Source organism: Streptococcus sp. LPB0220, from assembly GCF_008727815.1.
Lineage (GTDB): Bacteria > Bacillota > Bacilli > Lactobacillales > Streptococcaceae > Streptococcus.
The window spans coordinates 860,336-918,006 of record NZ_CP044230.1 but is presented as its reverse complement, the minus strand read 5'-3'; the positions used below and the strand labels follow the sequence as shown (position 1 = coordinate 918,006).

Genomic DNA, 57,671 nt, shown 5'->3' with positions numbered 1-57,671 from the left:
ATAGCCCACGTCTTCGAGTACGTCCAAGACTTCCGCAATATTTTTCTTGATAATTTCTTGCCCAGAGGTCGGATTATAAATTAAACGGGCTTTTTTGATTCGTTCTACCATAAAGATCCTCTATAAACTTTCAAGCCAGGCCTCATCTTCTACCTGGATTCCTAATTCTTGTGCTTTGGTTAACTTGCTACCAGCGTCACTACCAGCAACGACCAAATCTGTTTTTTTGGAAACCGATCCAGTCACCTTAGCGCCTAAACTTTCTAATTTTGCCTTAGCTTCTGAACGCGTGAGTCGCTCTAGCTTCCCAGTCAAAACGACTGTCATTCCTGATAGGGCCGCATCAGCAGCGACTTTCTCACCAAGATAAGCCATATTGACGCCAGCTTCTTTGAGCTCTTGCAATAGGCGCTTGGATCCTTCTTGTGCGAAATAACGCTTGAGGCTTTCAGCCACGACCATACCGAGACTGTCAATGCTGGCAATTCGTTCTGGATCAGCTGTAGCCAATTGATCGAGATCATGGAATTCTTGGAGCAAGATTTGACTAACCTTGCTACCGACATGGCGGATCCCCAAACCAAAGAGTAATTTCTCAGCTGAATTCTCTTTTGAAGCTTGAATGGCTTCATAGAGTTTTTCAGCAGATTTTTCTTTAAAGCCTTCTAAGGTCAATAGATCCTCGACTGTCAGACGATAGATCCCAGCTACATCCTCTACCAACTGAGCGGCGAAGAGTTTCTCTACAACAGCTGGACCCAAGCCTGTGATATTCATAGCATCCCGACTTGCAAAGTGGTTCAATCCTTCCTTGATCTGCGCTGGACAGAGTGGATTGATACAGCGAAGGGCCACCTCATCCTCGAAATGAAGCAACTCACTCTGACAGCTCGGACAATGAGTTGGAATAGCTAATGCTTGATCAGATACCCGTTTATCTTTGACGACACGCAAGACCGCAGGAATGATATCACCCGCCTTGTAGACGATGACGGTATCATCCTGATGAATATCTTTTTCAGCAATATAGTCCACATTGTGCAAGGTTGCCCGACTAACGGTAGTTCCTGCTAGCTGGACTGGAGTTAGATTGGCAGTTGGGGTCACAACTCCGGTCCGTCCAACCGTCCAATCCACCGATAGGATTTTCGCTTCTTTTTCTTCAGCTGGAAACTTATAGGCGACAGCCCATTTAGGGGCTTTAACAGTAAAGCCTAGTTCTTCTTGAACAGCTAGGTCATTGACCTTGATGACAATCCCATCGATATCGTAGGGAAGATCCTCTCGAAGCTGAGCTACCTTCTGGATGAAGTCCCAAATTTGTTCCATATCCTCAGCCAGCACTCGCTCTTGGTTCACGACAAATCCTAAGCGGGCTAATTTCTCAAGCACGCCTTCCTGACTGCTTTGGTCCGTCGGGCTCACTTCTTGATACAAGAAGGTTGCAAGATTTCGCTTGGCTACGATTTTCGTATCCAATTGGCGAAGCGTTCCTGCAGCAGCATTCCGCGGATTAGCAAACTCCGGCTCGCCGTTTTCTTGACGGATCTGATTGACCCGATCAAAGGAAGCCCGTGGCATATAGCACTCGCCTCGCACTGTAATGTTCACTGGCTCTGGTAACACCAAAGGAATATCCTTGACCCGCTTGAGGTTCTCTGTAATATCCTCACCAACAGAACCATCCCCACGTGTCGCCCCCGTTACGAGGACTCCATTTTCATAGGTGAGAGAAATGGACAAGCCATCGATTTTCAGCTCACATACATAGCTGATAGAAGGAAATTCCTTACGGACACGCTGATCAAAGGCTTCTAATTCTTCACGCGAAAAAGCATCCTGCAAACTATAATGGGGATACTGGTGCTGGTATTTGGTAAAACCTTTTAAAACCACCCCACCTACACGGTGAGTTGGACTCTCTGGTAAGATCTCATCTGGATGTGCGGTTTCTAGTTCCACCAACTCCCGATATAATTGATCATATTCACTATCTGAAACAGATGGAGCGTCTTTTGTGTAATACTCGTAAGCATATCGATTGAGTAATTCCACTAATTCTTTCATTCTGGTTTTCATGTTCTTATTTTATCATAAAATCTTAATTTAGCCTTGAATTTACTGCATTCTTAGCATTAAAAAAAGGAGCCAAAGCTCCTTTTTCTTATTTTGTAAAATCGATCCGTTTAGAAAGTTGATTGATCACAATTGCTCCAAAAATCAAGGATGCGAATTCACCCAATCCCATGGTCAACCAGTTATAGAAGAATGGTTGTCCTTGAAGGTAATAAAGTTCCAAGGCAATCGTAAACATGGAGATGGAAAAGAAAATCGCAAACAAGAAATGGTCCAAGCGAATAAGACCGTCAAACAAGAACTTGTTTTTGAATCGACCAAATAGAATGAGTCCAAGTCCTAAGAAGACAAAGGTTGAACCTCCACCGACAAAGACATCAATCCATCCAAAACTAAATAAGTTAGCAATCATACAACCAAGCGTCACCCCAATCAAGTACTTCTTATTGTAGAAGGCTAAGAAATTCATCATTTCCGAAACACGGAATTGATAGCCATAATAGGCCATAGCATTGAGAGGTGGGGTAATGGTCAATACGATATAAATCGCAGCAACAATGGCAATTTGTGCCATATCACGAGCAGTTAACTGTTTCATCTATTCTCCTTTAGCGGTTTTCCCGCGTGTAATATGCTTGGCGAAAGGATCTTAAGCACCAAGGGTTGAAGGTTTGATTTCTTCAACCTTTCAAGTATAGCATATTTTGAGGTTTTATGGTAGACTGAATTTATGAAAACACTAATTAAAAAATTTTTTGATAATGAGATTTTATCCTATCTCTTTTTTGGAGTAGCCACAACCATTGTTTCCGTCGGAACCCGCCTTTTCATCTATCATGTGTCTCGTGATGAACGATTAGCGACAGCTATTGGAAACATTGCTGGGATCCTCTTTGCCTTTGCGACCAACGATACCATTGTCTTTAAACAAGAGAGAAAGGGCTGGTTTCAGCGCTTGATCCGATTTGCAATTGCGCGATCTGGGACATTTATACTGGACATGGCCTTGACTGAGATTTTTGTCAAGCAGTTCCCAGGAATTATCGGGCAATTTGTCCACAATAACAAAAGCCAGATCAATCTGATTGAAACTCTCTTTGCACAAGTAGCCATTGTGGTCCTCAATTACGTCTTTAGTAAACTCTTTGTCTTTAAAAACAAAAATAAGGCTTGAAACGATTGTTTCAGCCTTATTATTTTAAACTTCTATACTTGTATGCTCTACACTTAATTGATAGATCGTTCCTTCGACCCCAAAATAATCCTTGGCTAGATCTTTCAATTCCTGCATGGCTGTTTGTGCTCGTTTGGCCTGCTCTTCATTGATAGCTTCAATCACCAAAATAGCATCCTTCGTATCTTCAGTTAGCATGGTTCTTTGAGCCTCACGCCAATTCAAGCAACGACAAACGGCTCCTTCTTGGTCATAGTAGATGATCTCCCCTTCCAAAGCTGGCGCATCTTCTTCAGCCCCTAATGGAAAGAACGGTTCGCCTCCTTTCGCGTGTCCTAGAGAGAGTCCACCCACTAATTTATCCATGTCTTCTCCTCCACAAGGAAGAGCATAAGCCATAGACACACTATTGTATAAATCAACCAAGGGATTAATCGGATAAAATTCACGTCCCTGATGAACCCGTTTTAAGAGTGCTTCGATGGAAGATCGTGCTCCTTTTTTTGTTTTGAACTTGCTAAAAGCTTGGCGCCACTCTTGAACGAACTCACTCTGGGTATAGTTTTCTTCATCGATAAATTCCCATGCTCTCTTGGCACCCTTGTCCAACAATTCTTTGAAATAAGGATCCTTGGCTTCATCTACTGTATTATCAATGCCATACAAGGACATCACTGTAATTCTAGCTGTTGGGAACAAATCCCAAAATGCTTGATCGACTGTCACTTTCATTGCTTTACCTCACTATAATTTCTTTTTTGACCTTTTTTGACTAGTTCCCAATCCAGGGTAATATTCTCTCGAACTCGGATCAGATACTCCTCTAACTGTGCGACTTCTTCTTTGGAAAATCCTTTTAAGGCAGTTGTCTCAGAGTAAATATGCTCCCCTAAAATGAAGGGGTAAATCTTCTTACCTTTTTCAGTTAATTCCCATTCCTTGGTTTTAAGGTTTTCACCCCTTGGGCGCTGCTGAATCAATCCTCGTTCTTCTAGTTTTTTTACGGATCGGGCAACAGTTGAGCGATCGACTTTTAAGAGCTCAGAGAGTTCTTCCTGAATCATTCCAGGTTGCTCGGCAATTCGCACCAGATAGAGGTATTGACCACGCGCCAGATCTAAATCTCGAAATTCAATATTTGCTATAGAATCCAGTGCTCGCGCAATGATGCCAATCTCACGCAAAATACTCATCTCACTCCTCCTTTCCTATTGACAATAGCATAACACATTTTTGTTGCAAATGCAATAAAAATAGATAATAAAAAAAGAGGCTGGGACAAAAGTCCTAGCCTCTCAATTGTTTTTGGATTGTCGAGCAAGACGCAGTGGTTGAGTGGGCTCTACTACGCTGATTTCATCAGCTTTTACAGCCCTACTCAATTGTGCGGAGGTGGGACGACGAAATCGAATTCTAACGAATTACCGATTTCTGTCCCACTCTCCCTTATTCCTTTTTATCTTTTTTTATCAAGCGTAATCGACGCTTTAATGTTTGTGAAACTTCTCTATGCCGAAAGTCCACTTCTTCTGATTTTAACTTAGAGACAATTTCTCCACTGCGCGTTTGGAACTTGGCTTCTCTGGCAAATTGGATACTGGCGTTTAAAATACAACCAATAATCATGATTTTTGCCACCAAGATGAACCAGAACATGATGACCGCTAGGACGACCGAACCGAAGAAACGAGCATCTAAGAAATGACTCACATAACGATCCACATATTTCCAAAAGATATTCAAGATCGCATACAGGACAGCAACAACGAAGGTCGCTCCTGGAAGAACATATCTAAATTTTGGAATTTTGACATTTGGAAGGGTGTAATAGAGTAAGACCAGACTGACAAAAAGTAAGAGGTAGATGGTCGGCTCTGTCAAATTCAGTAAGCGCACATAAATCGTCCGATCAAATGAAAAGGTCTGATAGAGATAACGAACGATCATTTTCCCAAACATGGAAAGGATCAGCGAGAGTCCAAACAAGCCCTGCAAGGCAAAACTGATCAGAAAGCTAAAGAGTCGCCCCCAGATAATACCACGCTCCTTTTCCACCCCATAACTCTTGTTATAGGCTTTTTGGAGGTAGGCAATGCTCTGAGAGAAGATCCACAAAGCAGAAATAATCGAGAAACTCAGTAAGCCTGTCGAAGGTTTGGTCAAGACACTCGAAATCATCTGTGCCACTATTCGATATAAGGAGGCTGGCAAAACTTTCTGTAAGCTTAAAAGAATCTGAGTGGGACGAATATGAAAGTAGGGTAAAATATTGGCTGCAATCAGCATCAAAGGGAAAATGGAGATCAGCAAATAATAGGCAACTGCAATACTGGTGATATCAGACTCTGCACTCTGATAAAACCGCACGAAGCCCTTTATAAATGGCTGAGCCAGTACTTTTTGTAGGACCTTTTTCATTCGTCACCTCCCCATTTTTACTAAAAAAGAGCAAAGAGCGAAACCAGACACGTGCCTTCAGCTCCATTCTTTCCTCTCAATCTTTTAGTAAGTTCCTTCTTCACCTTGACTAGTTAGGATCACTGGACCATCTTTTGTAATCACAAATTGATGCTCGTATTGACAAGAAAGGCCACCGTCGAGGGTCTTGTGGGCCCAACCAGTTTCCATATCAGTATCAATCTCCCAAGTACCGGTATTGATCATTGGCTCAATCGTCAAGACCATCCCTTCACGCAAACGAAGACCGCGTCCAGCACGACCGTAATGCGGTACCATTGGTTCTTCATGCATGGTAGGGCCGACACCGTGGCCGACCAAGTCACGCACCACGCCATAGCCTTTGCTTTCTGCATACTCTTGAATCGCTGCGCCAATATCTCCCAAGCGATTGCCTACGACTGCTTTCTCAATTCCTTTGTAAAGACATTCTTTAGTCACGTCCATCAAATCTTTGACTTCTTGCGAAACATTTCCAACCGCATAAGCCCAGCAAGAGTCCGCCAAGCCACCAGTATAGGACTCCGTGTATTTCTTCACTTGGGCTACATTATCAAAATCTAATTTTGAAACATCCAGAACAGACTTGTCGAGTGGCTCAGATAAGACCATATCTACCTTGAGGAGATCACCATCTTTCAGGATAACATGACGGGGAAAGGCATGGGCAACTTCATCATTTAAACCGCAACAAGTCGCGTAAGGATAGTCCATGAGACTGCCTTCTACTCCGATTTGAAGTGGTAAGACATTGACTTCTTTACAGCGACGGCGGACATATTCTTCTACTTCCCAAAGGTCGAGCCCTGGCTTGATCAAGTCACGCAATCCAATATGGATGCTGGCAAGGAAATCTCCTGCACGATCCATGGCTTCAATTTCACGTTGTGATTTTAATGTAATCATTGTCTCCTCATTTCTTTTGTTTAATTAATCTTAATGGTAATGGTTGCTTTCGCGACCAGCTGCAGATCTAAATACAAGCTAAAATCAACCAAGGCCGAACGTCTGGTTCGTCGAACTAGTTGTGGTTCAATGCGGATCACATCATCCACCTGCACAGCCTGTAAAAAATTGATGATCAACTGTTCGACAATCAAGCTACGCCCACTGTGTTGCATCATCTTGCGAATAACCTTCATCAGCACTTCGATCATGACTCCATTGGCCAAAACACCGCTTTTCTCCAGCATACTTGGCTCCACTGTGAATTGGTAATGGTCGTTCTCTGTTTGAATCTTTTGACCAATTTGCTCACTAAAGGTTGGTAAGCTCGAAAACTGCACCTTGCTAATCCGATCCATGACATCCCGACGCGTAATAACACCCAGCAAGGTCTGGTTATTACGAACAACAGGAATCATTTCATAATCTTCAGCGATCATCCGTTGGCTAATCGTCGCAATGCTGGTGGACAAATTAGTGGTAAAAATGGTCCGTGACATCACCTTATCAAGGGTCGTCTGAGGCGCCTTATCTCCAGCATCTCTCATGGTTACGACGCCCACTACCATCTGGTGCTGATTGACAACCGGAAAACGACTAAAGCGATTCTTTCGAACCAAATCTAAATAATCCCGGACCGTATCTGTCTCAGAAAGATAACCGTACTCATGGAAGGGCCGATAGACCTGTTCCACCGTCAAGATATCCGTCTTGATCTGCATGTTAGACAAGGCCTTATTGATCATAGTCGCGACGGTATAGGTATCATGTGAAGTTCGGATGACTGGGATTTGCACCTGATTAGCCAGATCAATCACATCCTCACTGACCTCAAAGCCACCTGTCACTAAGACCGCATTATCATGCTTAAGAGCCAATCGTTGGATGCTAGTACGGTCACCCACGATCAAAAGCCCCCCTTCAGACACATAGTCTAGGACGTGCTTTTCCGTCATGGCACCGATGTAAAATTTATTAAATTCTTTTTCGAGACCTTCCTCACCTGCTAATATTTCAGAGCCAGTGATTTCTAAAATTTCCCGATAAGTCAAGTGCTCTAGTACAGCTTTTTTCGATTTGACACGGATGGTCCCGCTTCTAGGACGCGTTTCGACAATTCCTTGATTTTCAGCTTCTTTAATGGCACGGTAAGCTGTCCCATCACTGACATTCAAAAAATTGGAAATACTGCGGACACTGACCCGTTTTCCAATCGGTAATTTTTCGAGATAGTCTAAAATCTCTTGGTGTTTACTCATAGAAGTCCCCTCTACCTAGGCGGAAATCATAATAATCGCGCATTTTACGCGTATAGCGGTCACTCCCTTTGAATTGACGAAAGAGACGAAAACCAGCCTTTAAAGCGACCTTTTGACTCCCTGCATTTTCAACATGGGTGACAATCTTAAGCTCCTTCAGTTGAAATTTCTCAAATGATAGATAGACCAACTCTTTGACCGCTTCTGTCATCAAGCCCTTTCCCCAAAAATCTTTGCGTAAAAAGTAGCCTAACTCAGCCTCACCCTTAATTTCATCCAATTTTTCAAACTTGATGGAACCGATCATCTGATTAGTTTCCTTATCACAGATCGCCCAGACCCCCAAAGGATTTTTCATGAAATAGTTGGCTAGTACATATTGAGTTTCAGCAAGATCAGCTTGTGCAGGAAAGATAAATTGTAGGTTATCAGGATTTGAAGCAATCTTATAAAAATCTTCCGCATCTTCAAAGAGAAAAGGTCGTAAATACAACCTTTGTGTTTCAATTAGTGAATAGGCAGCTAAGTGCGTCCAAATATTCATTTCAAACTCCATTGTTCGTGTATCCAGCCACCACTATCAGATCCCTAGTTCTGTCCCTATTCCTCTACCAACTGGATATCTGCTCCAAGTTGGGTCAATTTATGAATAATATCTGAATACCCGCGAAGGATATATTCCACATTTGTAATTTCTGTTGTTCCAGAAGCCATGAGACCTGCGATCACTAAAGCCGCACCAGCTCGAAGATCCGTTGCTTTCACACTGGATCCTGTCAATTGATTTGGCCCTTCATAGATAATGTGGTCGTTCAAGGTCGAAATGGTGGCCCCCATTTTAGCCAATTCTGGTACATGGTTGACCCGTTTTTCATAAATCGTATCAACGATTCGTCCACGTCCTGTAGCCGTTAAGAGCAAAGGTGTGATCGGTTGTTGCAAATCAGTCGCAAAACCAGGATAAGGAGACGTTTTGATCTGGATCGCCTTCAAGCCTGTCTGCTTTTCTACAAAGATACTATCTTCAGAAATGGTCATACGCACACCCATTTCCTCTAACTTGGCAATATAACTCTCTAAATGCTCATACAGGACATTGTTGATCTGGATACCTTCTCCAATAGCAGCTGCAAGGGCAATATAGGTTCCAGCTTCGATGCGATCTGGAATCACCTGATGTCTCGTTCCATGCAATTGTGGAACACCATCAATGATAATAATGTCTGTTCCTGCTCCACGAATATGAGCTCCCATGTTGTTGAGCAAGGTCACCACATCGATAATTTCAGGTTCCCGAGCCGCATTTTCGATCACTGTCCGACCTTCAGCCTTGACTGCTGCTAAAATCGTATTGATCGTTGCACCGACACTAACAGTATCCATGTAGATGTTAGCTCCTTGAAGAGGCTTGCCATCAGTCGCAAGTTTCATACTAGAGCCATCCATGGTCATAGCGGCTCCCATCGCTTCAAAGGCCTTCAAATGCAAATCAATCGGACGTGGTCCAAGGTCACACCCACCAGGAAGCCCAACCGTTGCTTGACCATAGCGTCCTAATAAGCTGCCATAGAAATAATAGGAAGCTCGCAGACTGTTGATTTTTCCAAATGGCATGGGCATATTCTTCACCCCACGTGGATCAATGATCAAACTGTCTTCTTTGCGTTCAATCTTAGCCCCCATGATGGTCATGATTTCAATCAGACTCGCCACGTCGGAGATATCCGGTACCCCATCAAGGGTCACGATATCATCCGCCAGAATGGTCGCCGGAATCAAGGCTACTACACTATTTTTTGCACCACTAATGGTCACCTCTCCTTTTAGAGGGCGACCACCATTTATTACAATTTTTTTCATCTTAATAATTTATTAGCTCTTTCAAGTCTTTTTCCTTTTACTATCGTTTTTTGTAACGGAAATAAAAGGGACAACGTATTCAAAATACTGCATCTATTATACCACAGATCGACCTATTTTTCCATCTGTAGGAATTTTCAAAACGAAAAAAAGCTAGGATCAACTTGACCCTAACTTTTCCATTTCAACGAATTATTTTACAGATTCTTTCAAGGCTTCAACCTTGTCCAAACGTTCCCATGGAAGGTCGATATCTGTCCGTCCCATATGGCCGTATGCTGCTGTTTGACGGTAGATTGGACGTTTCAAATCCAGCATTTGGATAATCCCTGCTGGACGAAGATCAAAGATCTCACGCGCTGCTTTTTCAAGCTTACTTTCAGCAACTGTTCCCGTACCAAAGGTATCAATACGAACAGAGACAGGTTGAGCTACCCCAATGGCATAAGCCAATTGCACTTCTGCTTTCTTAGCAAGACCTGCCGCTACGATGTTTTTGGCAATGTAGCGAGCTGCATAAGAAGCGGAACGGTCTACCTTAGTGGCATCTTTACCAGAGAAGGCACCACCACCGTGACGGGAGTAACCACCATAAGTATCCACGATGATCTTACGACCAGTCAAACCTGAGTCTCCTTGAGGTCCACCAATAACAAAGCGACCAGTTGGGTTGATGAAGAATTTAGTCTCCTCATCTAGATAAGAAGCTGGAATCACTTCCTTGATGACCTTGTTAATCACATCTTCGTGGATTTGTTCATTGCTGACGTCTGGATCGTGTTGAGTTGAAATAACCACTGTATCCACGCGCACTGGGCGGTCGTTTTCATCGTACTCAACAGTAACTTGTGACTTGGCATCTGGACGAAGATAGCTAATTTCCCCAGACTTACGAAGCTCTGCCAAACGACGAACCAACTTGTGGCTGAGTGAAATTGGCAATGGCATAAGTTCTTCTGTTTCATCCACCGCAAAACCAAACATGAGACCCTGGTCTCCTGCTCCGATCAAATCAAGTGGATCTTGATCTTCATTTCCACGAACTTCTAAGGCTTCATTAACCCCTTGAGCAATATCAGGAGATTGTTCCACCAAAGATGGGTGTACTCCTACCGTCTCAGCAGAAAAACCATACTCTGTATTGGTATAACCAATCTCTGCAATGGTATCACGAACCACACGGTTAATATCCACATAAGCAGTCGTTGAAATCTCACCGAAGACATGCACGGAACCAGTATAAACAGCTGTTTCGGCAGCCACGTGAGCTTCTGGATCTTGCTCTAAAATAGCATCTAAAATAGCATCTGAAATTTGGTCTGCAATCTTATCTGGATGCCCCTCAGATACAGATTCAGACGTGAAAAGTTTACGTTCTGACATAAAAATGTCCCCCCTTAAAAAATATTGTTATAGAGTTACAAAGTACTGATAGAAGATTTCTACCACCTTATCGGGACCATATAACACTTCATTATAACACATTACATATGATATGGAAAATGATTTTTCAAAAAGCCCATTAAATCAGCTTTTTCGGTCTATGCACTACCCAGTTAAACTGACTTAAACAGTCCTCAAAGTTCCTAAAAAGTTCACAAAAAATACCCACTAGGGTATCTATCAATTGACGAGTTCAGCAGGCAAGATCTAGTACCCTCACACGGTGCTTTTTTTATCTTCAAAAATGGTAGGCGTCCGCGTACCAATGGGTACTCAAAAACCTACCACCTACTTAAATAATAATAGTTCTTTAAAAATTTTCAACCCTATCTACTTTAATCAGTCTCCATTTTTTAACAATACAGTTCCAATCAATACCAAGACTCCCAGAATAAAGGATAAAATATTTGGACCTATCCAATAAGTATCTGGTGTACCTATAATGGAAATAACAAATAAGATAGTTGCCGCATTCAGGAGTCCTTTACTTCCTTTTCTCATACCTACGAAAAGTAATATAGTCGCAATCATAAAACAAATATAATGGATGGCACCAATATATAAGATCAGTAGATACATGTGGTTTCCTAAAAATAAGGGAAAAATCATAATACCAAGGTGACAGACTGCTATTATAAGGGCGCTCCATAACCAAGACGACTGAAGAATAATTCTTTTTGGCGAATTTTCTTTATCATTGTTTGATCGTATCTCAGCATTCAACTGATCGTTTACATCTATGTCTCCTTCTACTTGAGAGTCCGCCATCTCTGGTTTAGTGTCAATAGATGATAGATCTTGTACTTTCACCTTGGACTCCCAGCTATCTGCAACTTTCTCAAACAAACCAAAAACACGACAAGCAATATAAATCGATAAGAGAAGATAAAAGAGACCGTAAAAACTTATACGAGTGATGAAAGAGTATACTGCACCTATCTCAACAAGAGAAGATAAAATGAGCAAGAGAGAAAATACTTTCTGAAGTTTCTCACTTGTATTTGTGATCATAACATTAATCAGAAGTAGAAACATTAACTCCATTACAATGTATCGAAGTGTAAAAGCGTAAATGTCACTCGTTCTATCCATACCAATCAATATAAATAGTGGAGAAATATTTGTAGAGGCAACAAATAGTACTAAATAAGCTATCGATGATTTCCAACTATCTTTACTTTTCCAATTGTTTAAAAGCTCCCTCATTTCTACATTCTTTATAAGCAAGCAAATCCATATTAAACAAATGATATTTAGCAGAAAGGAAATGTTCATCAGATTTGTTGGGGAAAAAGAGGGTAAAACAAACATAAGTAGTTGGATAATCGAGAGGAGAAGAACAGCTATCAATCCTTCAACATTTAAACGTTGCTTCATGATTCTCCAAATTACCCAGCAAATAATCATTCCATTCCATATAGAAAAAATACTAGAGGTAGTGATCAGTGGTATATCTCCATTTAAATTTTGGGCATTATAGCTCTCTACTAGACTACTACCATAAGAAACAAGATAAAGAATTGCTTCAAGAATTAGCAGTATACCATACCATTTTTTTCTAGACATAGATTCTCCTCTACTTTCTAAATAAAGTATTAAACTATTCATTTATTTAAATTATAACACAATTTGTAACCGTTTTCTTAGTGCGTTATAAGTACTAAATAAATAAAAAAGATAGGATTTATCACCCTACCTCCTATCATCAGTCTCCATTTTTTAACAATACAGTTCCAATCAATACCAGCACTCCTACCACAAACGGTGGTATATGATTAATCACCCAATCCGGATCACCCGCAGCAATAAATGAAAAAACATAAATAGCTACTGCCATATAAAGAGTTGCTTTATTGGCATTCACTATTCCATTCCAAAGCAGGATGGTTGCTATCACAAAGCTAATCATATGGATTCCCAAAAAGTACAAAAAGCCACCAGCCCACGCTCCCATTGAAAAGAGACCTAATAAAAGTAAAACTATATAAACAATGGCCAAGAACAAAGCAATAGAAAGGATTACAGAATTTCCAATTCTCTTCTCTGGCTTCATTTCATTGTTTGGAAAAAGACTTTCATCTGAAGCATATGCTTCATTTTCTTTATCTACTTCAGGATTTTTTTGTTGATCTGTCATAACTTTCTCCAAACATTTTTAGTTATTCTTTCAAATAATAGCGCTTAAAAATAGAGCGGAAGAACTGATTTAACTAGGGCTTTAATCGACCCGAATATTTTTTATTGAGTAGAGTTGACCATATCCATTTTTTAATTAAGAGCTTTTCACTTCTTTAACCAGGAGTGTTCCGATTAAATCCAAAATACCTAAACATAAGGGAGCAATTCGAAATATTTCCCAGTCCGGATCAAAAGCCAAGATGATAGACAGCAGATAGAGTCCAATACTCGCATAGAGAAGGCTTTTATTCCCCTTCTTCATCCCTAGTCGAATTAGAGAGGCTCCAATCGCAAGACTTAATAAGTTTGGACCAAGGAAAATCAAAACGACAAATCCCCAACCATCACCCCAAGGTGCAAAGTAAAAGACAAACATTACAAGATAGATAATGGATAAGTAAAATGTCGCTGAAAGAAGAATAGAATGTAAGCTATTTTCTTTTGGAGAATTCTGAACAGATACAAAATTGGGATAATCTTCACTGATCTTACTATGTTCTTTATTTTCCTCAAGATGTTTCTCTTGGTTTGTCATCACTTTCTCCTAACTTTCTTATATTTTTATGTTTTTCCGTTAACACCATTTTACTTGATTCCATTATTCTTTTCATGATAGCCATCTATTCAATGCTATCTCTTAAACATTAATTTGGACAGGTTTCCAATTAGATTGCTAACATATCATGAAATAGGCTGGAAATCTTCCCTAAATAAAATCAGCCTCTGCAATAGCTCTTTTCACTTCTTCAATTGGTAAATTGACCAGTTCTACTTCTTTTTCACGGTAGAGGTATTCGGCATATTCATCGATGCGGTATTGATGAATGTATACTACCCGCTTGCAACCGACTTGAAGCAACTGCTTGGTACAATTGAGACAAGGAAAATGCGTCACATAAGCTGTAAAGCCTTTGGGAATTCCACGTTCAGCTCCTTGCAAAATCGCATTGACTTCCGCATGAATCGTCCGGACACAATGTCCCTCGACCATGAGGCAGCCATCCTCCAAGCAATGATCTGTACCAGAAACGGATCCATTATAACCTGTTGCAATGACCTTATTATCCTTAACCAATACAGCACCTACTTTTGCCCGATTACATGTCGCCCGATTCGAAATCAGTAAGGCCTGTGCTGCAAAATATTCATCCCATGCTAGTCGATTGTGTGTCACCTTTATATCCTCCATCTCTCCTCATATCGGTTACGATTATTTTCATTATAGCATGAAATCAGCAAGAAAAAAAGGCTGAGGAAAACTCCTCAGCCTTGTAAACATTATTTACCAAGTTTTGCTTTAGCTGCATCTGCAAGAGCTGTGAAAGCTGCTGCATCGTTAACAGCCAAGTCAGCAAGCATTTTACGGTTTACTTCGATCTCAGCCAATTTCAAACCATGCATCAATTGTGAGTATGAAAGTCCGTTCATACGAGCTGCCGCATTGATACGTGTGATCCACAATTTACGGAAGTCACGTTTCTTTTGACGACGGTCACGGTATGCATAGTAGTAAGAGTTCATTACTTGTTCTTTTGCAGTACGGAACAAGATATGTTTAGCTCCATAGTAACCTTTAGCTAATTTAAGAATACGTTTACGACGTTTGCGTGATACAACGCCACCTTTAACACGTGCCATTTATATTTCCTCCAATATTTCCTAGAATTCTTTACTTACGAATACGCGATTATTTCAAGCGAGTAAGCATTGCTTTGATACGTTTGAAATCTCCTGAATGCACCATAGATGCTTTACGAAGATGACGACGTTGTTTCTTAGTTTTTCCGTGGAAACGGTGAGAAGTGTAAGCACGGAAACGTTTAAGTCCACCAGAACCTGTACGTTTGAAACGTTTAGCTGATGCGCGGTGTGTTTTTTGTTTTGGCATGATATTTTCTCCTTTTTTTAACTTTCTGACAGATTATTTCTTGTCAGTTGCTGGCGCCAATTGCATGAACATTTGACGTCCATCCATCTTAGCTCGTTGTTCGATGATTGCCACATCTTGTGTCGCTTCAGCGAAGTCGGCTAAAACTTTAGCACCAATCTCTTTGTGGGTAATCATACGACCCTTAAAGCGAATGGATACCTTCACTTTATTTCCTTTTTCAAGGAATTTGCGAGCATTGCGAAGTTTTGTATCGAAATCACCCTTGTCAATCACTGGGCTCAAACGAACTTCTTTCACGGTCACAACGCTTTGTTTTTTGCGTTGTTCTTTTTGCTTCTTCTGGTACTCAAATTTGAACTTACCGTAGTCCATAATTTTCGCAACAGGAGGTTTAGCTTGAGGTTGAATGAGAACCAAGTCAACATTAGCGTCGTCCGCAAGTGCTTGCGCTTCGCTAAGTGGTTTGATACCCAATTGCTCACCTTCAAGACCGATTAAGCGAACTTCACGTACACGAATTTCATCATTGATGAATAAGTCTTGCTTTGCTATGGTTTTCACCTCTTTTTTATTATTCGAGAAAAACAAAGAACGGACCTGCAAAACAGGCCCGAACTACACGATGTATTTCATTACTGAAACTTGATCCGTAGGGGCCAGGCAACTTGCGTCACAAGGCGAGAAGTTCTCACTTCTGCTTTTCTCAACTTTTATATGATATCAAGTTTTTTATTCTTTGTCAAGAAGTTTTTTTGCTTTTTCTTCAATAAATGCAACAACGTCTGCAATTCCAACACCCGTTGTGTCAAAATGAATGGCATCAGCTGCAGGTTTCAAAGGAGAAACGGCACGGTGGCTGTCCTTATAGTCCCGCTCAGCGATTTCTTTTTTCAACAATTCAAGATCCGCTGTAATGCCCTTTTCAACATTTTCCTTATAACGACGTTCTGCCCGCTCCTCAACAGAAGCGACCAAAAAGATCTTCAACTCTGCATGTGGAAGAACGACTGTCCCAATATCGCGTCCATCCATAACGATGCCCCCCTCTGCTGCAATTTCTTGCTGTAGAGCGACAAGTTTTTCACGGACTGGCGCAAGCGCTGCAACCCATGAAACATTGTTGGTCACTTGGTTATCGCGAATTGGGTGGGTAATATCCACGTCTGCTACAAAGACAAGCTGCTCTCCTTCTTCTGAACGACCGAAACTAATTGGATACTGATCTAAAAGGGCTAAGAGGTCATCAACCTGTTCAGCTGTCAGATTATTTTGCAAAGCTAGGTAAGTCGCTGCACGATACATAGCTCCCGTGTCTAGATACGTATAGTCTAGATCCTTGGCAATGATCTTTGCGACTGTGGATTTTCCACTAGAAGCCGGTCCATCAATGGCAATTTGAATTTGTTTCATGCTGTCCTCAACTCCTACTGAATCTTAACGACATCACCAGGATTGGCATACCATGATCCTGTAGACATGTGAGATGGATTTAACTGTTCCAATTGGGAAATGGAAATACCAGCACGCGCAGCGATCGCTGCTTCCCCTTCACCTGCTTGAACAGTGATCGTACCTTCTTCAGAGTTCTCATCTTTTGAACTATCGTCTTTAGCCGCTTGGTCAGTTTGTGCTGCAGGGGCTGATGATTTCTGTTCAACCTTAGTCTCTCCATTGTAGAAACCAGACATTTGTTTTGATTTATTGCTGCCACCTGTTGAAAGGAAAATCAACAAGCAGACCATCGCCACTACTACTACAAAGAAAATAATGGCTAAAATCGTCAATAGACGATCTGCCTTGATTCCGTTTAACTTACTCGTTCTTTTCAATGTTTCTTCTCCATCATCGTAAATATCTTCTTCCCATGGTTCTTTTGCCATGACTTCCTCCTTGTTTTTTCTCGTAAAAATCATTACAATAGAAGTATGAAAGTTACGTTAATTCCAGATCGTTGCATCGCTTGCGGTCTCTGTCAGACCTATTCTGAATTATTTGATTACCATGACAATGGCATCGTTAAATTTGCTGCTGAAGAGGACGACCTCCTTGAAAAGGAAGTCCCTGTCACAAACGATGTTCTCGAGGCTATTAAAGAATGCCCCACTCATGCTCTCTTAAAAGATTAAGAGGGCTTTTTATTTGTTTGCATAATACATCTCGTAGTAATCCACATGGATGAAATTGTCCGTCAGGATTACTTCTCCCTTAAAATAAGGATTTAAGGCAAGTGCATTGATAAAGTATTTTTTCGGCCATTTACGCATACAGAATGTTCGACTGCGCGATCCATCATTAAATATGAGCTTGATCGATTTCTTATTTACTTCGACCTTTTCAATCGAGTCAATCTTCACCTTGATTGGAGTAAAAGGATTGGCAGTAATAATCCGCAAGATCCCATCCTCATAGATCGTGAAGTAACGATGGACCCCAATCGCGAGCAAGACCATAAATAAAAAGAACGAAAACAAAACTAGCGTTGGCACACTAGAGCTCTCATACATCAAGGCCAGTCCAATAAAGACCGGAATCACTGCAATGGACCAATAAGTCACAAGAATAGATAAGTCCGGTTGCCAATGATAATGGACCTTTCCAAATATCTTAATCATGAGCGTACCCCCATCTAATAGTTTAGCATAAAAAACAAAAAAAAGGGAGCCAGACAGCCAAAATCACAAAGATTTTTAACTGCTTGCTCTCCTTTTAATTGGATTTATTAGTTGGAACTTTAAAGAAGTCTTTAGAAAGGTAATCTTTCCCACTAATCAAGTCGTATTCAACCATTTTCAAATCCTCTGCAATTTCTTGCGCTTCTCCTTCTAAGGCCTTTTTATCGACACTTGCTTTTTTCAATACTTCTGTCAACAAAGCATAGTAAGGCGAAACTTTTGAATTGGTCTGTTCAAAAACCATAGCAGAGAAATCACTTGAATTGACCAAAGGATAATTCAATTTTGGAGCATCAAAATTACTCCAAATGAAGTAATCTGTCTGATACTGACTCTCCGGATTATTCTTAAAGGCGGACTCAGGATAGAGACCTGGCAAGTGATCCCCATAAAATACCACTGTAATCTTCTTATCTATTTTAGAAAGACTTTCCAAGAAGGATTGGGTGGCGGTGTCGGTAAAGGTTAAAAGACGTGAATAATTCGTTAACTTGGTATTTTCATCATCTGAAAAACCGTTGCCTGTTGCTGTTAAGTCTGAAGGTTCTCCTGCTATAAATGGGGAGTGATTTTGAATCGTAATGACAGAAAAGAATTGATTCTTTTTAGCATCCATCTCTTTTAATACTGCCTTATACGTAGATTCATCGCTTATATGTACTTCTTGATAACCTAAATCATAATTCTTTTTATCATCAATGCTTATAAATTTATTGAATTTCAATCTATTGTAAATCACATTTCTAGAATAATTAATTGGAGATTCGAAATGAATAACTTCTTTATTATTAAATGAATCACTAACTGAAATTAGTCTTCTCATTTTAGGAGCAACCTCTGAGTATAATACAGAAACTGTCGGATTAATATTATAAAAAGGTAACCCTGTCAATGTTTGAAACTCCATATTTGCGGTTCCACCACCATAACCATCTGATTGCATTAATCCACTTGTAACTTTTGTCTTAATTTCTTGAATTTTTGGTATAGGATTTCTAGATAAATTTACCCCTTCAATTCTTGATGGGTCAGCAAAACTTTCACTTAAAACATAAACAATCGTTTGATTATCAATTAACTCATTTCTATTTTTATTGATTTCTAAAGCTACTTGATCATATTTCTTCTCAATTTCTTTGATTTTTTCTTTACTATATCCCTTCGGTTCTATAATTGGATCTGTTGTGATTTGATTCAACCATACATATGACAACGATCGATATCTAGCGTTTATGGAATTTCCTAACCATTTTGTATCTTGGAAATTATTTAACAAGGTAATAATCGGAACGTCATCAATAATTTTTCCATTATCTTTTCTTTTAAAAATAGAATAAAGATTAATGGACAATAAGAGCATAAGTCCTAATAAAACAAATCTTAAAATCGTTGCACGAATAATTCTACCTGGATAAATATATCTCCGTCCTATTATATAGATAAACGTAAAAATGACTAAGGAAATACTCACAATCATTAAAACCGAGGCATCTACAAAACTAAATAAAACAGAAGGTTGAAATACCCAGACCAAATCACTTGGCAAAATTGGTTCCGCACGCATACTAAATTTTATAGCATTAGCAACAATAAACAGAACCCCACCAAATAAAATCAATATTGTCGTAAATAAATATCTATTAACGACTATATATAGAAAAATAAACAGATAAGATAAACATAATATCTGAAATATTACACCTCCAGGAAATATTGAGTATCCAACCAAAGGTTCCCCATGGCCTAAACCCAATTGAATTCCTGTATTAAATAATATTGCAAGACTAATACTTGTAAATATAGCTAGCGAAAAACTAGACCTATTTTTTACTACATCAACTTGTCCTTTTACAAAAAGCAAGCCAACTAAAGTCAGAAAAATACTTAAGAGCAGCAAATAAAATTCTAAAATCCAAAATTGGCTCAAGGAATACTTTCCCGCTCCTAATTTCTCAAAATTTCCAGATACATACCATGATGTACGATATAATAAAGAAGGGATTTTAGAATCAGTAAAAATGAACGAACAAACTACGCTAGAATGCAAGACATATTCGAACAGTTTCCCAATAGGTTCTAATTTTTTTCTGTTTGCTTTATTATCATATGATTTTCTAATCTGTCCTAAAACATAAGAAATTACTAACAATGATAAAACAAAAGTTAGAGAATTAAATTGCCAAAAATTGTTTTTTTCAAAATGATCAATCTTATAACTAGGATTATTAATATTAAGCGAAATATCAATCGAGTAAGATAGTATTAAATAGATTACATATGAAACTAAAATCTTAAGGAAAAAAATCCATTTTAAAGTGTATTGTGAAATTAGTAAAACTAAAATTAAAAATGAAATTCCAAACCAAATACCACACTGATTAACCAGAAATAATACAGATCCTGTCGATTTAATTTCTTTAGAAATTAAATTTTGTATTAAGAAAGTGTTACTTATAAAAAATAAAAGAAAGAGAGCTATACAGTACTTTTGTGTTCTTGTTATTTTATTATAAATTTTAAAAAGAAAATCTCTAAAATCTAATTTCCTCTTTCTCTTCATTTTTTATCCTTCCTAAAAATTTTTTATCCCTGCAATTGAGTGTATATTCCGATACTAATTGTTAAAATATTTAAATACACTAACATATATTGCAAACTACATTCAAAATTCGAATCTTCATTTTGAATGGTCATATCTAAAAAACCAAATAATTTTCTAAACCATGATCCACAAAAAAGTGGCAAAAACATCAGAATAAAATAATAATAACGACCTTGTACACCACCTACAGTAATATCACCTTTGTGGTATACCCTAGGATCTCCTGAAATAGCAATTACTATTAATGAGGCAATACCTGCAAGTAAAAGAAGACAGTAATATTTAAAAAATGTTGGCATTTCAATTTTATTTTTTAATGCAATGACAAACATAGCAAAAAAGAAAGTAACTATCGAAATTGCAATTAAAAACGGAGACGATTCTGAAACATATTTCAATGGTTCAGAAACAAAGTCATGAATAATACCGTATGGCGCTAAAAGTAAAGTTCTAATTAATGGTAATGGATGTGTTACAAAATATAATAGTCCTGGTCCTTTGCCTGACAAAGCATTGTCTGAAGCAAACAATTTAATGATTCCAACGTATGTAAAGGAAATTAACAAATTTAAACCAAACAGGATTGAACTGAATTTTCTTACTGATTTATCCTGATAATACTTATTTGGCAATATTGAAAATAGACTTCCAATTAATACAAACGGAAATTTTGCAAATGAAAATAGTAATGTAGAGAATTGAAATGCAAAAGCATATTTTCTATCAATTTTACGTTCACCTGATAGAATATTTGTCAATAAAGCAAGACTAATTAATGTTGCTCCAAAATATAAATAATCATAATGATAACCTGCTATGATGTACAATACTGCAGGAAATGTAGAAAATAAATATATCGCTTCTCTATAAACTTTGCTGATTTTTAATGCAATAAATACTAGAATGGCATATGCTATTACTTCGAAGATTCTTCCCAAATAATAGGAAACAAACACTTTTTTAGAGATTAATCTACCTATATTCCATCCAATTGCACTAGGAATGAAGGCTGGATTATCAAATCCAACTCTTACTCCTTTAATTTTACTTTTCTTATGCTCAACATTGAACCAATAATTTTTATCTTTTTTACTAGGATTTCTTAGTGCATCATATTTAAAAACAGAATTATAATCTTCCAATTTCTCATTAGAATATTTAAAAATAGGACTATCAGAAATACTAATTACGTTTGGTAAATGAGACTCTTCATCTAATCCGTATTGAACTGGTTTCACTAGTGAAATTACACTACCGAAAATAATTATCAGAAAAAAAGCATTAATTGGCAATTTCTTTTTGTCTTTTGGATCAAAAAGAATAAAATAAATTACAACACTAATAATTAATAGTATAATTTTTAAATTGATGGTGAATTGAAATAAACTGGCCAAAAATACTCTTGAAAATAATACTAAAAATATAGCAATTAAAATATTTCTAATTTTAGTCTTATCAATAACTCCCATATAACTTACTCTACTTTCTTTTTATCATTCTTTTTAGTATATATTTCACAGCTCTTGCAGGCCCTATCACGATATACTTCAAGGCCCCTTTGATCCCCCCAATTTGATTAAAGTCTACAAAGGTATGGGGTTGAAGATCTTCGCGATTGTTCAATTGCTTATTATCAATAAATGGTGTCAGAACATGTGGGTTTTGAGAGATTCTAAAGTCATATTTTTGATCCCAAGCAATATAGATCAACAAACGTTCGATCGCATGCAATATCGAATTTTGAGGTAAAGGTTCAGCTGGAACATCTGCTGATGTCAAATTCAAATCAAAGAGTGGTTTCAAAGCATCATATTTAAACCAAACAAAGGTCCCATAACTCATGACAAAGGTATTGAGATTTTTGAAGTCAATCGTCTTGGTCGCTCCCATCCGTTCCCAGAGCTTGTTCATCTCTGGTGAAATAAGAGCCTCATTCCAAGCAACCACTATTCGATTGTAACGGAAGAAAGTTGGAATATCTGCGATAGTGATTCCGACTTTTGGATTGGCTTCCATATTGGCTAGGATTTGATCAGCCGGTTTGACCAACATCTCGATCAATTCTTTCCGCCAAGATTCACCTGCCCAGAAATCTGCTTCTTTAGATTTCTTAGTATGGAAATGGCCAACATAATCGTATTTTGAGAGTTGCTCTTTTAAGAGCAGCATTGGCAATACATCCCGTCCAATATTTCCAGTCACCACAACCGTCGCATCTTGTGCCCGATTAGAAAGAATTTTCTCAATATCCTGTTTCTTCTCTTCTACATCTGTCGTGAGCCATAAGTCATAAGCGAAATGAAAGGTTTGAAAAGCATCTAGAAATTCTTCCAGGAGGTCCACATAAAAGACATGAAGATGAACTGCAACTTTTTTACCGAACTCTCCAGCTAATTCCTGGTTTTTCAAGTACTTACGAGACAAGAGATAAGGATAGTCCGGACGATCAATCATAGACATGTGGTTGAGAATCAAGTCTAATGGGTAGTTCGATACACGCTCCAACTCGTCGAAAATATAAGGCATAATTCCTTCATTGTTTGCAATGGTTTTGACTTTGATGAAAGGAACCTTATGATTGAGAATCGCTGTAGGATTATAGTAAGAAAAGTCCGGATAGAGCATTCCTGTAGTGTCTTCATGAATGGTATCAAAGACAGTCTTATAGCGAAAACCAGCATCCAGGAAATTCGTTGTGACCTTGGTTTCATAGTTGTCAATCACATCTTGAACATTGGTGAAATCCTGAACACCTTGCCAAAATTCATGGAAGGCACTTGATGTCAGCACCTGTTTTTTAAAACTAAGATAATAACTCTGAATATGCTCGTTAAAATCCTTGTCTTTCCGGTAATTGGTCATTCCCCAGAAATCCACTTCAGTATCATTTTCAAACCGCTCATAGATTGGTTCTAGATCCCAAAGAGGTCCAAAGCAGGTATCATTCATGAGGGTAACCGAATCAAAGTGAGCTAGTTGGTCAAAGCCGACTGTCTTCATTCCATCCCGCCAAGCCGCAAAGTCAAAGCCAATATTTTGACGCTCAAGAATATCATCTACCAAATGTTGTGTTGCTATATTAGACTTCACGTCTTCTGGTAGCTGACTATTGGAGATAAAAACTACCCGTGAATACAAGGGGCGAATGTTTTCTAATTGGTGGAGTACATGTCCACTGATAAAGTTAAATTTATTAAAGTGGACATATAAAAGTAAACGTTGCATATTATTTCCTTATTCTTAAGAATTTCAAGATCTTTGTTGGAATGGTCCAACGTCGAGAGTGAATGACGGAATTGTATTTGTGAGTTAATTTTTTAAAACTCTCAGATAAATTATATTGATGTTTACAAAATTCTTCGTCACTTTCTTTTTCATAGGAGAACTGAAATTGATTACCTGAACTACTTGAAAGATCAAACAGAATATGTGGATGAGTATTAAAGAATACGAGAACTCCATCTAATTCAATTCCGTTAGAAGTTACAGGGGGAATTTCTCTTTGATCCTCCAATGCAATCAATGACAATTTTTTATAGGATCCCGGAAATTCTGAAAGTAATATTTTTAGACTCTTTTCCTTTTCAAGCTTGAAGATAATAGAGCCCTTATTTTCCATTCTCTCTTTTGTTATTTCATGGTAGGCTGAGTGAAGTCCATCGTTAGAAGCTGAAATCACCACCTGAGATTTACCAATTACTTCGAGATCACGATTATTGAATTTCATCCCCAAAAATCGAGCATACTTGGAAGATAGCTTTCGGTTACCAATTGGCGTTTCTACTTCGATGCAATCTTTAAAGACATCATAAATGGTCTCGAGATTATATTTCTTTCGAGCGAGTTCTTGATCCAGTAATTGCTTTTCTTTATAGGCATCAAAATTCTCAATCACTGTAGCCATTTGTTGACTTAGCAGATCGCTATCTCCTAGTGGATATAAATTCCCAGATTCAAAAAATTTACTCGAAGACAAATGACCTAAATTATCGGAAATGATTGCCGGAACTCCATTGAGGACTGATTCCACAAATACTAAAGAGAATGTTTCTAATTTAGCAGGTAAGACGAGGATATCTTTATCTGTCACCAAGGACCATGGATCCGAGTGAAACCCAACAAAAGTTACATGATCTAGATGATGCGCTTGAATATAGTCATCCATCAACTTTTTGTACTGTTCATCCCATCCTCCGATAAAGACCAGTTCAATATCTTTCCGATTCAAGTGATTATAGGCTGCAAGTAACTCAAGCTGATTTTTTCGTTCGTTAATCCCACCGATGGATACGAAACGAGAAATAGTAGAATTCTTAAGAGGACGCTCTTGAACTTCTGTATAGGGAATAAACGGAATCAATTTGTCAGTCGTAAAATAATTCGTTAGAGTCTGGTACAATTCCCCTTCGACTACAAAAATTTTATCAGATAAATCATCGATTAAAGGAATTAATTCCTTATAATAACCGAACTCGCCAAAAGGAAATTCATGAATAATATAAAAATGTCTGACCTTTTCACATGCAGCTGCAAAGGCCCCCTGAAACACATTGACTGTATTCGAAATAACCAGTTCGATCTGTTCGTTCTGAATGATTTCTCTTACTTCCTCAATATTCTTTTGTTGAGAAGCTTGGATTTCTAACTCTGAAATGTTCAGCGTCTTAGATTCAGGCCACCACCACTGATTGGTTTTTAACTGAAATAGTTTAATTCCAGTTGTATCCATATGACGGAGATAGTCTTTATCAATGTGTGGAGCATTATCCGGTATCACATTATAAACTTCGTGACCTTCTTGAACTAATAACTTCATTAGGTTCACAATCGATACTTCCGCTCCACTAAACATGGCTCCAACAGGAGATACAAATAAAATTTTCATAGCCTACACCAAAGAAATTATTCCCACTTACCTTGACGGATCAACAAACCAGTCGAAGAATCCAACTCCGAACGATTTGTTCGATCCACAACCCGATCAATTGAAAAGACTGGAGGGTTCGTTGTCGACAATATTGCTAAGTTTTCTTGATTTTCATCTCTTAAAAATGCTACTAGTCTTAACTTCACATGATTAAAGTACGGCAACTTACATTTATAAGTGATTTTTTTAGCACCGATACCGGATAATGGAATATCCATGGAATTATCGTTGTACAGTCCATTTCCAGTAGAAATATCAACAAATGAAAAGGCTATATGAGGATTAACAGACTCATCTAATAGATTAAATGAAAACTCAATCACCACCTCATCATCAGGAGTTACTTTCTTAGGAGAAAGCAATCTAGCCGTGAAACCTTCAACTTCCGATGTGACCAAGCCCTCATCTTCATTTCCATGATGATGGGAGTTCGATTCCAAATTGTCAAAACTATATTGATCAGAAACGTCAAAAGGATCACCAATGGCCTTCACCAAACCATTTTCAATCAAAACAGCCTTGTTACAATATTTCTTGACGGCTCCCATATCATGGGTAACCAGTATCGTGGTTTTCCCTGATTTCTTGCGCTCTTGAAAGTAATCGTTACACTTGCGTTGGAAGGCCTCATCTCCTACTGCTAGGACCTCGTCCAAAATCAAGATATCGCCTTGGGCCTTAATGGCAACCGAAAAGGCCAGACGAACCTGCATCCCTGATGAGTAGTTCTTGAGCTTTTGGTTCATGAATTCATGCAACTCAGCAAAGTCTACGATATCATCATACATGGCATCAATTTCAGCTGTTGAGAAGCCTAGCATAGCCCCGTTCATATAGACATTTTCTCGACCTGTCAGTTCTGGGTTAAAGCCCACTCCAAGCTCAATAAAGGACACCAGTTTCCCATCAATAGTGACGGTGCCTTTTTCTGGCACATAGATTTCAGAAATAATTTTCAAGAGAGTCGATTTTCCAGAACCATTTCGACCTAGGATCCCGAAAAAATCACCTTTTTCTACTTCAAAAGAAATATCCTTAAGCACATGTTGTTCTTTGTATCCTTTGATTCCTTTGAAGCGATTGACCAAGGCAGTACGAAGACTATTGGTTGCCTCTGTTGGCAACTTAAAGGACTTGCTGACATGGTCTACTTTTACTGCAATTTGTTTATCTGTCATTAGAGAATCTCCGCAAATTTCTTAGCATGTTTGTTAAAGTAAGCAAAGCCAGCGACAAAAATAAGAATTGGTAAAACATAAGGAACCAAAACCAAGAACTTATTTTCCACCAAAAGCCAGACAGGGGTGTTGGCCTTATCAATCAAGAAGTAGCGCATGTCTTGAATAATTTGAGCCAAAGGATTCATCATGACCAACTTAGCCGCCCATGGATTGCGGTCTGCAATAAAGGTAATCGGATAGATAATTGGCGTCGCATACAAGCCAGCTTGCAGGAGTACTTCCCATACTTGACCTAAGTCACGGAAGCGAACAAAAAATGTCGCTAAGATCAAGGCGCATCCTGTCGCCATCAAGAACAACTCAAAGAATAGCGGAATGACCATCAAAGCTGTCCAAGAGAATGTCACCCCATTAAATAATGAAAAAATCAAGACAACAACCAGGTTAATGACAAAGTTGATTGCTGCTCCTGAAATCGCAGACAAGACAATAATGTGTTTGGAGAAGTTCAATTTTCGCAACAAGTCGCCTCGACTAACAATCGACACCATCCCCATGGATGTTGCTTCTGAGAAGAAGCCCCAGATTACATTGGCCAACAAGAGGGCAACTGGGAAATGGGGCACATCTCCACCCAAGCGTAAGAATCGGATGAAGACAATATACATGATCGTAAAAGTCATCAAGGGCTTCAAAATGGACCAAAGATAACCGATTGCTGATCCCTGGTAGCGTAATTTAAAGTCTGTTTTGATTAACTCTCGTAATAAAATTCGATTTTTCTGACTAAAAACGTCAAACATTATTTTTTACCTCGATATGCAAACTTTGTCAGAATCAAGCTGGTAAATACAAAGGTGTGAAAGGCTCGGTTCTTACGATAACCATACTGATGAATCCGTCTCAGACGTTCTTTTAGTGGAACATCCATAATGGTGACAAAGTTTTCAATAATTTCTTTAGTTTGGGAACTGACAGGCAGATCCAATAGATTTTTTGCTTGTTCTTGACTAGACTCTATGAGATTCCAATACTTGGCAAACAGCACATGGGGTCGGATCCAATTTTTAACCCGTTTTCTGAGAGTTCGAGCACCCAGAACATTGCTACTGTGCTGACGGTACAATTCTGTTGGTTGATCGATATAGATGAGCTTCCCAAAGGCAGTTGCCAACAAGGCCAAATACCAATCATGCATAAGGAGCGCATGTTTTTCTTGACCTGTCCATAACTCCGCCAGAGCGTGGTTAATCATGGCAACTCCGCCAGTTACCGTATTTTCCGTCAACTCTTGAATCAGTTCGGTATTGGCATGATTAGACTGGGTGCGAATCATACTCTCATGCTGCACATTCAAGTTTTCATCGACCACTTTTAAATCTGTGTAGACCAGCAAAGGCACTTCTTGAGGATGCTTCTCGGCTTCTGCTACTTGAAGAGCAATCTTTTCAGGAAGCCAGACATCATCTTGGTCACTGAAGCAATAAAGATCAGCTTTTTCATATTTCAGAAGCGCATGGAAGCTCTTGATAACACCGAGATTTTCGATAGCTCCTTGGTTGATAAAGCGAATGCGCTCATCCTGGGCCACCAACTCTTGAATGATCTCCACCGTACCATCTGTCGATCCATCATCTCGGATCAAGAGTTGCCAGTCTTGATAGGTCTGGTCTTGAATACTTTTGACCTGCTCTTTTAGATACTGTTCACCATTATAGGTGGACAACAAGATATTTACTTTCATAATAAGAATAATTCCTCGTACTCACCTACAATTTTTTCCCAGGTAAAGTTTTGCTTCATATTAGCTTTGGCACGTTGCCCCCATTCAGATACATCTTCTAAAGGATCGACCTGGTCAATCAAATGCGCCAAATTCCCAGTTTCTTTAGTCCAATAGTGAGCCGAATCCTTAGCGACCGTTTGGTTAAAGGAGACCCCTAAAACTAAATTCAGATCCGTCTGGGCAAGAGCCTCTAGGAGACCAGGATTGGTCCCGCCTACTTCATGACCATGGATATAGGCAAAGGCTTCTTTACGTATATACTTCAAGAGGTCTTGATCATAGACGGTTCCTACAAACTTAACACGAGGATCCTGATCAAATCCAGTCCGAGCTCGCAACTCTTCAAAATAGGGATTGCCTTCATGATTACAAATGATCACCAAATCCCGTTTGGTGGAAGAGGCCATAAATTCACGAATGGCGGTCTCGTAATTATTTTCTGGGACAAAGCGGCCCAAGATTAGGTAATAGTTTTTCTCCTGAGTCTGCCACTTGTGATAGAATTCTCGGACCTTATTATCCTGACTGTTTAAGGTGGTCGGAGATAAGTCCGTTCCGTAGGCAATATAGGTCGTCTTGGACCAAGGATAGGCTTCCTTGATATAGGACTCAATACCAGGGTTGTCTGAAATTACCAAGTCCGCATGGCGCGTCATGATCTTTTCAGAATACTTGAGATAGGCTTGGATCGGCTTGGCCCACTTGGCCCGCTTCCACTCCAGTCCATCTGGATTGATATAAAATCGTCCGCCTATCTTATGAATCTTACGAGCAAAGGGTGCCACAAAGGCCCCAATTGTATTGCCCAAAACATAAAAAACTGGCTGTTCAATTCCTTGTTTCTTAATAAGCTTCAAGGCATAGTTGATGGCCATCATATCATAGGCAATGACCCGCGCAGGCCCAAGCTTTGGGGCTTTAATGGTAAAACAATCAACACCCTTGTAATCAAAATGTTGATAAGCTTGATCAGTAGAAAGGCAAGCAACATGGTACTGGATATCTGGGGACACTTGATGCGAGACCAATTGGTCCACAAAAGTCTCAAAACCGCCATATTGAGCCGGAAGTCCACGACTTCCGATAATAAAAACATGTTGCATAGAGTTCCCTTTCAAATCATTTACAGTCTATTCAATTATACCATTTTCTAGGCTTTTTGCCTAATCCAAACAGAAAAGCGACCCTCAAGGGCCGCTTGTTATAAAAAGTTTTTAATTATTCGAATGTTGACTTTTCACATATTGTCTCATCAGCAACTTGGCAATCCATTTGGGCCAGAAGAGTTGGTACATGTATAGATCTTCTTTACTTCGAGTGTTATCGGCTATAGTTTTTGATGTTTCAGACTCTCCATGAATACGGTGGCACATAAGCTTATCAGATACATATGCGAAACGACCTTTATACTCACTGATCTTATACCATGCGTACCAATCCAAACTCACTCTCATTCCTTCATCAAAATAGAAATTCTTCAATTTTTCACGATTATAGGTGACAGCTGGACAACAAATCGGATTCCCAAAAGCCATCACACGGTTTCGCCAAAAGTGACTAGCAGGAAAAAGATTCATAGTTTTTAACATCAAGGTTTTGATCTTCAGATTTGTATTCGCAGGAATTTTATAGCCATCTTTTTCTTCAAAATAATCAGAATACCCAATCAACACATCTTGATTTTTTTCCATCTTAGCCAAAACTTTCTCAGCATAGTCCGGCTCATAATAATCATCCTGATGGGCGATGGTAGCATACTTCGTCTCTACAAAAGACATGGCATTGTTCCAATCCTTACCAATCCCACCACCTTGCTTGGTGTAAAATGGAATAGCATAACGCTGACAAAGTTCCTTGATCGAATCCAGTGGTGTTGAACTGTAACAGATAATCTGTGATTGGAGAGTTTGATTCTTCAAGGATTGAATACAAGCTTCTAAGTATTCGCTCTCTCCATAAGCACAAATCACCCAGGTATGATTATTGATCATCATTCTCCTCTTTCGTTTCTACTTGACTTTTTAAAATAGATAATTCTTGAACTAAATGCTTTATCTGTTCTTTTTGTTTTGACAAAGTCATGGTTTGCAAAAAAGCGATAACTAATAAGAAAAATATAGCAAGCGACAGTAAAAAATTTGATGTCAATTCAAACCCAAGTAACCCTGCAAAATAACCAGGAATAACATCAAAAATTGAAATAATAATCATGACCAGACTGATGACAATCCACATGAATGCCTGTTCAAATAAGATATTATTTTTGTTGATATTTCTAATAACTAGATAAAGAAAGAAGATTGAAGCCACTAACATAACAATAGATAACACTGACATTATTCACCCTCCCTCATAAATGCTGCGATTAAAATAGATGAACATACTTCAATCATATAACGAATAGACTTGATAGGGGTAATGGAGGACACTCCACCTGTACGTTCAAACATATTGGCAGGTTTTTCCACAACTTTATATTTACGTTTCAAAATGTGAACAATCGTCTCAGGCTCTGGATATTTAATTGGGTAACGATTAGCAAATTGTTTTATAATAGCTTTGTCAGCTAATCGGTATCCCGATGTTGTGTCCAAGACTCTTTGACCTGTTGTCCATTTAATCAGATTTGAAATAACTCCTATACCAAAACGTCGCATAAAAGTCGTCTGAAATTCAGACTTAACATCACCAACAAAACGAGATCCGATAACTAGATCTGCTTCATTTTTTCGAATTGGGTCTAGCAATTCCGATAAAGACTCAATATCATGCTGGCCATCACCGTCAAATTGAACTGCTACATCATAATCATGCGCTAGTGCATATTTGTATCCTGTTTGAACCGCACCACCAATTCCAAGATTCATCACAAGATGAACAGCATTAAAATGGTTCTCTTCCAGAATTTGTTTTGTCTTATCTGTTGATCCATCATTGATCACAACATAATCCAAATCATAATCCACTTTCTTACGATAATTCAAGATACTTGTTACCGTATCAAAAATACTTTCCTCCTCATTGAAGGCAGGAATTATCATTAAAACTCTCAACTAGTTCTCCTTTCCTTTACAGTAAAATCTCGAAAACAGTGAAACTAATCTCAAACGTTCTAAAGTTCTAAAAGCCATTACAGAAATAACTGTTTGAATTCTTTCTCCAGTTATCTCAGATGATAATGGTGTTAAATTTGAATCAATATTTTCTTTAGAAACCCATTGTTTAATTCTTCTATATTGATCCATAAATGACGAACTTGAAGCGGCTCTTCCAGAAAAGAGTAAGTACCAAATGTAATATCGTTTAATAAAATAGCGAATATATTTTGAATCACCAGCAACTTGAAGCAAGTGACTCAGGAAATACACAATATCTATATTCGGATTAAAGCCTCTTTGAGATGTGTTTGAGATACTCTTCTCGTTAAAAAACCAATTATAGCCATTATAATCAATTATTTTAATTTTTTCTGTTAAATTGTAAGCAGTCAAAGTAAAGATAACATCTTCACCTATTGGATAATCAAAGAACTGGATATTATTATCTATTAAAAATGAAGTTCTATAAATACGTGCCCAAGGAGCAACGACTATATACTTAGACCATTCAGACTGTGTTAAATCTTGCTTAAAAAGTGTCTTCATTTCCTGATTAACACGCTTATAACCCCCAAGAACAATATCTAGTTGTTCTTGATCTATTTCATTATAAAAACGTTCTAAATAATCTGAATCAACAAAATCATCATTATCGATAAATACAATGTACTTCCCATTGGCAAGTTGTATACCTTTATTTCTGGTTTTAGCAACTCCCTCATTTTCTTTATCAATTACTCGGATAAAATCATTATCAGCTGAATACTTTTTAATAACTTCTAAACTATTATCTGTAGAGCCATCATTTAAAAGAATAATCTCAAAATCTGTAAATGATTGATTAAGAAGAGAATCCATACATTGTTTAATTCCCTCTTGTGCGTTATATACAGGAATTATTATAGAAATTGCTGGATTTGTCATTAATATTTCCTCACTTTGTCTATATGGGCCTCTTAAAATTAACACACGAAAACGTACTAATTAATTTTTCAGCAAATGAACTTGGTTTTAGATTATGCCATTATAGTCAACAAATATTATTGAGATTTTAACTTCAAACTCTTATAACTTACATAAAGATAAATTAAAAAACTAGATATTAAGAAAACAGTCATTGAAATTAAAAATGAAACGGCAGCTCCCAAAATACCATTATTCATTACAAAAGACATTGTAATAAGTTTTGCAATAAAAAATGTAACTATATAGGCAATAACTAAATAAGATTGTCTCCTAAAGATTGTCAATACGACATCAATAACCAATGCAAGAACATTTAAAATACCTGCTGTAAGCAATATAGTAAATGGAACTTTATATTGTACTAAAGAAGTACCATACACAAATCCAAGTACTTCTGTACCTACTAAATAACCGATACCAATAATTATTAAACCTAAAATAAACATTACAGAAAAAAGAATATGAACCTGTTTGTAAAATAATTTATATCTCTTTTCGTACCAATAAATTGATAGCTGAGTTGTTAATGGACGTAAAATGAAAAATAACAGAGATAAAACAAATACCGGCATAAATAAAACATTAAAATCTCTTTGAATACCATTTGAAAAATAGCCCTGTGCTAATAATGTATCAATATCTATTTTAGCTTCATTATAAACATAAGTAATTAGAAAACCATTTAAAAATAATGGGAAAGCATCTTTTAAAATTGAAATGATATTAGAACTATCATTTTTCAATGATGGTAAAAAATCAATATCAAAAAATTTCTTCGAAATTCTATAGTCTAAAATTATTGTAAGAAAAATATTTGCTAAACAAACTATAACACTTGAAATCATTAATGAATTTGAGAGAAATAAACACAAACCAAAAATGATGATGCAGACCCAACTTCTATAAAATAAAATTTTTCCGGCTAAATCTGATCTATTATGTTGTTGAAAAAAACCCTGAAATACATCTGAATAAGCATCAAACGCACGATATAGTACTAACAATAACACAATTAAACTTTTATACAAATCATATCCTTGTATAATAATATAGAAAAAAGAAGTTAGTATCATTAACAATAGCGTCACAATACGAGTGTTATGATATGAATTAAAAGTATATTTTTCTTGTACATCTGTCGACTGCATATTTCGTATTTGAAAATATCCTAACACATAGAATTGTTGTCCCAATGCAAAGGCTATACTGAAAATATCTGAACTTTTTGGATCAAGTAACCTTGAAGCTAACAACAAAAGAACAACTGACACTAAAGATGATGAGATCGTTCCTAACATATTCCAAATATAATTCTGTTTTGAAGAAATTTTTGAAAAATCTCTATCATTCATTATGTTTACCTTCTTTAATACATTCATTATACTTTGAAAAAATATTTCTCCTACAAAAGACTTTCTCCTTATTATACTATAGTTTTTATAAAATGTGTAAAAGACAAGTAAATATAACACAAAAAGACCTGAAAGGCCTTTCTTATATTATCAAAAAATTTATTTCACTTCTTGTTTATAAAACTCTTTCAAAGCATCCTTCCAAGTTGGAATAACAAATCCTGTTGCTTTCGCTTTTGCCAAACTCATTGTTGAGTTCAGTGGGCGTTTCGCCTTAGCTGGGAATTGGCTGGAATCCACTGGCTTCACTTCTACATCCGTATCTTTGAGGATTTCAACTGCAAAGTCATACCAAGTTGTATCTTCTTCAGCATCATTTGATAGGTGGTAATAACCATATTCCTTACGGTTTTCAGCCAAATAAGTCATGAACTCAGCAAGAGTACGTGTCCAGGTTGGACGACCATGTTGGTCGTTGACGACTGTAAGTGTTTTGTGTGTCTTCGCAAGATTTTGCATGGTGAAGACAAAGTTCTTACCGTAGTTCCCGAAGACCCAAGCCGTACGGATGATATAGAAGTTGGAGACATGTTTCTCAACCAATTCTTCCCCCATACGTTTGGTACGACCGTACTCTGTTTGAGGATCTGGTTGATCGTCTACTTCCCATTCTTGTCCCACAGGTTTTTTACCATCAAAAACGTAGTCCGTTGAGATATAAACTAAGGTTGCACCGTGTTTTTCAGACGCTTTTGCTACATTTTCCGTACCAGTCACGTTGATCGCATAGTCCAACTCTTTACCTTCATCTTCCGCAGCATCAACAGCTGTGTAAGCAGCACAGTGGTAGACCAAGGTTGGTTTTACTTCCGCAAATACCTCGTCAACTTTATCTGCATTTGTGATGTCCATTTCAGCTACATCAACAGCTACATATTCTTCATTTCGTTCGTCTAACAAATGGCGAAGCTCCGTTCCAAGTTGACCATTTGCACCTGTAATTAAAATCATGTTACGTTCCTTTCAAATGCTTTATCCCTATCATTATAGCAAAAAAAGCAGAAGTTTTCTGCTTTTTACTTGCTTTTCTCTTTGATAACATAAATTGGACGTTTCTTGGTTTCCATGAAGATCTTACCAATATATTTCCCTAAAATCCCAATGGTCAATAATTGGAACCCTCCAAGGAAAAGAATCACTGTCATGAGGGAAGGCCATCCAGAAGTTGGATCCCCAAAGACCAAGGTGCGGATTACAATCAAAATCATCATGATAAAGGCCAAAATCCAAGATAACAGTCCACCAATAAAGGCAATGTTTAATGGGACATCCGAGAAATTGACAATCCCTTCAATCGAGTACTTAAAAAGGGACCAAAAATTCCAAGACGTCTCTCCTGCCACGCGCTCGACATTTTTATATTCGAGGTATTCTGTCTCAAATCCTACCCATGCAAAAATCCCTTTTGAAAAACGATTGTACTCCGATAACTCCATGATAGCATCGACCATGGGACGGCGCATCAAACGGAAATCACGCGCCCCGTCCACCATTTCCACTTGGCTAATATGATTGATCAATTTATAAAACATCCGTGCAAAGAAAGAGCGGATCGGTGGTTCCCCGTCACGGGTTACGCGTCTTGTTCCGACACAGTCTAAATTCGGCTGTTCCTCCAACTTCTGCTTCATTTCAATCAATAACTCCGGGGGATCCTGCAAATCTACATCCATGACTGTCACATATTCACCACTAGCACGCTCAAGTCCAGCATATAGTGCGGCCTCTTTTCCGAAATTTCGAGAAAAAGAAAGGTAGTGCACATTTGAATCTGTAACATGTAGCTTTCGAAGAACGGATAGTGTACCATCTGAAGAGCCATCATTTATAAAAATATATTCAAACTTTTCTCCCATCTTCATCCGAACACGTTCCATTTCTCGATAAAACAATGGAATTGATTCTTCTTCGTTAAAACATGGGACTACAACTGATATGGTCATCTCTTACTCCTTGACTTATTCACTTTCTATTTTAACAGAAAACTCTCGTAAACCCTAGTATTTTTCACCCCGTCCCTCCCCCTTTTCATGGTATAATAGAGTGAATCGATTACGGAAGGACACCTTATGTTAAAGCTGGGAATTATTGGTACGAGTTGGATTTCACATGAATTTATTACAGCTGCTCATCAGGCAGGCCACTATCACTTGCAGGCTGTGTATTCAAGAAAGATGAAGACGGCTCAAGAGTTTTGTGAGCCTTATGGGGCGATCTCTTGCTACACGGATGTCATCGACTTCTTAGACAGTGAGCTGGATGTGGTCTACATTGCTAGCCCTAATTCTCTTCACTTCGCTCAGGCCAAGCTTGCTATTCTGGCCAAGAAGCATGTCATCATTGAAAAACCGGCTGTGACCAATCCTTCTGAATGGAAAGAACTGATCAAGCTCGCTAATGAGCACCAGGTCTATCTCTTTGAAGCTGCCAGAAATTACCAAGAAGCAGCCTTTCAAGTAGTTAAAAACTTCCTCTCTAACCAGGAAATATTGGGTGCCAACTTCACCTTTGCCAAATATTCTTCTAAATTGCCAGCCCTTCTTGCAGGTGAGATGCCCAATATTTTCTCAGATGTCTATGCAGGTGGAGCCTTGATGGATCTGGGAGTCTACTGCCTCTACCTGGCCATTGGCTTCTTTGGAGCTCCACTCTCCAGCCACTACACCGCTCAGCAATTACCCAATTCGGTTGATCTCTATGGTCAAGGTGTCTTGATTTATCCAGATTTTCAGGTTGCTATTCAGGCAGGGAAAAATATCACCAGCCATCTACCTGCTGAAATCTACACCAAGACTGGAACACTAACTCTCAATGCTGTAGCAGCCATCAACCAGGCTCGCTTCGTCAGCCATTCTGGGGAAGTCATCGACCTTCCAATCCAGCCCTGCCCACACCAAATGCAAGAAGAGGCGGAAGCCTTTGCCCTTGCCATCGCTCATCAAAAGCCTGCTGCTTATCTTGAATGGTTACAAACAGCTGAGCAGGTCCATGAAACCCTCTACCAGATGCGTCAAAGCGCTGAAATACAATTTAAGGATGAAAAAGAATGAAAGAACAATTTCCACAAAGCTGGAAAGACCAGTTAGAAACACTCGGATTTGATGCATTCACTGAAATTCAGGAACAGATCTTCTCCCCTATCTATGAAGGAGAAAATGTCCTCGGGATCAGTCCTACCGGTACAGGTAAGACACTCGCCTATCTCTTTCCGAGCTTGCTCAAACTCAAACCGAAGAAGGCCCAACAACTCTTGATTTTGGCTCCTAATACAGAATTAGCAGGACAAATTTTTGATGTCACCAAACAATGGGCAGAGCCTCTCGGTCTCCAGACACAACTCTTCCTTTCAGGATCTAGTCAAAAACGGCAAATCGAACGCCTCAAAAAAGGACCCGAAATCCTGGTTGGGACGCCTGGTCGGATCTTTGAACTGATCAAGCTGAAAAAGATCAAAATGATGAATGTGGAAACCATCATTTTAGATGAATTTGACCAACTACTGAGTGATTCTCAGTACCACTTCGTCGACAAGATCAGCCACTATGCTCCCCGCGACCACCAACATATCTACATGAGCGCCACAGCCAAGGTCGATCCAGATCAGCTAGAAGAAAATACCCTTCGCATTACGGTTGATGGAGTTTCTTTGGACAATATTCAACATTTTTATATGCAAGTGGATCGGCGTGACAAGGTCGAATTGCTCCGCAAACTCGCCTACGTCGAAGATTTTCGTGGTCTGGCTTTTTTCAACAGCCTATCTGATCTGGGTAGTGCTGAAGAAAAACTACAATACCGGGGTGTTGAGGCCGTATCGCTCGCAAGCGATGTCAATGTCAAATACCGCAAGGTCATTCTGGAACGCTTCAAAGACCATCAGCTGACCCTCTTGCTGGCCACCGATTTAGTCGCTCGTGGAATCGACATTGAACATCTTGAGTGTGTGATTAACTACGATATTCCTCGTGATGTGGAGACCTATACCCACCGTGCCGGTCGAACAGGACGAATGGGGCGTGAGGGCTATGTAATCACCTTTATCACCCACCCAAAAGAACTCAAATCCTTAAAAAAATACGCTTCTGTACGTGAACTGGTTTTAAAAAATTCCGAACTCTTTTTAAATGAATAAGAAAATCCTCTGCTAGTGAATGAACTGCAGAGGATTTTTACGTTAATTTCCATTGTAATAAATGCGATGACTTTCAAGTTGATAATCCAACAATTCATCCACCGTTACAAAGGTATAGCCTTGTGATTTGAGGTAGTCAAGGACGGTCGGTAGAGCGTCAATCGTGGTTTGATGGATATCATGCATGAGGATAATCGAACCCGGTTTGACTTCTTTTTTCACTTCATTGAGAATAGCCGTCGTATTATGCGTCTTCCAATCTAGGCTATCCACATCCCACATGATGAAGGATTGGTCGACACCGTATTGGATGGCACTATTGATGGCTCCATACGGAGGACGGGTAATCTTGGTCTGCACACCTGTCGCTTTTTGAATAGCTTCTTGGGTATCCAAGATTTCTTTTTTAGCATTATCCAAGCTCAATTTTGGCAACTGAGGATGATCCCAGGTATGGTTCCCGATTTGATGACCTTCTTTGCGGACTTGCTTAGCAATATCCGGATTCGCGCTGACATTTTTTCCAACCATAAAGAAGGTAGCTTTAGCATTGTATTTCTTTAAGATGGCCAGCGCCTGAGGAGTCGTGGTTGGATCTGGTCCATCATCAAAAGTCAGAGCAATCATCTTACGGTGGCGTTCTTCTATATAGGATTCGTAAGAAGCTAGATCATCAGGAAGCAAGCGCTCTGAATCGATCACATCATAGAATTTAGACAAGGGAACAGTGAAGGTATCATCTCCCTTAACCTTGGTTGGAAATGGAATGGTGAAATTTCCTTTTTCATATTGGAATTCCCATTGGCTCAAATCCAACTCTGAGAAGTGGGCAACCATTTGATCAATGCTTTCCTCGTCCAGCTGACGAAAGGCTAGATTTCCCCGTAATTCCTCCAAAAAGATCTGCTTGGCTCCATCTGGATCCGCAAAAACTTGGCTCAGGGTCAGAGGATTGTTCTCATCATCCAAGTAAAAGAGGGGCAACTTCACCGTCTCATCTTTGATGAATTTCCCTTTTTTGTACTGGTATTCAGCCCGTTTGATTTGGATAGGGTGATAACCAACAAAAGGCGCTTCTGCTTCTTCACTATGGTAGAAGGTCAAATGCTTTGGCTCCTTGGTTTTCTCATCGGATCCTAGACGCTGAAGGTCTTCTTGGATCTTCTCTTTCACAATCTCAACAGGCTGTCCATCTTTAGTAGGATAATAAGCCGTCACATAAGAAGTTCCTAAAATCCCTTTCTGAACTTGAACATCTTTCCCTTTTTCAGAGCTTTTCTCGAGTTGGGTGACCTTGGCAAACTGATCCTGATAGGCCTTTTGTTCACGAACCCTTTGAATCTTTTGATAGCCGATATACAAAAGACTCAGTAAAAGGAGATTTGTAATGATTAATAAAATAGTTTTCGTGTGTTTGAATCTCATAACTTTATTATAGCAAATTTCTCTCGAAAAAACATTCCTTTTTTGTAAATGGTTTCATAAAAAAGAGAGAGTGGGACAGAAATCGGTAATTCGTTAGAATTCGATTTCGTCGTCCCACCTCCGCACAGTTGAGTAGGGCTGTAAAAGCTGATGAAATCAGCGTAGTAGAGCCCACTCAACCACTGCGTCTTGCTCGACAATCCAAAAATAATTGAGAGGCTAGGACTTTTGTCCCAGCCCCCTAATTTTTAATCCCTCTTATTTTTCGCGAATGACTTCTACTTTATACCCATCCGGATCTACAACGAAATAGTAATTCGGTTGCGTCCCTGGAAGACCTTTTGGTTCTGTCACTTCATAGCCTTTAGCCTTGTGTTCCGCATTCAAACCTTCTAGATCAGGAGTACTCAAGGCAACGTGAGCATAGCCATCTCCGATGACATATGGACCATGATCATAATTGTAAGTCAATTCCAGCTCATAGTCATCTCCAGGCAAGGCCAAATAAACAATCGTAAACTTATAGTCTGGGAAATCTTTCCGACGTTTTTCTTCAAAACCAAAAGCATCTTGGTAAAAAGCGATTGATTTTTCTAAGTTTTCCACACGAAGGCAAGTGTGCAACATTTTTGAACTCATAGGTTTTCCTCTTTTCTATTTTTTAAAAATTATGAACGATTTTTTTTACGACTTTCCGTCTTAATGGATAATTTCACTTCAAAGATGGTCCCTTTTGGTTTATTATCTTTGACTTGAATGGTCCCTTTAAAGGCTTCTACAATCTGCTTAGCGAGGGATAACCCCAAACCAAATCCACCTTTCTGACGGGTTCTGGCCTTGTCGACCCGGTAAAAACGATCAAAAATCCGTTTCTTATCCTCATCTCGAATCCCTGGACCATTATCCAGTACTCTCAAAAGAAGATTTTTATCCTTCAACTGGACTTCAAACTGGATCTCGCCATCTTCATCGGTATATTTCAAGGCATTGTCATAGAGAATGGTCATCAATTGCTTGAGGAGCGTTCTATCAGAACAAATGACTTTGTCCACCTGATTGTCTCCTCGGAAGAGTTTATCATTTTCTTCCGCAATGATCTCAAAATTCGAGAAGGTCTGATCGAAAAAGCTTGGTTCGATATCTTCCATCTCCGGCTTCAAGCCGTCATCTCTTCGGGCAATGTTAAGAAGGTTGGTAGTCAAGAGCTTCATATTTCGAACTTCATCCAAGCTGGATGCAATATTCTCACTCGATTCCATAATGGTCGCTTCAGGCTTTCTAAAAAGCGTTTCGAGGCGATTTTGCAGAACTGCTAAAGGCGTCCGCAACTCATGGGAAGCATTTTCCACGAAAGCCTTTTGCTTTTGCATACTCTCAAGAAGGGGCTTGACGCTGAGACGTGCTAAGAAGAGACTAGCGAATAAAGAGATTCCCCAGAAGCAGATCATGACAAGGGCGATTTGGCTTTCGTGCTCTTCACTGGTCTGCTCTAGCTGACTGATATTGGTCATGACAACCGCATACTTGATATCACTATCACTTTCATCATCAGATAAACTCAACTCTGCCATATAAGCCCGGTAACTTTCTTTTTTCCCATAGCTATTTGTAATTTGAAGCTGGGAAACCTTGTTGAGGAGCTTTCGACCAAACGTCACCGTTTTGAAGTTTAAAAACCCATTACCGGTTGTCAAGTTTTCATATTTTTTATTGAGCAAAACAACAGTGGTATTGGATGTGACATCCCCTTTAGGTTCTGATTTATCATGATCTGGGATCATCATCTCATGATCATTATCATCTCCTTTGGTATTTGACTGTCGCTGGTCTCGATAAGCAATCGCTACAAGTGAGTATGGATCCTGACTGAGAGTCTTGAGGTTTTCATCGACCGTTGTATAGAGACTCGAGCGCATGACCTGGATGATAATCAGGGTCATGGCTGAGAATATCAAAGTAAAGAGCCCAAAATATCGGATGAAGTAGGAAAAATCATCTTCTCCGACAGTTTTCTTAATTCTGGTTAGCATCTTTTAAGATATACCCCACACTGCGCAATGTTTGCAAGCTCTCAACGAAATCGGTACCTTTTAATTTCTTACGGATTTTTGAAACATAGACTTCAACAACAGAGATGGTCGTATCACTGTCAAAGCCCCAAAGGCGATCGAAAATCTGTGTCTTTGGAAGGATGACATTTTGGTTTTGAAGGAAGTAGACCAAGAGATCAAATTCCTTCCCAAGAAGTTCCACTTCCTTATCGTCCACGTAAGTCGAATTGGTAGATAAGTTGACCTTCAAATTGCCATAATTAAGGGTATTTTCATTGACCTTTCCTGAGCGCTTCAAGAGGGCTTGAATCCGCATCTTAAGCTCTTCCAGGTAGAAAGGCTTGGTGAGGTAATCGTCTGCCCCTAGCTCAAAGCCGTGTCCCTTGTCATCCAGGCTTTCTTTAGCTGTCATGATTAAAACAGGGGTTGTCACGCCTTTTTCACGCAATTCTTTCAAGACATGGAAACCGTCTTTTTCAGGAAGCATGAGGTCCAGCAAAATCAAATCATAGATGCCACTTTCTGCTTCATAAAGACCTTCTTCTCCGTCAAAGACCTGCATAACGTCCGCAAAATCATCTAAAAAATCAAATACTGAATTTGATAAACCAAGGTCATCTTCGACCAATAGAATTTTAATCATTGTCGTATCCTCTTCTCTTTCGTGAGTGAGTCTTTCTAATCTATTCTTAACCATTATAACACGACTTCCCTTCATTTCCTATAGTTTAGAACCTGGTTTTATGATCAAATTCAGCCTGCCTGAGGAAGGCTAATTCTATGAGTTTGTCGTGTTTTCTTTGTTACTTTGACTGTCACTCGTCTTGTTTTTATTTTTTGAATTCTTCTTATTGGACTTTTTAGAGAACCCCTGGTTCCCTTCTTGTCCGCCAGATTGGTTCATGCCATTATCTGGATCATTCCCTTGTGGGCCACCATTGCCTTCTTGTGGCATTTGACCCGGACCGCCACCTTGTGGGCCGCCTTGTCCTTGGCCACCACCTTGTGGACCACCGCTTTGAGGACCGCCATCCTGTGGGCCACCATTTTGCTGGTTTCCTTGTGAAACATGGCTATTTTGACTATTTTGTTGCTGATTGGATCCTTGGTTCTGACCCGTTTGGACCGGTTGAGAAAATTGTTGGTTATTGGAGGATTGAGAGGCGATGACACCGACACCAAAGCCGCTTCCAGCACCAACTAACAATCCACCAACTGCTGCCATGCCAATCCACCACTTAGGACTTCGTTTTAGGACAACCATTTTTTCTTTGGATTCTTGCGTTTCGACTACTTGTTTTGTTTCTTTTTGATTCATCTTTTTACCTTTTATCTTTTTGTACAAGCACTTGTCTTTTAAAAATTTAAAGGGAGCTCGATCCTTTAGTAAAGCGATTATACTTCAGGAGTCTTAAGCCTGCCTAAATTTTTACTTAAAAAATCCTAAAACAAGTGTGGGCTATTGACAGGTTGAGCCCCTTATTGTAGAATAGTTACCATAAAATAAATACGAGGTTAACTGTTATGAAGAAAATCTTTCCCTTAGTTCTCATCTCCATTGGAGTGGCCATGATCTCCGTCCTATCTCAATTCACCATTCCATTTGGTCCAATTCCTTTGACCCTACAGACACTCATGATCGGGATCATCGGGACCATCTATAAACCCAGCCATGCCTTTGTCACAGTCTGTCTTTACCTGCTTTTAGGCTTCTTAGGTTTTCCAGTATTTGCCGGAGGTGCTGGTGGTGCTTCACATTTCCTTGGTCCTACTGCTGGTTTCCTCCTCTTCTTCCCATTCCGAGCATGGATCACGTCTCTATTTACCAATGCTAAATCCAGCATTTTCACTATCTTTTTGGCCAATCTCCTCAGTAGTGCTCTCCTCTTTGTGTCAGGAGCTATCGGCTTTATGCTGGTCACGCATACCGATCTCCAAAAAGCATTTACTTTGGTCGTTGCTCCCTTTATCCTTGCCGACCTCATCAAACTGGTCATCATCACGATCACCAGCAAGGCGATTTTTGCCAGTCTCAAACACCACTGGTATTTCAAATAAGATACAAAGGGATTAGCGGATATATTAAAAAAATCAACATCTGAACGCAGATGTTGATTTTTGTTATGGGGAAACATGTATAAATCTTTTCAATTGAACTCCTTTTAAAGAGAACACTGTTTTAATGATGAAAAACATAGATCCTCCTTCCTTTATTTTTCCTTATAAAGAACTCTCAAGATCAGTAACTGTGTTAGCAAAATCCAGATAATCAGAATAGTGAAGTCAAAAAATGAGACGTGACCATGACTATAGACACAAGCTCGTAGGAGTTTGACAGAAGGGACAAATGGAAGAACATGATAGAGATGGTTTATCCAATCTGGAAGACGACTTGCTGGGTACATGATTGGTGAAAACATCAAACCAATCATGAGAATCAACTGAGACATCAGCGTGACAATATTGGGAGAAAAAGTATAGGCAATGGCAAATCCAAGACTGATCATCGTAAGACAGATCAGAAATAGGATGAAAACAGCCAGAACAGATACATTTAGGTGGACAGAAAAACGAAAATAGCCCAGTATGACAGAAATGAACACTCCAGGCAAAATAGCTATCATCCACATCCAAAGATCTGCTAAGGAAATCAGAATTCGTGGTATTGGAAGAGCTCGTACATAGTCTACATGTCCTTCTGACTTCGCATTTGCTATAACAGGGGATGAGATCGTACAGCCAATAGAAATGATTCCTATCAGAACTGAACCAGAAGAGAGATAGTAGGCAGCTGTCGTATCAATCTCACCGATCACTAGTGGATAACCAAAAAGAAGTGAAATGGATAACAGAACCTGAGCTAGTGTAAAGAGTAGAAATAGATTTTTTTGACGAAGATAGTTCCAACGAAGTAAGTAAAAAAATTGAGTCATATCAGTTTGTCAACTCCTCTCTATAAAGATCTGAAATGGATACGTTTTTCTGAGTAAGTGACAGATTAAAAATATTCTTTCTATCCAATTCCTGTGTTAGTTTTGGTAGCAGTCTTGTTAACTCCTCCTCTTCTATTTCAATCTGGCAAATCGAACCATTGATGATGGTATAATCTTGAAATAGAGCTAAGCTATCTTCATTCCTAAACTCAAAAGAGATTTGATACTGCTTTTGATAGGTTATTTGCTGAACTGGGCCTGATTTGATTAACTTCCCATGGTTAAATAAGGCATAGTTGTCTGCATATTTTTCAACTTCCAAAAGATTATGCGTCACGATAATAATGGTATGACCTTTATGCGCCAGCTTCTGTAATAATTGCCATTGTTTTTCACGACGTATTGGATCAACATCATTTGTCGGTTCATCAAGAAGAATGATGGTCGGAGATCCGATTAAAGCCATTGCAAAAGAAGTTAGACGCTTTAAACCGCCTGAGAGATCCTTTCCTTGTTTTGCCCGGTACTCCTTAATTTCCAAGTCGGTTAAGAGCTGATCCATTTCTTTTTGTAAATCTAAGGTGTTTAATCCTCTCATTCTTCCAAGCATTTCTATGTTTTGTTCCACCGTCAATTTCTCAAGTGGTGCATACTGTTGCGACATATAGCTCATCATTGAGCGAGCTTGTTTACGATTCTGTACAAAAGAAATGTCTCCATAGCAAACGTCTCCTTTATCAGGTTTGGTAAAACCAATCATTTGATTTAAGAGGGTGGACTTACCAGCACCATTGTGTCCTAAAAAGGCTGTAATTTTAGCAGCTTCTATTTCTAAGGAAATATGATTATTAGCAAAATGTTGCTTATCAAATGATTTTGTCAAATCTTTAATAGTCAGTGTCGCAAATGTCTTCATCTCATCACTCAAGACTGAGAAGATTTTCCCAGCTTCCTTCATTTTTGATAAGATTATTGTATAATAAACATATGACTTTCCATGGTTTACGTCATGATTTACCATTTTAGTGTCATAATTAGCCAACTCAATTTGATAAGGGGGACTTATGTTAAACGTCGTTATTTGTGATGACTCAACTAGAGATGCTAGTCAGTTAGAACAGTATTTACTTTCTTACGACAAGGTTCCTGTAGAAACAAAACTATATACAAATCCACAAAAAATGCTAGAACAGTTAACAAGTGATACACATTGTGTTTTTTTGGATATTGATATGCCACAAATTACTGGAATTGACCTTGCACGTGAAATTCGTCAGTTCAATCCTTTTATCCCCATTATTTTTGTGACCAGCTATCGTGATTACATGGAACAAGTATTTGAAGTACAGACTTTTGATTACTTAGTAAAACCCATTGAACCCCAAAGGTTAAATAAGGTATTAGATAGGATCTTGCGTTATTTAGATTTAGGACAAACCATCTTTAACTTCTCATTTGGAAAACAAAGTTACTCTATTCCTTTAAGTGACATTACCTATTTTGAGAAAGATAAGCGTTCCGTTTTTATTTACACACTGGCAGATACCTATAAGTCCTTACTGAAAACTCAAGAAATTTTAGATAAACTACCTGATTATTTTATTCAAATTCATGCTTCTTATATTGTAAATCCCAAATATATCAAAGATTTTGATGCGAAAACAGTAACTATTTTGCTCAATGGAACCGAGGAGCATTCACTTCCAATTAGTCGTAAGTTCCAGTCTTCTTTTAAAGAAAAATACTATAACTATCTCAGTGAAAGGAATTTCTAATGCTAATAGGATTTCGGATTATTAGTATCTTGTTTGACTTATTTCTAGCAAGTGTTTTATTTTATAGGCCAATATCCAAAAGTAAACATTCAAAAGAGATACTTCTAGTCCTTTGTTGTTGCTTTCTTTTTCATGTGGCTCTTGTGTTTCTATTTTTAGAAAGTCGCGTTTTTTTAGTTAGCAATCTCTTCCTGAGTATTGTAGAATCCTCTCTTGTAGGACTCTATTTTGGCTACTCCTTTCGTGATTCTTCCTTTTGGATATTCTTACAAACAAGCCTGACATTATTAGCCGGAGCTGTCCTCAATCAAGCTATCCAACTATTTCTTCCACTGTCAAAAGTATCGAAAAATTTAGAACTGATTAGTGGTTACCTTGCCATCAGTTTTCTTTTTTCAACTGTGATCACTCTTGTTCTTCGACAGCTATTTCGAACACATCAAAAGTTAAGCATGGCAACATCTAGAAGAAATTGGCTTTATCAATTTATCGTGCCGATTTTATCGATTATTTTTGCCTTTACTGTATCTGCTATTCAAGGGCAAGTATTTGGACCAGATTATCTTTCTGTCATTTCACTCTTGTCTCTTATTGTATTGTCGTTTTCCTCGCTGTATTTTACCTTACATCTTTCTCAACAACAGCACGCTTATTATCAAAATAAATTAGATAAAGAACAACTTCAATTCCAATTAAGAGAAACACAGCAGTCTCAAGAAGAATACCAACGATTGCAAAGTCTTCGGCATGACTTAAAAAATAAACATTTAACCCTCTTGGCACTTCTAGAAGAAAATCCTGATGAGGCTAGAGAGTACCTTCAGTCGTTAACCGATAGTATTTCAGGAAAACAAACCTTTTACTCCAAAAATCCAACGGTTAATTATTTACTGAATCAAAAACTGCACGATGTGGAAGATGAAATTGAATTGGATATTAACTGCTTTATCCCACAAGAACTATCTATTCAGCCAGATGTTCTAGCTGTTATTTTAGGAAATTGTTTGGATAATAGTATTTCAGCCTGTCTTCGATTGACTGATAAATCAGAGAGAACATTGTCTCTGAATATACGTTATTTTCAACAAAATCTATTTATTTCGATCAACAATACCTTTAATGAACAGGAACAAGAGACTCGTAAAACACGTCAAAGAGATGGTTGGGGCTTGCGAAACGTTGATGCCCTAGTACAAGAATACCAAGGAACTATCAAGCGATTCAAAGAAAATAGCCACTATCGAACGGAAATTCTCTTACCAAGTCCAATAAACTAATGCTCCTTCTCCTTTGATATCCAATACTGATGATTCATTGAAAAAAAAAAAAAATGCTACAGAATTCATTCTGTAGCATTTTTTTAAATTTAGTTCGTAGCAAGGATAGCGGCTTCTACTGCTGCTTTTTCCCGTTGAATCAAATCCACACGCGCTGCGATTTCCTTGATTCCCATGCTGATGTTTCGGCTGATAGCCATATCAGACAATTGTGGTTCAAAGAAGGCTTTGAATTCTGCTAAGCGCTCTGCTGTTTTGAAGGTATTGGCTGGGTAGATGACAAACTTGTCAAAGCTCATGTCTCCGCCAAGAGCTGCTTTAACCCATTCCCAATTTTCACGCGCCCAAGTCCAGGCAGATTCTTGAGTGAACTCATGATGTAAGAAGGTCAAATACCAACTCATTGCTAAGTCTTGTGGTTTCACAACATCCTTGTTCTTCCACTCTGTCAAAATCTTTTCAACTGTGTCTGCATCGGTTGTATAAGCCAGAGCTGTCGACAATTGACGCTTGAAGTTACCATCTGTCGCTTGAGCATAAGTGTTCAAGTACAAATCAGTCAACTCTTTGCTTTCATGGTGTTTGATTTGGTTAATCAAGATTTGTAAACGAATAGCGGCTGGAAGCTTGCTGATATCCTCTGCATGGGCTGCATAGATTTCACTTGCTTTGGCGCTTGCTTTGGCATCGTCTCCCTTGATCATATTTGAAATAACCAATTGACGAACCATTTCATCTTCATCCGCTTCTCCAGCTTTTGGTTCAAAACCAAGGCGTTCAAAGTTGAATTGGTTGAAGGTTACGAGCAACTTCTTATAGGCTGCTTCTACTTCCGTCCCTTCATCCACAAAGAGGCTGAGTCCTTGAAGGATTGATGAAACTGCAGATACAACCAAATAAGACGTTTCCTGGGTCAATTTCTCGATGACTGGCAAGAGACTTGCATAAGAGATGACACCACTTTCTGCCAAGAGACGGCGTTCTTGAAGGATTTGTTGCTTGCTCAAGTTATCCAAGGAAGCCATATTGTCTACAATCGCATCCAAGAGCTCTCCTTGGTAATCGGTAATGTAGTGAGCTGTATTTTCCGTATTGAAACGAAGCGGTTCACTATTTGCAGCAGCAAGGGCAGCATAACCTGGGATTTCAAGCGTTTCTGTTTCAAGTGTATCTGGAATACCAGACCAGTTGCTGTTCAATGGCACAACCCATCGACGGCCTTGGTCTTCATGTTCTCCGATGAAGAATTGTTTTTGGCTGATCTTCAAGGTATCATTTTCTACCACTGCTGTAAGGACAGGATAACCAGGTTGTTCCAACCAAGAATCCATGAAGGCTGCTACATCACGGCCAGATGCATCACCTAGGGCATTCCAAAGGTCACGACCGATGGTATTGCCGTATTGGTGTTTTTCAAAGTAAGCCTTGAGACCTTTACGGAATGCGTCATCCCCTAACCAGCGACGAAGCATATGCATGAGGCGGCTACCTTTAGCGTAGACGATGGCTGGGTCAAAAAGAGTATTAATTTCATCAGGGTGTTTAACTTCCACATGGACAGATTGAACCCCATCGGTTGCATCGCGTTTCAAGGCCAATGGAACACCTGTTGTTTGGAAGTCTTCAAAGATATTCCAGCTTGGTTCGATGGCATTGACAGATACATATTCCATCATGTTGGCAAAACTTTCGTTCAACCAGAGGTCATCCCACCACTTCATGGTTACTAGGTTACCAAACCATTGGTGAGCCAATTCGTGAGCAACTACAAGAGCGACTTGTTGACGACTAACTGCAGTTGAGTTTTCATCTACAAGGAGATAGACTTCACGGTAAGTCACCAAGCCCCAGTTTTCCATGGCTCCAGCTGAGAAGTCAGGAAGCGCTACGTGAAGGGATTGAGGAATTGGATACTTCACGCCATAATAGTCTTCATAAAATTCGATGACACGTACCGCGACATCAAGAGAAAATTCTAAGTTTTTCAACGGATGTGCCTTGGTTGAATAGATACCTACAAGAGTGCCATTTTTTGTTTTGGCTGTGATCCCTTGAAGATCTCCAGCCGCAAAGGCCAAGAGGTAAGAAGACATGCGAGGAGTCGTAGCAAATTTCCAAATTCCTGTTTCTTTGCGGTTTTCCACATCGATTTCAGGCATATTTGAAAGGGCAATTTCCCCTTCTTCTTGGTCAAATTTCAAAGAAAGATCGAACGTTGCTTTGGCTTCAGGCTCGTCCACACTTGGAAAGGCTTCACGCGCAAAATGGCTCTCAAACTGAGTAGAAAGGACTTCCTTCTTCACACCATCAATGCTGTAATAAGATGGGTAAATCCCAGTCATATTGTCTGTGATCTTACCAGAATAGGTCAGGGTAACTGTCACTTGACCTGTGCCTTCCAATTCAACATAGACTGCTTCATTGTCATCATCAACCGTAAATGGACGGGCTTGACCTGCTACTTCTACTGTTTCGATGGTCAAATCCTTTTGGTGAAGCGAGATCTTGTCCGCCTTGGCTTGACCTGTGATCACCACACGACCGCTAAAGGTCTTGGTTTTACGACTTAAATCCAAAAACACTTCGTAATGTTCTGGAACAAATGTTTCTACAAAATGTGCAACTGCTTGCATAATTTCCTCCTTTAAATGTTTCATGCTTTCCAATGAAAAGCCCTAACAAAACTATTTTATCACAAAGTTAAGATAAAAGAAAAGACAAGCATGACAATGCCTGTCTGTGATCGAAAAGACTCCATGATCTTACATTTCGATAATTTTACCTGTCTCGAAGTAAACCACCCATTCACAGATGTTTTTTGCATAATCTCCGATACGTTCCAAGAAGTTGATCACTTGGAAATAATCCCGTCCTGTCACGATGGACTCAGGATTTTTCCGAATTTCTTCTGTTGCTAATTCTTGGATGCTATCGAAGTAATGGTTGATGACTTCGTCTCGTGTCGCAACTTCATAGGCCAAATCCACATCGCCTTTGAGGTAAACATCTAGTGTCGCTTCGACAAAATCTTTGACTTCACGGCCCATCTTGCTGATCTCTTCCTCAACAGATTGAATACGGACTTCCCCTTTCATGCGAATGGTTGCCTTGGCAATTGATACTGCGTGGTCACCCATCCGCTCTAAGTCAGAGACCGCTTTTAAGACAGTCATCACGACACGAAGGTCTTGTGAAACGGGCTGTTGAAGGGCAATAATCTCAAAGGATTTGCGCTCTAACTTCACTTCGTAGTCGTTGATCTCCGCATCATCTTCGATAACTTGGCGGGCCAATTCACGGTCATGGGTCACGAAAGCGCGGACCGTACGGTTGATCTGACTCAACACTTCATTTCCCATTGCATAAAACTGGTTATGCAACTTCTCTAAATCTTCTTCAAATTGAACTCGTAACATTTTATTTTCTTCCTATCCAAATTTACCAGAGACATAGTCTTCTGTTTCTTTCTTAGCTGGGTTCAAGAACATTTCATTGGTGTCATTGTACTCAATCAAATCGCCATCCAAGAAAAAGGCAGTTTTATCGGAAATCCGACTTGCTTGTTGCATGGAGCGTGTCACCAAGAGCATGGTGTAGCGGTCTTTTAGTCCATACAAGGTTTCTTCAATCTTCCCAGCTGAAATCGGGTCTAGCGCTGAAGTTGGCTCATCCAAAAGAATAATCTTTGGACTGGTCGCAAGAACCCGCGCCACACAGACCCGCTGCTACTGACCACCGGAAAGTCCAATAGCCGAATCATGCAGGCGATCCTTGACTTCATCCCAGATGGAAGCGCGTTTCAAAGAGGTTTCAACTGCTTCATCCAAGACAGCCTTGTCCTTGACACCATTAATCATCAATCCATAGGTCACATTATCATAAATGGACATTGGGAAAGGATTGGGTTGTTGGAAGACCATTCCGATTTCCTTACGCAATTCGACCGTATCGGTCCGTGGTCCATAGATATTATGTCCATTGTAGAGGATGGTTCCTGTGGTGGTGACCTCATGGTTGAGGTCACCCATGCGGTTAATGGCTTTTAAAAGGGTAGATTTCCCTGATCCTGAAGGACCAATCAAGGCCGTAATCTCCTTTGGAGCAAAGTCCAAGGAGACGCTATTTAGAGCCTTCTTTTTATTGTAATAAACCGACAAGTCCTTGACTTGCAAAATTGGTTCTGTCATTCTATTTTCCTTTTTGTTGTCATTTTACTTTATCCAAAGTGACCAGATACATAATCGTTGGTCGATTGCAATTTCGCATTTTGGAAAATATTCGAAGTCTTATCGTACTCAATGAGGTTTCCTAAGTAGAAGAAACCGGTATAATCGCTAACACGGGCTGCTTGTTGCATGCTGTGGGTCACGATGACAATCGTATAATCCTTCTTCAACTCAAGCATGGTTTCTTCTAATTGCGCTGTCGCGATCGGATCAAGCGCTGAAGCAGGCTCATCCATGAGTAAGATATCTGGCTTCACAGAGATGGCACGTGCGATACAAAGTCGTTGCTGTTGGCCACCTGAAAGTGTCAAGGCTGATTTATGAAGGTCATCCTTGACCTGATCCCATAGGGCTGCCTGTTTCAAAGAAGTTTCGACCAATTCGTCTAAGATCTTCTTGTCTTTGACTCCAGCGCGTTCATGCGGGAAGGTGATGTTTTTATAAATCGATTTGGCAAAAGGATTGGGCCGTTGGAAAACCATCCCAATGTGCTTGCGCATTTCATAAACATTGATATCTGGACGATTGACATCGATTCCTTCATACCAAATTTCACCCGTAACACGCGCAATATCGATGGTATCATTCATCCGGTTCAAACTACGAAGGTAGGTGGATTTCCCAGATCCTGAAGGACCGATCAAGGCTGTAATCTTATTCTTTTCAAACTGCATGTCGACGCCTTTAATAGACTCGTTCGTTCCATAATAGACATGCAAATCTTTGGTCGATAGGACCACCTTTTCTTCAGGAAAAGTAATGATGTGTCTCTCATCCCAATTGTATTTTGACATTTCTTCTCCTTTAAGCAGATGTTAGTTTTTTATGGAGGTAACTTCCAAGTTTGCGCGCTCCAAAGTTAAAGATCAAGATAAAGATCAAAAGAACTGCGGCAGAACCGGCTGAGACTTCGATCGAGTCTGGAATAGTTCCTTCACTGTTGACCTTCCAGATATGGACGGCCAAGGTTTCAGCCTGACGGAAGATCGAAATCGGACTGGTCACACTAAAGATATTCCAGTTTGACCAATCAAGGGCTGGAGCCGATTGACCTGCAGTATAGATCAAGGCAGCGGCTTCCCCAAAGATCCGTCCAGAGGCCAAGACGACCCCGGTGATAATACTTGGAAGAGCTTCTGGTACCACGACATGGATCACAGTTTCCCAGCGAGACAAGCCCAGAGCTAGACCTGCTTCGCGCTGCGTATGGTGGACGTGTTGCAAGCTATCTTCGATATTGCGAGTCATCTGTGGCAGGTTAAAGACGGTCAAGGCCAAGGCCCCTGAAATGATCGAAAATCCGTATTTGAACTGGACAACGAAAACCAAGTAACCAAAGAGACCTACAACGACAGATGGCAAAGAAGACAAGATTTCAATACAGGTACGAACCAAATTGGTCAAGCGACCTTTTTTAGCATACTCAGAGAGGTAAATCCCAGCTCCAAGAGAAAGTGGGAAGGAAATCACCAAGGTAATAACCAAGAGGAAGAAGGAATTATACAATTGAATTCCGATCCCTCCTCCTGCTTGATAAGAAGAAGATTTCCCAGTCAAGAAGTGCCAAGATACATGGGGCAAGCCACGGACCAAGATATAAAGGATCAATGAGGCAAGAATCGCAACGATGATCCCTGAAATAGCATACAGCAGTCCTGTGGCAATTTTATCCATTCGTTTAGCGTGCATAGTTCTTCTTACCTCTTTCTTTCGTAATCAGTTTAATCACACTGTTAAAGGCAAGACTCATGAGGAGCAATACCAAGGCGAGTGACCAAAGGACATTGTTATTGACCGTACCCATGACGGTATTTCCAATTCCCATAGTCAAAATAGAGGTGAGAGTGGAAGCTGGTGTTGTGAGCGAGGTGGGTACTACTGCCGAGTTTCCGACTACCATCTGGATAGCCAAGGCTTCCCCGAAGGCACGCGCCATACCAAATACAACCGCTGTAAAGATTCCAGAGCGGGCTGCCTTGAGCGTGACATGCCAAATAGTTTGCCAACGGGTCGCTCCCATGGCCATACTAGCTTCCCGGTAATGACGGGGCACAGCTCGGAGGCTATCGGTCGTCATAAAGGTGACAGTTGGCAGGATCATAACAAAGAGGACAAAGACCCCTGAGAGAATCCCAAAACCAGTCCCACCAAAGAGACTACGCGTAAATGGTACGACCACTTGAAGGCCAATGAATCCGTAAACAACTGATGGAATCCCCACTAAGAGCTCAATTGCTGGTTGCAAGAAACGAGCTCCTTTGGGTGAGACTTCTGTCATGAAAACTGCTGCACCAATGGCAAACGGCGTTGCCAAGAGGGCAGAAAGCAAGGTTACAATAAAGGAACCTAGAATCATTGGTAGGGCTCCGAATTCCTTTGCAGCAGGATTCCAAGTACTCCCAAATAGAAAACTAAAGATATTGACTTTATTGACAAAGAAAGTCGATAAACCTTTTTGGGCCACGAAAATCAAAATCATGGCAACGACCACGACAATCAAACTCATACATAAAAAAGTAATGGTTTTCCCAAATTTTTCTAGGCGGGAGTTTTTTGATTTCGTCAGCATTTTTTTTGCTACTTCGTTCATTTTTTACCTAATTCTTTTATTTTTTTGTCACATTCCCTTTTAAATCACGGGTAACTTTCATGTCATTGATCGGGATATAACCCATCTTGCCAACAACTTTTTGCTGGATCTCATCGGTCATCATGTAGTCAATGAATTTTTTAGACAACTCATTGGGTTTTCCTTTGGTATACATGTGTTCATAAGACCAGATTGGCCAGTTATTGTTGACGACATTGGCTTTAGTTGGTTGATAGCCATTAAGCTTCATGGTTTTAACACTGCTATCCAAGTAGGTAAAGGCTAGATAAGAGATGGCTCCTGGCGTCTGAGAAACGATGTTTTTCACCATTCCATTAGAGTCTTGCTCTTGAGCCTGCTTGGGTTGTTTGCCATCCATAATAATGGCATCAAAGACAGCACGGCTACCAGAACCAACCGCTCGGTTCACAATCGTGATTTCAAGATCTGGACCTCCCAATTGCTTCCAGTTGGTATATTCACCCGTAAAGATCTTTCGCAATTGCTCTGTTGTCAAATTGTCGATTGAGATATTTTTATTGGCAATGATGGCTGTCCCTGCTACGGCTACCTGATGGTCGACCAGACTAGAGGCATCAATTCCAGATTTTTCCTCTGCAAAAAGGTCACTATTTCCGATATCTACAGCGCCAGATTGAACTTGTGAAAGTCCTGTACCAGAACCTCCTCCTTGTACATTCACAATCTTACCAGGATGTTCTTCAATGTAGCGATCGACTACTCCTTCAACCAAGGGTTGTAAGGCAGTCGATCCTACAGCAGTGATGGATTCTCCGCGATCGATCCAAGAAGCACAAGCAGATAAACTTCCTGCTAATGCGATCGTCGCTAGTCCTAGGATCAGCTTTTTAGACTTTTTCAAATCATGTCTCCTTGATATTTCACTATTTCACTTATGATTTTGACAAGTTTTTTTCAAAAAAACCTGTACTTCCACTATATCATAGAACGGGTTCTTTGCCCAGCATTTTACCTAAAACGAAGCCCCTTTGGATAGAAATTTTTCAGGGTCTGGCCGGTCACTTTGGCAAAGCCCAAACCATTGCCTTCAACAAGGACCTGGTACCATCCATTTGGATGCGTTTCCTTCAATTGAACCGTCTCTCCCGCCACATAATGAACAAAGTCTTCAGGCGTGATCGAAACGGTCTCTTTTACCTCACTCGGTTTCAGAGCAAGGCCCAAGGCAAAACTAGGTTCAAATCGATTTTTCTTGAAGGTCCCTAGGTGCAAGCCATTTCGGGCGATTTTTACTTTGCGCAAATCTGGTAAATCAAGCGGAACCAAGTAGAGTTCGTCCCCAAAGGTTTCGAGGACACCTTCTAGAGTGATCTTCAAGTGTTTCTTAGAAAACTCCTGCCACCATTTCTTTTGCTCCGCAGATAATTGGTCCTTTTTGGAAGGGATTTTGGCAGGACGATTCTCTCCTAGATAACGGAACTTAGCAACAAATTGTCCCTCCCCTTTAAAGAGATGAGGATACATGCGCGCCGTTTCTGGATGGTCAATGCCTTCTGCCATACCATTGATCTTCTCGACAGTTTCCAGCTCCAGATCATAGTTTTCCACAAGCCAGGATACGATCTCTTCATTTTCCTCAGGAGCCCAGGTACAGGTTGAATACACCAAGGAACCACCTGGAAGCAACATCTTGAGAGCATCCTCTAGAATCTCTCTTTGAAGAAGACTACACTCTCGAGGGTAATCGACAGACCAATAGTCCATGGCATCTGGTTGCTTGCGGAACATCCCCTCACCTGAACACGGGGCGTCTAGTACAATCAGATCAAAAAAGCCTGAGAAAACTTTGGCCAGACGATCGGCAGACTCATTGGTTACTAGCACATTTCGCGCACCAAAGCGTTCGACATTCTCTACAAGAATTTTCGAGCGGCCCTTGTGGATCTCATTGGAGACCAAGAGTCCCTGATTGTCCAAATAAGACAAGAGTTGGGTGGTCTTTCCGCCAGGAGCTGCGGCCAAGTCTAAGACCTTCATCCCTGGCTTCGGCTGAGCGACTTGGGCCACTATCTGTGCAGCTGGCTCTTGCGAATAGACCAAGCCCGTTGCGTGCTCGATGGATTTTCCTGAGACCTTTCCATAATGGCCCCAAGGGGTATTAGGAATCGGATCATCAAATGCTTTTTGCGCTTCTTTCAAAGGATTAGTCCGAAAGGCCGATACTGCTTCTTGTTCAAAGGTCGCAAAAAAAGCAGCAGCATCCTCACCTAGAAGATGCTGGTATTTTTCTTTAAAACCATTGGGAAAATTCATTTAACTTCTCCCTTTCTTAAGATAGGTTTGAATTTCTGTTAACTTCACTTTTGGAACCATCATAATGGGTTCCACTGACTGGTAACTAGGTTTATCTCCATTTAGATTTAAAACGGTATAGCCCAACTGTTCCCCCATGATCGCAGCTGCGGCATAATCCCAAGGCCAGATATAGCTAAAATAAGCTAGAATCCCACCTGAGAGAATTTTTGAAAAACTAATACCGGCACTTCCGTAGACCCGAATGCCAAGAGAATCCATGCCAAGATCGGCCATGCCCCAGTCATTTTTCTCAAGCATGCCGACATTTGAAGCAATCAGAAAGTTTTCCAGAGGTTGGTCCACAAAGGGGGTCAGTTCAACCTCATTGCGATACACAGGGAATTCTCCACCCCCGTAAAAAAGGTGATCCCGCATCACATCGTAAATCAGGCCAAACTGACCAATTCCGTCTTCAAAGTAGGCCACCATCACCGCAAAATCTTCCTTTTGGGTCACAAAATTATTGGTCCCATCAATAGGATCAATCACCCAAACGGATCCTTCTGAAATTGGGGAGCGAAGACCATCTTCCTCCGCAAAAATCCGATCATCTGGGTAGCGATGTGTGATTTTTTCAACCAAATCCTTTTGAACCTGTTGGTCCATCTGGGTGACTAAATCTGTCGGCCCCGTCTTTTTTGAGATCATCAAGTCATCATGGAGATGAAGACGCAAGTAGTCTCCAGCCTCTAAAACGATTTGTTTAGCAAACTCTAACTTATTCTTCAAGAGAAAACCATCCTTCCTCTTTTTGCTTTGCAGCCTGGGTCGCACGATAGAGAGAATAACCGCTCACTTCTTCGAACTCCCGTCCAAGACGCTTTTCTTCTCCGATACTAGGCACGACCTTCTTAAAAGCCCGGTAGGCTTCCATATATTCTTTGGCTTCTACCTTACTTTCATAGGCTTCTTCAACTTTATTGAAAAAAGAAAGCACTGAAGCAAGCTCTTCAGTGCTCCACGATAAGTCCAGTGGGTAACTATAATTTTTTTGCATT

At 39.6% G+C, this 57,671-nt stretch carries 59 protein-coding genes, 1 pseudogene, 1 riboswitch and 1 other annotated feature (1 of these 62 cut by a window edge); of the genes and pseudogenes, 7 read left to right on the top strand and 53 right to left on the bottom strand.

Going from position 1 to position 57,671, the window contains the following annotated elements; genetic code table 11:
• The 3 genes from LPB220_RS04830 to LPB220_RS04820 form a co-directional block, all read right to left on the bottom strand.
• Window positions 1–111: the beginning of a diacylglycerol kinase family lipid kinase gene (locus LPB220_RS04830; protein ID WP_003006748.1), read on the bottom strand. It extends 852 nt beyond the left edge of the window; only the first 111 of its 963 coding nucleotides appear in the window; its start codon is at window positions 109–111; its stop codon lies beyond the left edge, outside the window.
• Window positions 112–120: 9 nt separating this feature from the next.
• A complete protein-coding gene (ligA, locus tag LPB220_RS04825) occupies window positions 121–2,079 on the bottom strand; it encodes an NAD-dependent DNA ligase LigA (protein WP_150905871.1) in 1,959 nt (652 codons plus the stop codon).
• Between the two features lie 85 nt (window positions 2,080–2,164).
• Window positions 2,165–2,674, bottom strand: coding sequence for a QueT transporter family protein (locus LPB220_RS04820; RefSeq protein WP_049471983.1), 510 nt, complete (start codon window positions 2,672–2,674; stop codon window positions 2,165–2,167).
• A riboswitch (PreQ1 riboswitch) is annotated at window positions 2,672–2,778 on the bottom strand. It overlaps the preceding gene by 3 nt.
• Before the next feature lie 28 nt (window positions 2,779–2,806).
• Between LPB220_RS04820 and LPB220_RS04815 the strand changes: the two genes are divergently transcribed.
• A complete protein-coding gene (locus tag LPB220_RS04815; protein WP_021153029.1) occupies window positions 2,807–3,250 on the top strand; it encodes a GtrA family protein in 444 nt (147 codons plus the stop codon).
• 24 nt (window positions 3,251–3,274) lie between these two features.
• Here the strand turns inward: LPB220_RS04815 and LPB220_RS04810 are convergent, their stop codons facing one another.
• From LPB220_RS04810 to LPB220_RS04725, 17 genes are all read right to left on the bottom strand, one after another.
• Window positions 3,275–3,982 (bottom strand): B3/4 domain-containing protein, encoded by a 708-nt coding sequence (locus LPB220_RS04810; RefSeq protein ID WP_150905869.1) that lies wholly within the window; start codon window positions 3,980–3,982, stop codon window positions 3,275–3,277.
• The gene (locus tag LPB220_RS04805; RefSeq protein WP_150905867.1) at window positions 3,979–4,443 is read right to left on the bottom strand and encodes a MarR family winged helix-turn-helix transcriptional regulator; all 465 of its coding nucleotides are present in this window, start codon (window positions 4,441–4,443) and stop codon (window positions 3,979–3,981) included. Before LPB220_RS04805 ends, LPB220_RS04810 begins: the two co-directional genes overlap by 4 nt.
• A gap of 253 nt (window positions 4,444–4,696) precedes the next feature.
• A complete protein-coding gene (locus LPB220_RS04795) occupies window positions 4,697–5,668 on the bottom strand; it encodes a YihY/virulence factor BrkB family protein (protein ID WP_150905865.1) in 972 nt (323 codons plus the stop codon).
• An 84-nt stretch (window positions 5,669–5,752) separates the two neighbouring features.
• Window positions 5,753–6,613: a methionyl aminopeptidase gene (locus LPB220_RS04790; RefSeq protein ID WP_150905863.1), complete on the bottom strand. Its 861-nt coding sequence runs from the start codon at window positions 6,611–6,613 to the stop codon at window positions 5,753–5,755.
• Between the two features lie 20 nt (window positions 6,614–6,633).
• Window positions 6,634–7,911 carry a CBS-HotDog domain-containing transcription factor SpxR gene (gene spxR / locus LPB220_RS04785; RefSeq protein ID WP_150905861.1) on the bottom strand — a complete coding sequence of 426 codons (1,278 nt, stop codon included), beginning with the start codon at window positions 7,909–7,911 and terminating at the stop codon, window positions 6,634–6,636.
• Window positions 7,904–8,455, bottom strand: a complete 552-nt coding sequence (locus LPB220_RS04780) for a GNAT family N-acetyltransferase (RefSeq protein ID WP_003003737.1) — start codon at window positions 8,453–8,455, stop codon at window positions 7,904–7,906. The genes spxR and LPB220_RS04780 overlap by 8 nt, the downstream gene beginning before the upstream one ends.
• A 56-nt stretch (window positions 8,456–8,511) precedes the next feature.
• On the bottom strand, window positions 8,512–9,771 hold the full coding sequence (locus tag LPB220_RS04775; protein ID WP_049490933.1) for a UDP-N-acetylglucosamine 1-carboxyvinyltransferase: 1,260 nt from the start codon (window positions 9,769–9,771) through the stop codon (window positions 8,512–8,514).
• A gap of 192 nt (window positions 9,772–9,963) precedes the next feature.
• Complete coding sequence (gene metK, locus LPB220_RS04770; protein WP_150905858.1) at window positions 9,964–11,154, bottom strand: methionine adenosyltransferase; 1,191 nt, start codon at window positions 11,152–11,154, stop codon at window positions 9,964–9,966.
• A gap of 399 nt (window positions 11,155–11,553) precedes the next feature.
• On the bottom strand, window positions 11,554–12,780 hold the full coding sequence (locus LPB220_RS04765) for an ABC transporter permease (protein WP_150905856.1): 1,227 nt from the start codon (window positions 12,778–12,780) through the stop codon (window positions 11,554–11,556).
• A 139-nt stretch (window positions 12,781–12,919) separates the two neighbouring features.
• Entirely contained in the window at window positions 12,920–13,351 is a 432-nt protein-coding gene (locus LPB220_RS04760) for a hypothetical protein (RefSeq protein WP_031574151.1), read from the bottom strand.
• Window positions 13,352–13,486: 135 nt separating this feature from the next.
• Window positions 13,487–13,927, bottom strand: a complete 441-nt coding sequence (locus LPB220_RS04755) for a hypothetical protein (RefSeq protein WP_150905854.1) — start codon at window positions 13,925–13,927, stop codon at window positions 13,487–13,489.
• 171 nt (window positions 13,928–14,098) lie between these two features.
• Window positions 14,099–14,566, bottom strand: coding sequence for a deoxycytidylate deaminase (locus tag LPB220_RS04750; protein ID WP_049490930.1), 468 nt, complete (start codon window positions 14,564–14,566; stop codon window positions 14,099–14,101).
• A gap of 104 nt (window positions 14,567–14,670) precedes the next feature.
• Entirely contained in the window at window positions 14,671–15,030 is a 360-nt protein-coding gene (gene rplT / locus LPB220_RS04745) for a 50S ribosomal protein L20 (protein ID WP_000124834.1), read from the bottom strand.
• 49 nt (window positions 15,031–15,079) lie between these two features.
• The gene (gene rpmI, locus LPB220_RS04740) at window positions 15,080–15,280 is read right to left on the bottom strand and encodes a 50S ribosomal protein L35 (protein ID WP_001125942.1); all 201 of its coding nucleotides are present in this window, start codon (window positions 15,278–15,280) and stop codon (window positions 15,080–15,082) included.
• Window positions 15,281–15,313: 33 nt separating this feature from the next.
• The gene (gene infC, locus LPB220_RS04735) at window positions 15,314–15,844 is read right to left on the bottom strand and encodes a translation initiation factor IF-3 (protein WP_003003721.1); all 531 of its coding nucleotides are present in this window, start codon (window positions 15,842–15,844) and stop codon (window positions 15,314–15,316) included.
• Window positions 15,845–15,860: 16 nt separating this feature from the next.
• Window positions 15,861–15,989, bottom strand: a sequence feature (ribosomal protein L20 leader region).
• A 23-nt stretch (window positions 15,990–16,012) separates the two neighbouring features.
• Window positions 16,013–16,693, bottom strand: coding sequence for a (d)CMP kinase (cmk, locus tag LPB220_RS04730; RefSeq protein WP_031574170.1), 681 nt, complete (start codon window positions 16,691–16,693; stop codon window positions 16,013–16,015).
• Window positions 16,694–16,707: 14 nt separating this feature from the next.
• A complete protein-coding gene (locus LPB220_RS04725; RefSeq protein ID WP_150905852.1) occupies window positions 16,708–17,163 on the bottom strand; it encodes an SAG1386/EF1546 family surface-associated protein in 456 nt (151 codons plus the stop codon).
• Between the two features lie 45 nt (window positions 17,164–17,208).
• On the opposite strand from LPB220_RS04725, the gene LPB220_RS04720 reads away from it, so the two are divergent.
• Window positions 17,209–17,409: a ferredoxin gene (locus LPB220_RS04720; RefSeq protein WP_003006690.1), complete on the top strand. Its 201-nt coding sequence runs from the start codon at window positions 17,209–17,211 to the stop codon at window positions 17,407–17,409.
• Window positions 17,410–17,418: 9 nt separating this feature from the next.
• Here LPB220_RS04720 and LPB220_RS04715 read toward each other — a convergent pair whose 3' ends face one another.
• From LPB220_RS04715 to LPB220_RS04640, 16 genes are all read right to left on the bottom strand, one after another.
• On the bottom strand, window positions 17,419–17,895 hold the full coding sequence (locus LPB220_RS04715) for an EbsA family protein (protein ID WP_023917814.1): 477 nt from the start codon (window positions 17,893–17,895) through the stop codon (window positions 17,419–17,421).
• A gap of 94 nt (window positions 17,896–17,989) precedes the next feature.
• Window positions 17,990–20,515: an LTA synthase family protein gene (locus tag LPB220_RS04710; RefSeq protein WP_150905850.1), complete on the bottom strand. Its 2,526-nt coding sequence runs from the start codon at window positions 20,513–20,515 to the stop codon at window positions 17,990–17,992.
• 23 nt (window positions 20,516–20,538) lie between these two features.
• The gene (locus tag LPB220_RS04705) at window positions 20,539–22,026 is read right to left on the bottom strand and encodes a DUF2142 domain-containing protein (RefSeq protein ID WP_150905848.1); all 1,488 of its coding nucleotides are present in this window, start codon (window positions 22,024–22,026) and stop codon (window positions 20,539–20,541) included.
• Window positions 22,027–22,036: 10 nt separating this feature from the next.
• Window positions 22,037–23,782, bottom strand: coding sequence for a rhamnan synthesis F family protein (locus LPB220_RS04700; RefSeq protein ID WP_150905846.1), 1,746 nt, complete (start codon window positions 23,780–23,782; stop codon window positions 22,037–22,039).
• Window position 23,783: 1 nt separating this feature from the next.
• Entirely contained in the window at window positions 23,784–25,442 is a 1,659-nt protein-coding gene (locus tag LPB220_RS04695; protein ID WP_150905844.1) for a glycosyltransferase family 4 protein, read from the bottom strand.
• A gap of 17 nt (window positions 25,443–25,459) precedes the next feature.
• Window positions 25,460–26,662: an ABC transporter ATP-binding protein gene (locus LPB220_RS04690; RefSeq protein ID WP_150905842.1), complete on the bottom strand. Its 1,203-nt coding sequence runs from the start codon at window positions 26,660–26,662 to the stop codon at window positions 25,460–25,462.
• Complete coding sequence (locus tag LPB220_RS04685) at window positions 26,662–27,468, bottom strand: ABC transporter permease (protein WP_150905840.1); 807 nt, start codon at window positions 27,466–27,468, stop codon at window positions 26,662–26,664. Before LPB220_RS04685 ends, LPB220_RS04690 begins: the two co-directional genes overlap by 1 nt.
• Window positions 27,468–28,409, bottom strand: a complete 942-nt coding sequence (locus tag LPB220_RS04680; protein ID WP_150905838.1) for a glycosyltransferase family 2 protein — start codon at window positions 28,407–28,409, stop codon at window positions 27,468–27,470. The genes LPB220_RS04685 and LPB220_RS04680 overlap by 1 nt, the downstream gene beginning before the upstream one ends.
• Entirely contained in the window at window positions 28,406–29,554 is a 1,149-nt protein-coding gene (gene cps2T / locus LPB220_RS04675) for a beta 1-4 rhamnosyltransferase Cps2T (RefSeq protein WP_150905836.1), read from the bottom strand. Before cps2T ends, LPB220_RS04680 begins: the two co-directional genes overlap by 4 nt.
• Before the next feature lie 111 nt (window positions 29,555–29,665).
• Window positions 29,666–30,442: a glycosyltransferase family 2 protein gene (locus LPB220_RS04670; protein ID WP_150906797.1), complete on the bottom strand. Its 777-nt coding sequence runs from the start codon at window positions 30,440–30,442 to the stop codon at window positions 29,666–29,668.
• Window positions 30,432–30,788 carry a DUF2304 domain-containing protein gene (locus LPB220_RS04665; protein WP_049485745.1) on the bottom strand — a complete coding sequence of 119 codons (357 nt, stop codon included), beginning with the start codon at window positions 30,786–30,788 and terminating at the stop codon, window positions 30,432–30,434. The genes LPB220_RS04670 and LPB220_RS04665 overlap by 11 nt, the downstream gene beginning before the upstream one ends.
• Window positions 30,788–31,504, bottom strand: coding sequence for a glycosyltransferase family 2 protein (locus LPB220_RS04660; RefSeq protein WP_191904622.1), 717 nt, complete (start codon window positions 31,502–31,504; stop codon window positions 30,788–30,790). Before LPB220_RS04660 ends, LPB220_RS04665 begins: the two co-directional genes overlap by 1 nt.
• On the bottom strand, window positions 31,505–32,473 hold the full coding sequence (locus tag LPB220_RS04655) for a glycosyltransferase family 2 protein (protein WP_150905834.1): 969 nt from the start codon (window positions 32,471–32,473) through the stop codon (window positions 31,505–31,507). It abuts the gene before it with no gap.
• Window positions 32,474–32,589: 116 nt separating this feature from the next.
• Window positions 32,590–33,894, bottom strand: a complete 1,305-nt coding sequence (locus LPB220_RS04650) for an oligosaccharide flippase family protein (protein ID WP_150905832.1) — start codon at window positions 33,892–33,894, stop codon at window positions 32,590–32,592.
• A 132-nt stretch (window positions 33,895–34,026) separates the two neighbouring features.
• Window positions 34,027–34,878 (bottom strand): dTDP-4-dehydrorhamnose reductase, encoded by an 852-nt coding sequence (rfbD, locus tag LPB220_RS04645; RefSeq protein WP_150905830.1) that lies wholly within the window; start codon window positions 34,876–34,878, stop codon window positions 34,027–34,029.
• 65 nt (window positions 34,879–34,943) lie between these two features.
• The gene (locus tag LPB220_RS04640; RefSeq protein ID WP_150905828.1) at window positions 34,944–35,870 is read right to left on the bottom strand and encodes a glycosyltransferase family 2 protein; all 927 of its coding nucleotides are present in this window, start codon (window positions 35,868–35,870) and stop codon (window positions 34,944–34,946) included.
• A gap of 126 nt (window positions 35,871–35,996) precedes the next feature.
• Here LPB220_RS04640 and LPB220_RS04635 point away from each other — a divergent pair, with 126 nt between their 5' ends.
• Together LPB220_RS04635 and LPB220_RS04630 are read left to right on the top strand one after the other, a co-directional pair.
• A complete protein-coding gene (locus LPB220_RS04635; RefSeq protein ID WP_150905826.1) occupies window positions 35,997–36,977 on the top strand; it encodes a Gfo/Idh/MocA family protein in 981 nt (326 codons plus the stop codon).
• Window positions 36,974–38,059 (top strand): DEAD/DEAH box helicase, encoded by a 1,086-nt coding sequence (locus LPB220_RS04630; RefSeq protein WP_150905824.1) that lies wholly within the window; start codon window positions 36,974–36,976, stop codon window positions 38,057–38,059. Before LPB220_RS04635 ends, LPB220_RS04630 begins: the two co-directional genes overlap by 4 nt.
• A 42-nt stretch (window positions 38,060–38,101) precedes the next feature.
• Here the strand turns inward: LPB220_RS04630 and LPB220_RS04625 are convergent, their stop codons facing one another.
• The 5 genes from LPB220_RS04625 to LPB220_RS04605 form a co-directional block, all read right to left on the bottom strand.
• Complete coding sequence (locus tag LPB220_RS04625; protein ID WP_150905822.1) at window positions 38,102–39,484, bottom strand: polysaccharide deacetylase family protein; 1,383 nt, start codon at window positions 39,482–39,484, stop codon at window positions 38,102–38,104.
• A 258-nt stretch (window positions 39,485–39,742) separates the two neighbouring features.
• Window positions 39,743–40,123 (bottom strand): VOC family protein, encoded by a 381-nt coding sequence (locus tag LPB220_RS04620; RefSeq protein WP_003006623.1) that lies wholly within the window; start codon window positions 40,121–40,123, stop codon window positions 39,743–39,745.
• Window positions 40,124–40,152: 29 nt separating this feature from the next.
• Entirely contained in the window at window positions 40,153–41,514 is a 1,362-nt protein-coding gene (locus tag LPB220_RS04615; RefSeq protein ID WP_150905820.1) for a sensor histidine kinase, read from the bottom strand.
• Window positions 41,498–42,178, bottom strand: a complete 681-nt coding sequence (locus LPB220_RS04610) for a response regulator transcription factor (RefSeq protein WP_049486302.1) — start codon at window positions 42,176–42,178, stop codon at window positions 41,498–41,500. The genes LPB220_RS04615 and LPB220_RS04610 overlap by 17 nt, the downstream gene beginning before the upstream one ends.
• Before the next feature lie 135 nt (window positions 42,179–42,313).
• Complete coding sequence (locus LPB220_RS04605) at window positions 42,314–42,853, bottom strand: hypothetical protein (protein WP_150905818.1); 540 nt, start codon at window positions 42,851–42,853, stop codon at window positions 42,314–42,316.
• A 206-nt stretch (window positions 42,854–43,059) separates the two neighbouring features.
• On the opposite strand from LPB220_RS04605, the gene LPB220_RS04600 reads away from it, so the two are divergent.
• Complete coding sequence (locus LPB220_RS04600; protein WP_021152981.1) at window positions 43,060–43,593, top strand: biotin transporter BioY; 534 nt, start codon at window positions 43,060–43,062, stop codon at window positions 43,591–43,593.
• A 152-nt stretch (window positions 43,594–43,745) separates the two neighbouring features.
• On the opposite strand, the gene LPB220_RS04595 is transcribed toward LPB220_RS04600, so the two are convergent.
• Together LPB220_RS04595 and LPB220_RS04590 are read right to left on the bottom strand one after the other, a co-directional pair.
• Entirely contained in the window at window positions 43,746–44,468 is a 723-nt protein-coding gene (locus LPB220_RS04595; RefSeq protein WP_150905816.1) for an ABC transporter permease, read from the bottom strand.
• Between the two features lies 1 nt (window position 44,469).
• Entirely contained in the window at window positions 44,470–45,426 is a 957-nt protein-coding gene (locus LPB220_RS04590) for an ABC transporter ATP-binding protein (RefSeq protein ID WP_150906793.1), read from the bottom strand.
• 106 nt (window positions 45,427–45,532) lie between these two features.
• On the opposite strand from LPB220_RS04590, the gene LPB220_RS04585 reads away from it, so the two are divergent.
• Window positions 45,533–46,243, top strand: a complete 711-nt coding sequence (locus LPB220_RS04585; RefSeq protein WP_150905814.1) for a LytR/AlgR family response regulator transcription factor — start codon at window positions 45,533–45,535, stop codon at window positions 46,241–46,243.
• Entirely contained in the window at window positions 46,243–47,520 is a 1,278-nt protein-coding gene (locus tag LPB220_RS04580) for a GHKL domain-containing protein (RefSeq protein WP_150905812.1), read from the top strand. Before LPB220_RS04585 ends, LPB220_RS04580 begins: the two co-directional genes overlap by 1 nt.
• A gap of 89 nt (window positions 47,521–47,609) precedes the next feature.
• Here LPB220_RS04580 and LPB220_RS04575 read toward each other — a convergent pair whose 3' ends face one another.
• From LPB220_RS04575 to LPB220_RS04530, 10 genes and pseudogenes are all read right to left on the bottom strand, one after another.
• Window positions 47,610–50,153: a M1 family metallopeptidase gene (locus tag LPB220_RS04575; protein WP_150905810.1), complete on the bottom strand. Its 2,544-nt coding sequence runs from the start codon at window positions 50,151–50,153 to the stop codon at window positions 47,610–47,612.
• Between the two features lie 129 nt (window positions 50,154–50,282).
• Entirely contained in the window at window positions 50,283–50,936 is a 654-nt protein-coding gene (gene phoU, locus LPB220_RS04570; RefSeq protein ID WP_003003266.1) for a phosphate signaling complex protein PhoU, read from the bottom strand.
• A 12-nt stretch (window positions 50,937–50,948) separates the two neighbouring features.
• Window positions 50,949–51,707: pseudogene (pstB, locus tag LPB220_RS04565) on the bottom strand (phosphate ABC transporter ATP-binding protein PstB).
• Between the two features lie 29 nt (window positions 51,708–51,736).
• Complete coding sequence (pstB, locus tag LPB220_RS04560) at window positions 51,737–52,540, bottom strand: phosphate ABC transporter ATP-binding protein PstB (protein ID WP_150905808.1); 804 nt, start codon at window positions 52,538–52,540, stop codon at window positions 51,737–51,739.
• A gap of 10 nt (window positions 52,541–52,550) precedes the next feature.
• Window positions 52,551–53,435 carry a phosphate ABC transporter permease PstA gene (pstA, locus tag LPB220_RS04555; RefSeq protein WP_049496106.1) on the bottom strand — a complete coding sequence of 295 codons (885 nt, stop codon included), beginning with the start codon at window positions 53,433–53,435 and terminating at the stop codon, window positions 52,551–52,553.
• Window positions 53,425–54,336: a phosphate ABC transporter permease subunit PstC gene (pstC, locus tag LPB220_RS04550; RefSeq protein WP_003003307.1), complete on the bottom strand. Its 912-nt coding sequence runs from the start codon at window positions 54,334–54,336 to the stop codon at window positions 53,425–53,427. Before pstC ends, pstA begins: the two co-directional genes overlap by 11 nt.
• A gap of 16 nt (window positions 54,337–54,352) precedes the next feature.
• Window positions 54,353–55,219, bottom strand: coding sequence for a phosphate ABC transporter substrate-binding protein PstS family protein (locus tag LPB220_RS04545; protein WP_150905806.1), 867 nt, complete (start codon window positions 55,217–55,219; stop codon window positions 54,353–54,355).
• Window positions 55,220–55,326: 107 nt separating this feature from the next.
• Window positions 55,327–56,631 (bottom strand): RsmF rRNA methyltransferase first C-terminal domain-containing protein, encoded by a 1,305-nt coding sequence (locus LPB220_RS04540; RefSeq protein ID WP_150905804.1) that lies wholly within the window; start codon window positions 56,629–56,631, stop codon window positions 55,327–55,329.
• The gene (locus tag LPB220_RS04535) at window positions 56,632–57,402 is read right to left on the bottom strand and encodes an inositol monophosphatase family protein (RefSeq protein WP_150905802.1); all 771 of its coding nucleotides are present in this window, start codon (window positions 57,400–57,402) and stop codon (window positions 56,632–56,634) included.
• Window positions 57,392–57,670 carry a UPF0223 family protein gene (locus tag LPB220_RS04530; protein WP_003003480.1) on the bottom strand — a complete coding sequence of 93 codons (279 nt, stop codon included), beginning with the start codon at window positions 57,668–57,670 and terminating at the stop codon, window positions 57,392–57,394. The genes LPB220_RS04535 and LPB220_RS04530 overlap by 11 nt, the downstream gene beginning before the upstream one ends.
• Between the last annotated feature and the right edge of the window lies 1 nt (window position 57,671).

Excerpts from the sequence above, each read along its gene's own strand:
- LPB220_RS04815 (WP_021153029.1), top strand. The coding sequence starts at position 2,807 with ATGAAAACACTAATTAAAAAATTTTTTGATAATGAGATTTTATCCTAT.
- LPB220_RS04650 (WP_150905832.1), bottom strand. The coding sequence starts at position 33,894 with ATGAATGTATTAAAGAAGGTAAACATAATGAATGATAGAGATTTTTCA.
- LPB220_RS04610 (WP_049486302.1), bottom strand. The coding sequence starts at position 42,178 with ATGATTAAAATTCTATTGGTCGAAGATGACCTTGGTTTATCAAATTCA.
- LPB220_RS04680 (WP_150905838.1), bottom strand. The coding sequence starts at position 28,409 with ATGAAAGTAAATATCTTGTTGTCCACCTATAATGGTGAACAGTATCTA.
- rpmI (WP_001125942.1), bottom strand. The coding sequence starts at position 15,280 with ATGCCAAAACAAAAAACACACCGCGCATCAGCTAAACGTTTCAAACGT.
- LPB220_RS04780 (WP_003003737.1), bottom strand. The coding sequence starts at position 8,455 with ATGAATATTTGGACGCACTTAGCTGCCTATTCACTAATTGAAACACAA.
- LPB220_RS04600 (WP_021152981.1), top strand. The coding sequence starts at position 43,060 with ATGAAGAAAATCTTTCCCTTAGTTCTCATCTCCATTGGAGTGGCCATG.
- LPB220_RS04705 (WP_150905848.1), bottom strand. The coding sequence starts at position 22,026 with ATGGGAGTTATTGATAAGACTAAAATTAGAAATATTTTAATTGCTATA.
- LPB220_RS04715 (WP_023917814.1), bottom strand. The coding sequence starts at position 17,895 with ATGATTAAGATATTTGGAAAGGTCCATTATCATTGGCAACCGGACTTA.
- cps2T (WP_150905836.1), bottom strand. The coding sequence starts at position 29,554 with ATGCAACATGTTTTTATTATCGGAAGTCGTGGACTTCCGGCTCAATAT.
- LPB220_RS04620 (WP_003006623.1), bottom strand. The coding sequence starts at position 40,123 with ATGAGTTCAAAAATGTTGCACACTTGCCTTCGTGTGGAAAACTTAGAA.
- LPB220_RS04760 (WP_031574151.1), bottom strand. The coding sequence starts at position 13,351 with ATGACAGATCAACAAAAAAATCCTGAAGTAGATAAAGAAAATGAAGCA.
- pstC (WP_003003307.1), bottom strand. The coding sequence starts at position 54,336 with ATGAACGAAGTAGCAAAAAAAATGCTGACGAAATCAAAAAACTCCCGC.
- ligA (WP_150905871.1), bottom strand. The coding sequence starts at position 2,079 with ATGAAAACCAGAATGAAAGAATTAGTGGAATTACTCAATCGATATGCT.
- LPB220_RS04725 (WP_150905852.1), bottom strand. The coding sequence starts at position 17,163 with ATGGCAAAAGAACCATGGGAAGAAGATATTTACGATGATGGAGAAGAA.
- phoU (WP_003003266.1), bottom strand. The coding sequence starts at position 50,936 with ATGTTACGAGTTCAATTTGAAGAAGATTTAGAGAAGTTGCATAACCAG.
- LPB220_RS04640 (WP_150905828.1), bottom strand. The coding sequence starts at position 35,870 with ATGACCATATCAGTTGTAGTCCCATGTTTTAACGAAGAAGAATCAATT.
- LPB220_RS04690 (WP_150905842.1), bottom strand. The coding sequence starts at position 26,662 with ATGACAGATAAACAAATTGCAGTAAAAGTAGACCATGTCAGCAAGTCC.
- LPB220_RS04700 (WP_150905846.1), bottom strand. The coding sequence starts at position 23,782 with ATGCAACGTTTACTTTTATATGTCCACTTTAATAAATTTAACTTTATC.
- LPB220_RS04790 (WP_150905863.1), bottom strand. The coding sequence starts at position 6,613 with ATGATTACATTAAAATCACAACGTGAAATTGAAGCCATGGATCGTGCA.
- LPB220_RS04635 (WP_150905826.1), top strand. The coding sequence starts at position 35,997 with ATGTTAAAGCTGGGAATTATTGGTACGAGTTGGATTTCACATGAATTT.
- LPB220_RS04755 (WP_150905854.1), bottom strand. The coding sequence starts at position 13,927 with ATGACAAACCAAGAGAAACATCTTGAGGAAAATAAAGAACATAGTAAG.
- LPB220_RS04590 (WP_150906793.1), bottom strand. The coding sequence starts at position 45,426 with ATGAAGGAAGCTGGGAAAATCTTCTCAGTCTTGAGTGATGAGATGAAG.
- LPB220_RS04720 (WP_003006690.1), top strand. The coding sequence starts at position 17,209 with ATGAAAGTTACGTTAATTCCAGATCGTTGCATCGCTTGCGGTCTCTGT.
- LPB220_RS04580 (WP_150905812.1), top strand. The coding sequence starts at position 46,243 with ATGCTAATAGGATTTCGGATTATTAGTATCTTGTTTGACTTATTTCTA.
- rplT (WP_000124834.1), bottom strand. The coding sequence starts at position 15,030 with ATGGCACGTGTTAAAGGTGGCGTTGTATCACGCAAACGTCGTAAACGT.
- LPB220_RS04710 (WP_150905850.1), bottom strand. The coding sequence starts at position 20,515 with ATGAAGAGAAAGAGGAAATTAGATTTTAGAGATTTTCTTTTTAAAATT.
- rfbD (WP_150905830.1), bottom strand. The coding sequence starts at position 34,878 with ATGATTTTAATTACAGGTGCAAATGGTCAACTTGGAACGGAGCTTCGC.
- LPB220_RS04765 (WP_150905856.1), bottom strand. The coding sequence starts at position 12,780 with ATGTCTAGAAAAAAATGGTATGGTATACTGCTAATTCTTGAAGCAATT.
- LPB220_RS04540 (WP_150905804.1), bottom strand. The coding sequence starts at position 56,631 with ATGAATTTTCCCAATGGTTTTAAAGAAAAATACCAGCATCTTCTAGGT.
- LPB220_RS04630 (WP_150905824.1), top strand. The coding sequence starts at position 36,974 with ATGAAAGAACAATTTCCACAAAGCTGGAAAGACCAGTTAGAAACACTC.
- LPB220_RS04585 (WP_150905814.1), top strand. The coding sequence starts at position 45,533 with ATGTTAAACGTCGTTATTTGTGATGACTCAACTAGAGATGCTAGTCAG.
- LPB220_RS04665 (WP_049485745.1), bottom strand. The coding sequence starts at position 30,788 with ATGTCAGTGTTATCTATTGTTATGTTAGTGGCTTCAATCTTCTTTCTT.
- LPB220_RS04685 (WP_150905840.1), bottom strand. The coding sequence starts at position 27,468 with ATGTTTGACGTTTTTAGTCAGAAAAATCGAATTTTATTACGAGAGTTA.
- LPB220_RS04695 (WP_150905844.1), bottom strand. The coding sequence starts at position 25,442 with ATGAAAATTTTATTTGTATCTCCTGTTGGAGCCATGTTTAGTGGAGCG.
- LPB220_RS04655 (WP_150905834.1), bottom strand. The coding sequence starts at position 32,473 with ATGACAAATCCAGCAATTTCTATAATAATTCCTGTATATAACGCACAA.
- LPB220_RS04820 (WP_049471983.1), bottom strand. The coding sequence starts at position 2,674 with ATGAAACAGTTAACTGCTCGTGATATGGCACAAATTGCCATTGTTGCT.
- LPB220_RS04605 (WP_150905818.1), bottom strand. The coding sequence starts at position 42,853 with ATGAATCAAAAAGAAACAAAACAAGTAGTCGAAACGCAAGAATCCAAA.
- LPB220_RS04805 (WP_150905867.1), bottom strand. The coding sequence starts at position 4,443 with ATGAGTATTTTGCGTGAGATTGGCATCATTGCGCGAGCACTGGATTCT.
- cmk (WP_031574170.1), bottom strand. The coding sequence starts at position 16,693 with ATGAAACAAATTCAAATTGCCATTGATGGACCGGCTTCTAGTGGAAAA.
- pstB (WP_150905808.1), bottom strand. The coding sequence starts at position 52,540 with ATGTCAAAATACAATTGGGATGAGAGACACATCATTACTTTTCCTGAA.
- LPB220_RS04575 (WP_150905810.1), bottom strand. The coding sequence starts at position 50,153 with ATGCAAGCAGTTGCACATTTTGTAGAAACATTTGTTCCAGAACATTAC.
- spxR (WP_150905861.1), bottom strand. The coding sequence starts at position 7,911 with ATGAGTAAACACCAAGAGATTTTAGACTATCTCGAAAAATTACCGATT.
- LPB220_RS04775 (WP_049490933.1), bottom strand. The coding sequence starts at position 9,771 with ATGAAAAAAATTGTAATAAATGGTGGTCGCCCTCTAAAAGGAGAGGTG.
- LPB220_RS04625 (WP_150905822.1), bottom strand. The coding sequence starts at position 39,484 with ATGAGATTCAAACACACGAAAACTATTTTATTAATCATTACAAATCTC.
- LPB220_RS04595 (WP_150905816.1), bottom strand. The coding sequence starts at position 44,468 with ATGACTCAATTTTTTTACTTACTTCGTTGGAACTATCTTCGTCAAAAA.
- LPB220_RS04615 (WP_150905820.1), bottom strand. The coding sequence starts at position 41,514 with ATGCTAACCAGAATTAAGAAAACTGTCGGAGAAGATGATTTTTCCTAC.
- LPB220_RS04670 (WP_150906797.1), bottom strand. The coding sequence starts at position 30,442 with ATGATCAATAATCATACCTGGGTGATTTGTGCTTATGGAGAGAGCGAA.
- LPB220_RS04530 (WP_003003480.1), bottom strand. The coding sequence starts at position 57,670 with ATGCAAAAAAATTATAGTTACCCACTGGACTTATCGTGGAGCACTGAA.
- pstA (WP_049496106.1), bottom strand. The coding sequence starts at position 53,435 with ATGCACGCTAAACGAATGGATAAAATTGCCACAGGACTGCTGTATGCT.
- LPB220_RS04810 (WP_150905869.1), bottom strand. The coding sequence starts at position 3,982 with ATGAAAGTGACAGTCGATCAAGCATTTTGGGATTTGTTCCCAACAGCT.
- metK (WP_150905858.1), bottom strand. The coding sequence starts at position 11,154 with ATGTCAGAACGTAAACTTTTCACGTCTGAATCTGTATCTGAGGGGCAT.
- LPB220_RS04795 (WP_150905865.1), bottom strand. The coding sequence starts at position 5,668 with ATGAAAAAGGTCCTACAAAAAGTACTGGCTCAGCCATTTATAAAGGGC.